60 protein-coding genes and 1 riboswitch (2 of these 61 only partly in view) are annotated in these 57671 nt (G+C 39.6%); of the genes, 34 read left to right on the forward strand and 26 right to left on the reverse strand.

What is annotated here, in order from left to right; genetic code table 11:
- From GJS41_RS07280 to mnmG, 4 genes are all read right to left on the reverse strand, one after another.
- On the reverse strand, nt 1-576 hold the 5' portion of the coding sequence (locus tag GJS41_RS07280) for a ParB/RepB/Spo0J family partition protein (RefSeq protein ID WP_154246621.1). 315 nt of this gene lie to the left of the window's left edge; the window shows 576 of its 891 coding nt (coding positions 1-576); it begins with the start codon at nt 574-576; the stop codon falls past the left edge of the window.
- 4 nt (nt 577-580) lie between these two features.
- Nucleotides 581-1354, reverse strand: a complete 774-nt coding sequence (locus GJS41_RS07285; RefSeq protein ID WP_370515651.1) for a ParA family protein — start codon at nt 1352-1354, stop codon at nt 581-583.
- 12 nt (nt 1355-1366) lie between these two features.
- A complete protein-coding gene (rsmG, locus tag GJS41_RS07290; protein WP_154246622.1) occupies nt 1367-2011 on the reverse strand; it encodes a 16S rRNA (guanine(527)-N(7))-methyltransferase RsmG in 645 nt (214 codons plus the stop codon).
- Between the two features lie 118 nt (nt 2012-2129).
- Nucleotides 2130-4028, reverse strand: coding sequence for a tRNA uridine-5-carboxymethylaminomethyl(34) synthesis enzyme MnmG (mnmG, locus tag GJS41_RS07295; protein WP_154246623.1), 1899 nt, complete (start codon nt 4026-4028; stop codon nt 2130-2132).
- Between the two features lie 264 nt (nt 4029-4292).
- On the opposite strand from mnmG, the gene GJS41_RS07300 reads away from it, so the two are divergent.
- The 3 genes from GJS41_RS07300 (at nt 4293) to GJS41_RS07310 (ending at nt 7179) form a co-directional block, all read left to right on the forward strand.
- Nucleotides 4293-4934 carry a CPBP family intramembrane glutamic endopeptidase gene (locus GJS41_RS07300; RefSeq protein WP_195758354.1) on the forward strand — a complete coding sequence of 214 codons (642 nt, stop codon included), beginning with the start codon at nt 4293-4295 and terminating at the stop codon, nt 4932-4934.
- Nucleotides 4935-4945: 11 nt separating this feature from the next.
- Nucleotides 4946-6205 carry a hypothetical protein gene (locus tag GJS41_RS07305; protein ID WP_154246625.1) on the forward strand — a complete coding sequence of 420 codons (1260 nt, stop codon included), beginning with the start codon at nt 4946-4948 and terminating at the stop codon, nt 6203-6205.
- A gap of 125 nt (nt 6206-6330) precedes the next feature.
- Complete coding sequence (locus GJS41_RS07310) at nt 6331-7179, forward strand: neutral zinc metallopeptidase (RefSeq protein ID WP_154246626.1); 849 nt, start codon at nt 6331-6333, stop codon at nt 7177-7179.
- 43 nt (nt 7180-7222) lie between these two features.
- Here the strand turns inward: GJS41_RS07310 and GJS41_RS07315 are convergent, their stop codons facing one another.
- The 7 genes from GJS41_RS07315 to rpmH are packed head-to-tail and all read right to left on the reverse strand — an operon-like array spanning nt 7223 to nt 11929.
- On the reverse strand, nt 7223-7708 hold the full coding sequence (locus GJS41_RS07315) for a YHS domain-containing (seleno)protein (RefSeq protein WP_154246627.1): 486 nt from the start codon (nt 7706-7708) through the stop codon (nt 7223-7225).
- Entirely contained in the window at nt 7695-8126 is a 432-nt protein-coding gene (locus GJS41_RS07320) for a hypothetical protein (RefSeq protein WP_154246628.1), read from the reverse strand. The genes GJS41_RS07315 and GJS41_RS07320 overlap by 14 nt, the downstream gene beginning before the upstream one ends.
- 1 nt (nt 8127) lies before the next feature.
- Nucleotides 8128-9486, reverse strand: a complete 1359-nt coding sequence (gene mnmE, locus GJS41_RS07325) for a tRNA uridine-5-carboxymethylaminomethyl(34) synthesis GTPase MnmE (RefSeq protein WP_370515652.1) — start codon at nt 9484-9486, stop codon at nt 8128-8130.
- 13 nt (nt 9487-9499) lie between these two features.
- Entirely contained in the window at nt 9500-11119 is a 1620-nt protein-coding gene (gene yidC, locus GJS41_RS07330; RefSeq protein ID WP_227551267.1) for a membrane protein insertase YidC, read from the reverse strand.
- Nucleotides 11120-11150: 31 nt separating this feature from the next.
- Nucleotides 11151-11396, reverse strand: coding sequence for a membrane protein insertion efficiency factor YidD (gene yidD / locus GJS41_RS07335; protein ID WP_154247020.1), 246 nt, complete (start codon nt 11394-11396; stop codon nt 11151-11153).
- The gene (gene rnpA, locus GJS41_RS07340; protein WP_370515653.1) at nt 11381-11758 is read right to left on the reverse strand and encodes a ribonuclease P protein component; all 378 of its coding nucleotides are present in this window, start codon (nt 11756-11758) and stop codon (nt 11381-11383) included. The genes yidD and rnpA overlap by 16 nt, the downstream gene beginning before the upstream one ends.
- A 36-nt stretch (nt 11759-11794) precedes the next feature.
- Complete coding sequence (gene rpmH, locus GJS41_RS07345) at nt 11795-11929, reverse strand: 50S ribosomal protein L34 (protein ID WP_154246629.1); 135 nt, start codon at nt 11927-11929, stop codon at nt 11795-11797.
- 845 nt (nt 11930-12774) lie between these two features.
- Between rpmH and dnaA the strand changes: the two genes are divergently transcribed.
- The 4 genes from dnaA (at nt 12775) to gyrB (ending at nt 18962) form a co-directional block, all read left to right on the forward strand.
- Nucleotides 12775-14136: a chromosomal replication initiator protein DnaA gene (dnaA, locus tag GJS41_RS07350; RefSeq protein ID WP_154246630.1), complete on the forward strand. Its 1362-nt coding sequence runs from the start codon at nt 12775-12777 to the stop codon at nt 14134-14136.
- Nucleotides 14137-14190: 54 nt separating this feature from the next.
- Nucleotides 14191-15294: a DNA polymerase III subunit beta gene (gene dnaN, locus GJS41_RS07355; RefSeq protein WP_154246631.1), complete on the forward strand. Its 1104-nt coding sequence runs from the start codon at nt 14191-14193 to the stop codon at nt 15292-15294.
- 34 nt (nt 15295-15328) lie between these two features.
- Nucleotides 15329-16453 carry a DNA replication/repair protein RecF gene (gene recF / locus GJS41_RS07360; RefSeq protein WP_154246632.1) on the forward strand — a complete coding sequence of 375 codons (1125 nt, stop codon included), beginning with the start codon at nt 15329-15331 and terminating at the stop codon, nt 16451-16453.
- Nucleotides 16454-16538: 85 nt separating this feature from the next.
- Nucleotides 16539-18962, forward strand: a complete 2424-nt coding sequence (gene gyrB / locus GJS41_RS07365) for a DNA topoisomerase (ATP-hydrolyzing) subunit B (RefSeq protein ID WP_154246633.1) — start codon at nt 16539-16541, stop codon at nt 18960-18962.
- Nucleotides 18963-18964: 2 nt separating this feature from the next.
- Here gyrB and GJS41_RS07370 read toward each other — a convergent pair whose 3' ends face one another.
- Complete coding sequence (locus GJS41_RS07370) at nt 18965-19855, reverse strand: PPK2 family polyphosphate kinase (protein ID WP_154246634.1); 891 nt, start codon at nt 19853-19855, stop codon at nt 18965-18967.
- 152 nt (nt 19856-20007) lie between these two features.
- On the opposite strand from GJS41_RS07370, the gene GJS41_RS07375 reads away from it, so the two are divergent.
- Nucleotides 20008-20208: a dodecin family protein gene (locus tag GJS41_RS07375; RefSeq protein WP_154246635.1), complete on the forward strand. Its 201-nt coding sequence runs from the start codon at nt 20008-20010 to the stop codon at nt 20206-20208.
- Between the two features lie 66 nt (nt 20209-20274).
- Here GJS41_RS07375 and GJS41_RS07380 read toward each other — a convergent pair whose 3' ends face one another.
- The gene (locus tag GJS41_RS07380; protein WP_154246636.1) at nt 20275-21762 is read right to left on the reverse strand and encodes a helicase HerA-like domain-containing protein; all 1488 of its coding nucleotides are present in this window, start codon (nt 21760-21762) and stop codon (nt 20275-20277) included.
- 165 nt (nt 21763-21927) lie between these two features.
- Between GJS41_RS07380 and GJS41_RS07385 the strand changes: the two genes are divergently transcribed.
- Complete coding sequence (locus tag GJS41_RS07385; RefSeq protein WP_154246637.1) at nt 21928-22566, forward strand: DUF2959 domain-containing protein; 639 nt, start codon at nt 21928-21930, stop codon at nt 22564-22566.
- A 24-nt stretch (nt 22567-22590) separates the two neighbouring features.
- Here GJS41_RS07385 and GJS41_RS07390 read toward each other — a convergent pair whose 3' ends face one another.
- The 4 genes from GJS41_RS07390 to pepQ are packed head-to-tail and all read right to left on the reverse strand — an operon-like array spanning nt 22591 to nt 25163.
- Nucleotides 22591-22827 carry an accessory factor UbiK family protein gene (locus GJS41_RS07390; RefSeq protein WP_154246638.1) on the reverse strand — a complete coding sequence of 79 codons (237 nt, stop codon included), beginning with the start codon at nt 22825-22827 and terminating at the stop codon, nt 22591-22593.
- Between the two features lie 26 nt (nt 22828-22853).
- Nucleotides 22854-23192 (reverse strand): SirB2 family protein, encoded by a 339-nt coding sequence (locus GJS41_RS07395; protein WP_255473420.1) that lies wholly within the window; start codon nt 23190-23192, stop codon nt 22854-22856.
- Nucleotides 23193-23202: 10 nt separating this feature from the next.
- Entirely contained in the window at nt 23203-23850 is a 648-nt protein-coding gene (locus GJS41_RS07400; protein ID WP_154246640.1) for a YigZ family protein, read from the reverse strand.
- A 5-nt stretch (nt 23851-23855) separates the two neighbouring features.
- Entirely contained in the window at nt 23856-25163 is a 1308-nt protein-coding gene (gene pepQ, locus GJS41_RS07405) for a Xaa-Pro dipeptidase (protein WP_154246641.1), read from the reverse strand.
- 274 nt (nt 25164-25437) lie between these two features.
- Between pepQ and fadB the strand changes: the two genes are divergently transcribed.
- On the forward strand, nt 25438-27591 hold the full coding sequence (gene fadB / locus GJS41_RS07410) for a fatty acid oxidation complex subunit alpha FadB (protein WP_154246642.1): 2154 nt from the start codon (nt 25438-25440) through the stop codon (nt 27589-27591).
- Between the two features lie 18 nt (nt 27592-27609).
- The gene (fadA, locus tag GJS41_RS07415; protein ID WP_154246643.1) at nt 27610-28776 is read left to right on the forward strand and encodes an acetyl-CoA C-acyltransferase FadA; all 1167 of its coding nucleotides are present in this window, start codon (nt 27610-27612) and stop codon (nt 28774-28776) included.
- A gap of 58 nt (nt 28777-28834) precedes the next feature.
- Here fadA and GJS41_RS11655 read toward each other — a convergent pair whose 3' ends face one another.
- Complete coding sequence (locus GJS41_RS11655) at nt 28835-29128, reverse strand: DUF3817 domain-containing protein (protein WP_154246644.1); 294 nt, start codon at nt 29126-29128, stop codon at nt 28835-28837.
- A gap of 75 nt (nt 29129-29203) precedes the next feature.
- Nucleotides 29204-31219, reverse strand: coding sequence for a DNA helicase Rep (gene rep, locus GJS41_RS07425; protein ID WP_195758355.1), 2016 nt, complete (start codon nt 31217-31219; stop codon nt 29204-29206).
- 255 nt (nt 31220-31474) lie between these two features.
- Here rep and GJS41_RS07430 point away from each other — a divergent pair, with 255 nt between their 5' ends.
- From GJS41_RS07430 to GJS41_RS07440, 3 genes are read left to right on the forward strand one after another with little or no spacing between them, the layout of a single operon-like run.
- A complete protein-coding gene (locus GJS41_RS07430) occupies nt 31475-33946 on the forward strand; it encodes an RND family transporter (RefSeq protein ID WP_154246646.1) in 2472 nt (823 codons plus the stop codon).
- Nucleotides 33943-34737 (forward strand): outer membrane lipoprotein-sorting protein, encoded by a 795-nt coding sequence (locus tag GJS41_RS07435; protein WP_154246647.1) that lies wholly within the window; start codon nt 33943-33945, stop codon nt 34735-34737. The genes GJS41_RS07430 and GJS41_RS07435 overlap by 4 nt, the downstream gene beginning before the upstream one ends.
- A 55-nt stretch (nt 34738-34792) precedes the next feature.
- The gene (locus tag GJS41_RS07440; protein WP_154246648.1) at nt 34793-36022 is read left to right on the forward strand and encodes a hypothetical protein; all 1230 of its coding nucleotides are present in this window, start codon (nt 34793-34795) and stop codon (nt 36020-36022) included.
- Nucleotides 36023-36028: 6 nt separating this feature from the next.
- Here GJS41_RS07440 and GJS41_RS07445 read toward each other — a convergent pair whose 3' ends face one another.
- Genes GJS41_RS07445 through GJS41_RS07455 form a run of 3 tightly spaced genes read right to left on the reverse strand, consistent with a single transcriptional unit; the run spans nt 36029 to nt 38256 of the window.
- Complete coding sequence (locus GJS41_RS07445; protein ID WP_154246649.1) at nt 36029-36412, reverse strand: rhodanese-like domain-containing protein; 384 nt, start codon at nt 36410-36412, stop codon at nt 36029-36031.
- The gene (locus GJS41_RS07450) at nt 36409-36702 is read right to left on the reverse strand and encodes a helix-turn-helix transcriptional regulator (RefSeq protein ID WP_154247021.1); all 294 of its coding nucleotides are present in this window, start codon (nt 36700-36702) and stop codon (nt 36409-36411) included. The genes GJS41_RS07445 and GJS41_RS07450 overlap by 4 nt, the downstream gene beginning before the upstream one ends.
- 54 nt (nt 36703-36756) lie before the next feature.
- Complete coding sequence (locus tag GJS41_RS07455; RefSeq protein ID WP_154246650.1) at nt 36757-38256, reverse strand: aminotransferase class V-fold PLP-dependent enzyme; 1500 nt, start codon at nt 38254-38256, stop codon at nt 36757-36759.
- Between the two features lie 66 nt (nt 38257-38322).
- On the opposite strand from GJS41_RS07455, the gene GJS41_RS07460 reads away from it, so the two are divergent.
- On the forward strand, nt 38323-38919 hold the full coding sequence (locus GJS41_RS07460) for a histidine phosphatase family protein (protein WP_154246651.1): 597 nt from the start codon (nt 38323-38325) through the stop codon (nt 38917-38919).
- Here the strand turns inward: GJS41_RS07460 and GJS41_RS07465 are convergent, their stop codons facing one another.
- Complete coding sequence (locus tag GJS41_RS07465) at nt 38920-40440, reverse strand: YifB family Mg chelatase-like AAA ATPase (protein WP_370515655.1); 1521 nt, start codon at nt 40438-40440, stop codon at nt 38920-38922.
- A 189-nt stretch (nt 40441-40629) separates the two neighbouring features.
- On the opposite strand from GJS41_RS07465, the gene GJS41_RS07470 reads away from it, so the two are divergent.
- Nucleotides 40630-40974, forward strand: a complete 345-nt coding sequence (locus GJS41_RS07470) for a hypothetical protein (protein WP_154246652.1) — start codon at nt 40630-40632, stop codon at nt 40972-40974.
- 64 nt (nt 40975-41038) lie between these two features.
- Here GJS41_RS07470 and GJS41_RS07475 read toward each other — a convergent pair whose 3' ends face one another.
- Together GJS41_RS07475 and GJS41_RS07480 are read right to left on the reverse strand one after the other, a co-directional pair.
- The gene (locus GJS41_RS07475) at nt 41039-41689 is read right to left on the reverse strand and encodes a methyltransferase (protein WP_154246653.1); all 651 of its coding nucleotides are present in this window, start codon (nt 41687-41689) and stop codon (nt 41039-41041) included.
- A gap of 235 nt (nt 41690-41924) precedes the next feature.
- Nucleotides 41925-42656: a hypothetical protein gene (locus GJS41_RS07480; RefSeq protein WP_154246654.1), complete on the reverse strand. Its 732-nt coding sequence runs from the start codon at nt 42654-42656 to the stop codon at nt 41925-41927.
- Nucleotides 42657-42691: 35 nt separating this feature from the next.
- On the opposite strand from GJS41_RS07480, the gene GJS41_RS07485 reads away from it, so the two are divergent.
- On the forward strand, nt 42692-43240 hold the full coding sequence (locus GJS41_RS07485) for an adenine phosphoribosyltransferase (protein ID WP_154246655.1): 549 nt from the start codon (nt 42692-42694) through the stop codon (nt 43238-43240).
- Between the two features lie 134 nt (nt 43241-43374).
- Nucleotides 43375-43671, forward strand: a complete 297-nt coding sequence (locus tag GJS41_RS07490) for a hypothetical protein (protein ID WP_154246656.1) — start codon at nt 43375-43377, stop codon at nt 43669-43671.
- 60 nt (nt 43672-43731) lie between these two features.
- On the opposite strand, the gene GJS41_RS07495 is transcribed toward GJS41_RS07490, so the two are convergent.
- Nucleotides 43732-44115 carry a hypothetical protein gene (locus GJS41_RS07495; RefSeq protein ID WP_154246657.1) on the reverse strand — a complete coding sequence of 128 codons (384 nt, stop codon included), beginning with the start codon at nt 44113-44115 and terminating at the stop codon, nt 43732-43734.
- 364 nt (nt 44116-44479) lie between these two features.
- On the opposite strand from GJS41_RS07495, the gene GJS41_RS07500 reads away from it, so the two are divergent.
- The 16 genes from GJS41_RS07500 to GJS41_RS07575 form a co-directional block, all read left to right on the forward strand.
- Nucleotides 44480-45010 (forward strand): DUF4870 domain-containing protein, encoded by a 531-nt coding sequence (locus tag GJS41_RS07500; protein WP_154246658.1) that lies wholly within the window; start codon nt 44480-44482, stop codon nt 45008-45010.
- 123 nt (nt 45011-45133) lie between these two features.
- Entirely contained in the window at nt 45134-45736 is a 603-nt protein-coding gene (locus GJS41_RS07505; RefSeq protein WP_154246659.1) for a hypothetical protein, read from the forward strand.
- A 32-nt stretch (nt 45737-45768) separates the two neighbouring features.
- A riboswitch (TPP riboswitch) is annotated at nt 45769-45890 on the forward strand.
- Between the two features lie 76 nt (nt 45891-45966).
- Nucleotides 45967-47835, forward strand: coding sequence for a phosphomethylpyrimidine synthase ThiC (thiC, locus tag GJS41_RS07510; RefSeq protein ID WP_154246660.1), 1869 nt, complete (start codon nt 45967-45969; stop codon nt 47833-47835).
- Between the two features lie 3 nt (nt 47836-47838).
- Nucleotides 47839-48906, forward strand: coding sequence for a glycine oxidase ThiO (gene thiO, locus GJS41_RS07515; protein ID WP_154246661.1), 1068 nt, complete (start codon nt 47839-47841; stop codon nt 48904-48906).
- A complete protein-coding gene (gene thiS, locus GJS41_RS07520) occupies nt 48890-49102 on the forward strand; it encodes a sulfur carrier protein ThiS (protein ID WP_154246662.1) in 213 nt (70 codons plus the stop codon). The genes thiO and thiS overlap by 17 nt, the downstream gene beginning before the upstream one ends.
- 15 nt (nt 49103-49117) lie before the next feature.
- On the forward strand, nt 49118-49423 hold the full coding sequence (locus tag GJS41_RS07525) for a hypothetical protein (RefSeq protein WP_154246663.1): 306 nt from the start codon (nt 49118-49120) through the stop codon (nt 49421-49423).
- 10 nt (nt 49424-49433) lie between these two features.
- Nucleotides 49434-50207, forward strand: coding sequence for a thiazole synthase (locus tag GJS41_RS07530; RefSeq protein WP_154246664.1), 774 nt, complete (start codon nt 49434-49436; stop codon nt 50205-50207).
- Nucleotides 50208-50219: 12 nt separating this feature from the next.
- Complete coding sequence (gene thiE / locus GJS41_RS07535) at nt 50220-51707, forward strand: thiamine phosphate synthase (RefSeq protein WP_154246665.1); 1488 nt, start codon at nt 50220-50222, stop codon at nt 51705-51707.
- Nucleotides 51708-51711: 4 nt separating this feature from the next.
- Nucleotides 51712-52038, forward strand: coding sequence for a rhodanese-like domain-containing protein (locus GJS41_RS07540; protein ID WP_154246666.1), 327 nt, complete (start codon nt 51712-51714; stop codon nt 52036-52038).
- Nucleotides 52039-52132: 94 nt separating this feature from the next.
- Nucleotides 52133-52609 carry a PH domain-containing protein gene (locus GJS41_RS07545; RefSeq protein ID WP_195758356.1) on the forward strand — a complete coding sequence of 159 codons (477 nt, stop codon included), beginning with the start codon at nt 52133-52135 and terminating at the stop codon, nt 52607-52609.
- A gap of 9 nt (nt 52610-52618) precedes the next feature.
- A complete protein-coding gene (locus GJS41_RS07550) occupies nt 52619-54142 on the forward strand; it encodes a PH domain-containing protein (protein ID WP_154246668.1) in 1524 nt (507 codons plus the stop codon).
- A gap of 55 nt (nt 54143-54197) precedes the next feature.
- Entirely contained in the window at nt 54198-54848 is a 651-nt protein-coding gene (locus GJS41_RS07555) for an MIP/aquaporin family protein (protein WP_154246669.1), read from the forward strand.
- A gap of 76 nt (nt 54849-54924) precedes the next feature.
- Nucleotides 54925-56121: a glycine C-acetyltransferase gene (locus tag GJS41_RS07560; RefSeq protein WP_154246670.1), complete on the forward strand. Its 1197-nt coding sequence runs from the start codon at nt 54925-54927 to the stop codon at nt 56119-56121.
- Nucleotides 56122-56150: 29 nt separating this feature from the next.
- The gene (gene tdh / locus GJS41_RS07565; RefSeq protein ID WP_154246671.1) at nt 56151-57176 is read left to right on the forward strand and encodes an L-threonine 3-dehydrogenase; all 1026 of its coding nucleotides are present in this window, start codon (nt 56151-56153) and stop codon (nt 57174-57176) included.
- A gap of 46 nt (nt 57177-57222) precedes the next feature.
- Nucleotides 57223-57669, forward strand: coding sequence for a GNAT family N-acetyltransferase (locus tag GJS41_RS07570; RefSeq protein WP_154246672.1), 447 nt, complete (start codon nt 57223-57225; stop codon nt 57667-57669).
- Nucleotides 57662-57671, forward strand: partial view of a rhomboid family intramembrane serine protease gene (locus GJS41_RS07575; RefSeq protein ID WP_154246673.1) — the 5' portion only. It continues 593 nt past the right edge of the window; the window shows 10 of its 603 coding nt (coding positions 1-10); it begins with the start codon at nt 57662-57664; its stop codon lies beyond the right edge, outside the window. The genes GJS41_RS07570 and GJS41_RS07575 overlap by 8 nt, the downstream gene beginning before the upstream one ends.

Consider the following 57671-nt stretch of genomic DNA (forward strand, 5'->3'; position numbering starts at 1 on the left):
ATCAATATCACCTCGTTCAAGAAGGGTCTTACAGTGTTCAGAGAGCTGCAACAATCTCAGTAAGTTTGTTACTGTAGTTCGGTTTTTACCTACGGCATCTGCTGTTTGCTGTTGGGTCAGTTTGAATTCTTTCATCAAACGATCTAGCGCAAAAGCCTCTTCCATGGCGTTCAGATCTTCGCGCTGAATATTTTCGATAAGTGCCATAGCGATGGCTGCTTCATCAGGAATGTCTTTCAATAAAACTGGAACTTGATGTAAACCAGCTCTTTGTGCAGCTCGCCAGCGACGTTCACCAGCAATAATTTCAAATTTATCTTTTCCAACTTTACGAACAACGATTGGTTGAATCATGCCTTGAGCTTTGATTGATTCAGCCAGCTCGTCTAAACCTTCCTCAGTCATAACGCGGCGCGGCTGATAAACACCGGGCTGTAAAAACTCTATCGGCATTTCACGCAACTCATTTTGCTCAACGGCAGCTTCTTTTTGTGCGCCGCCTTTTTTATTTTTTTTCTGGTTAAGTGCTCCGCCTAATAATGCGTCTAAGCCTTTTCCTAATCCTGGTTTACTCATGATTTTAACTCTGTTGCTTTCTTATTATTTCGCCCGCTAATGCCATATAGGCTTTAGAACCGGTCGACTGCCTGTCATGTAACAATACAGGAACTCCATGACTGGGTGCTTCGGCCAAGCGCACATTTCTTGGAATCACAGTACGATAAACCTTCTCTGGGAAATGATTAAATAATTGGCGCGATACTTCTAAGGACAAACGATTGCGCGGGTCATACATTGTTCGCAAAATACCTTCAATTTCCAAATCTTCATTAACATGTGCTTGCACTTGATTAATAGTATTCAATAAAGCTGACAAACCTTCCAAAGCGTAATACTCACACTGCATTGGAATAATAACAGAGTCAGATGCGACTAACGCATTTAAGGTCAGCATGTTTAAAGAGGGAGGGCAATCAATCAACACATAGTCGTAGTAACCACTTACTTCCTCTATGGCATCCGACAACCTTTGCTCTTTATCCTCGAGTTCCAGTAGGTGAACTTCTGCTGCTGTCAAATCAGCGTTTGAAGGGAGCAGATCAAAGCCCGCTTTTTCTGAAATGGTAATGTGGCTTTTCGCTTCCGATGGATCCATCAAAGAATCATAAACAGAAACTTCCAGTCCCATTTTATCAATACCTGAACCCATGGTGGCATTGCCTTGCGGATCCAAGTCAACCAATAAGACCCGCTTACCCTCTTGGGCAAGCGAAGCTGCCAAATTGACGCTAGTGGTTGTTTTACCGACGCCGCCTTTTTGATTGGTTACAGAAATGACTTTAACTTGTGACACACCGACCTCGAGCTAGTTATTCTTTTGTATATAAATTAAATGGCGTTCTTCAGTCCGATTGGGCAACTTTATCGTCTCAGTACGACAAACTTCCATACCTTTTGGCAAAGCGACTATCTCTTCCGTCGGATATACACCTTTCATTGCTAGCCATTGGCCGCCCACCGCTAATAGGTGTTGAGTCCAAGTGACCATATCCTCTATCGAGGCAAAAGCACGCGAAAGAATGCAAGCATACCCCGAATGATAATCAAAGTCTTGCACTCTTGAATGGATCACATCGACATTTTTTAAACCCAAGTCATAAACCACTTGTTTCAAAAAACGTGTTTTCTTAGAGTTCGTATCCAACAAACTAAACACTTTATGAGGGTTTAAAATAGCCAAAGGAATCCCAGGTAAACCACCGCCGGTTCCTACATCGATTAAACTATCGAAGGGCTCTATAAAAGGCGAAATTGAAACCGAATCCAACAAATGTAAATCCAAAGCTTCTTGTTCGTTGGTGATTGCAGTTAGATTAAAAGCTTTGTTCCACTTTAGAAGAGAAGTTAAATAAGAAAGCAGTTTTTCTGACTTCTCAAGATCTACTTTTATTCCAAGCTTATTACACTTACTAATGAATTCTTGTTGTAAAACCGAGTTTTTTGGATCCATTTTATTTATCGTTATCGTCGTCTTTTTTCTTTTTAGATCCAGCAATGGCTACAAACGCACCAATAAAAACCACCATTAACGCAATCATTACACCTGTATTCATAATTTGCCTCTTATTTTAAGCGCTTTTTAAATGCTTTCTTTTCTTCAAATAAACCAACAACAATGAAATTGCAGCAGGCGTAACGCCAGAAATTCGGCTAGCTTGACCAATAGTTTCAGGTTTAATATTGGCGAGCTTTTGCGCCACTTCATTAGATAAACCTTTTACTTGAGTGTAGTCCATATCTAAAGGCAAGCTGGTGTTTTCGTTTCTTTGATTACGTTCCACTTCATCTTTTTGACGATCAATATAACCTGCGTATTTAACTCGAATTTCAACTTGCTCTGCAACTTTAGAGTCGCTTACCGCTTCACCCATTTCAGGCAATTCCATTAAGGTTTGATAGCTTAAATCTGGTCGACGTAATAACTCTTGAACCTTGTAAGCGCGACTGATGGGATCTTTTATCTGTTGATTTAAGGCTTTCGCTGCAGCACTGTCTGGGCGTATCACCAAGGATGCCAAGCGGTTCGATTCTTTTTCAATAGATTCCATTTTTTCGCTAAAGGCTGACCAGCGAGGATCGTCCACCAACCCTAATTCACGACCTTTTTCAGTTAACCGTGAATCGGCATTATCTTCTCGCAATATTAATCGGTATTCCGCGCGAGAAGTAAACATGCGATAAGGCTCTTGAGTCCCGCGAGTAATTAAGTCGTCAATTAAAACTCCAATATAAGCTTCATCACGACGCGGTGACCATGAATCTTTACCTTGCGACTGCAATGCAGCATTCATTCCCGCAATTAAACCTTGGGCACCTGCTTCTTCATAACCTGTAGTACCGTTGATTTGCCCTGCAAAATATAAACCTTGGACAAACTTAGTTTCTAGAGAAGCTTTTAAATCTCTTGGATCGAAATAGTCATATTCAATGGCATAACCTGGACGGGTAATGTGAGCACTTTCAAATCCTTTAATAGAGCGCACCAAATCCATTTGTACATCAAACGGTAAACTAGTCGAAATGCCATTCGGGTATAATTCATCAGAATTTAAACCTTCTGGCTCTACAAAAATTTGGTGGCTGTTTTTATCCGCAAAACGAACAATTTTATCTTCAATGGAGGGGCAATAACGCGGACCCACACCTTCGATCACGCCAGAATACATAGGCGAACGATCTAATCCTCCACGGATCACATCGTGAGTTCGCTCATTAGTGTGAGTAATCCAGCAGCTAATTTGTTCTGGATGATCAGAAGCTTTACCCATAAAAGAAAAGGTGGGTACTGGTGTATCGCCAGGTTGCTCTTGCATCACCGAAAAATCAACAGACTTTGCATCAATTCTTGGTGGGGTGCCTGTTTTTAAACGGTCTACTCTAAAAGGTAATGCACGCAAGCGCTCGGCCAAAGCAATCGAAGGTGGATCGCCTGCGCGGCCTCCAGAGTGATTTTCTAAGCCAATGTGAATTTTTCCACCAAGGAAAGTACCTACTGTAAGCACTACCGACTCGGCATAAAACTCCAAACCCATTTGAGTTTTAACGCCGGTTACTTTTTGCTGGTCACCTTTACCATCGACAATAAGATCCACCACGGCGTTTTGAAAAATTTGTAGATTTTCTTGGCTTTCCAACATGTTGCGAATAGCCGCTTTGTATAAAGCTCTATCAGCTTGGCCACGAGTTGCGCGAACCGCTGGGCCTTTTGAGGCGTTTAATGTTCTAAACTGAATACCGCCAAGATCTATCGCTTTCGCCATGGCACCGCCAAGCGCATCGATTTCCTTAACCAGATGACCTTTTCCGATACCGCCAATCGCCGGGTTGCAAGACATTTGACCAAGTGTATCGACGTTATGAGTTAACAATAAAGTCTTCACACCCATGCGTGCCGACGCCAACGCAGCTTCTGTGCCAGCATGACCGCCGCCTACAATAATGACAGAATACTTTTCTGGGTATTTCATGACTTTAATAACCGTTTAACTCAAACAAACTAACTCGCTTTACTTTAATTGCTGAACCTAATCATAATGCGAATTTTTCAAGGGTCAGCGATCATACCGGCATTTGACTATCTTTTGAACAACTTTTTACCTAAATTTTTAGTCTTTTCTAGCTATCAAACAGGCACTTTTCTCTATAAAATCAAATCTTTATATCCGCAACTCTATTTAATGGACAATTCTAGGCCTCAAGCTACTCCAAACCTTATTCAAGCATTAAGCTTATTGCTCATTGTTTTTTTACTGATGTTGCTTTTTTCAGCCTTAATATTAATGGCCTTAGGAGTTGATAAAGCTACTTTAGACAATCCCAATGGCAACCATTTAGCTATCACTATTGTTGGTTCCATGCTATTGAGTTATTCAACCTTGTTTTACATTAGCAATCGTTATTTACGTCAGTGCTTCCTTAAACAGCTTAACACAGGTCTTTCTTCGTTTTCGCTAGCAATACTCCTTGGCTTGTTGACTGCGCTTTTGGTGCTTCAATTACAAGCATGGTTTCCCGCCCCTGATTCCATTCAAACGAGTATAAGCCAAGCCCTCAACAGCGAACTCTGGGCAATTAGTTTAGTTTTTATTGGCGTCATCATTATTGCTCCGATAGGTGAGGAGTATCTCTTTCGAGGGGTTTTATTTGATAGTCTTAATAAAAAGTGGGGGCTGCCAACCGCTACAGCTTTGTCTTCTGTTATTTTTACTTTATTTCATTTATTTGAATACCATCAATATTGGGTCGCTTGGTTTGCGGTATTTTGTTTGGCTGTAATGCTTGCAATCCTTCGCCATACGAGCCAATCTATGCTCAACCCGATTGCTATGCATGCGACTTACAACGCAACTTTATTAATAATTGGGTCGAACTAAAGGAGTTTAGCGTGAAATTTTTTATTCGTTTTTTTATTTTCATTTTAGTCATCGGCGTTGCTGCATATGGTTATGCCTGGTACAAAAATAAGCAAACTATCGACGGAATTATAGTTGCTAATGGCGGTAGCTACAGCTCAACTTATATCGATATTAATGGCGACAGTGTTACCAAAGGAATTAGTTTTCCAATTCCAGGTTTATCTAAACCTATAACGGTTGGTGAAGTCCGTACTGGTACTGGTAGCATTTTGACCAACATTAAAGTTGGCAAAGCTTTAGGTAGCCAAGATTTAGAGTCATTACCTAAACATTTTGATATTTATTTCAATTTCGACAGAGCTAAACTGCCATTTGATCCAGTAATGGATAACGTGGCCAACCAAGAAAGCAATTTTTACAGTAACCTAACTTTCGCAGGCTGTGGTACTCGAAATGATTTATCCTACAGCGATCTGCAAGCAGCTGGAATCAACGCTCTAGAAAGTGACGCACGGATTAAACTGACTGTTGATAGTAGTGCCAATAAAGCGTTTGCTGATATCTATATACTTATTGATAAATTTAATACCACTAAATTTAATTTAACCTTTAATAGCTTTAACTTTAATAACCCGCTAGGAATCACTGTTGGCGGCGGCTCTTTAGAGCTAGCTGACAATGGTATTCAAAGAGAAATTAATACGCTATGTGCGAACGAAATGGTATTAACTGAAAAACAGTATACCGAACGTCATATTTCTCATGTAAAGCATATGCTATTTAAGGAAAATATTTTCTTAAGCCCAGAGTTTTATACACTGTATGAAAAATACCACGGCAACCCTCGTTCTATTAAATTAAACTTCCAACCTACCGATAGCTTACAACCATTAAGTTTAATGAGTGCTACTCCTAGCCGTTTAGCCCGCTTATTAAATGCCAGCGTATCTCTCAACGATCAGACAGTAACACCGCTATTTGGTAACCGCCCAGATCCATCGGAGCTACCTCAACTTGATGTTGTAACCCCAGAAGAAGTTACTGTAAAAACTATTCTAGGTTTGAAGGTTCAAGATACTTCTGTCTCTAGTATTGGAAATTATGTGGGTTACGATTGTTATTTTGATTATCGCGGTAAAGCATATAAAGGTGAAATTCGTTCTGTTCGCGGCTCTACTGCTAATATCCGCTATGCAATTTCTACAGGAAACTATGTAGAGAAACCCTTTCGTATCAATGATATTTCAAACCTACGAGTTCGTAGAGAGCAGCTACAGCCAACAGAGTAATTTATTCTTCCTTTTTAAAAACCCGCTATATGCGGGTTTTTTACACTCTTTATCTTTTGTCTTACAAAAATTCTTATTAATTATGGTAAAGTTTTAATACTAATAGAGTTTTTGGGGGAATATATATGCGCTGGAAAGGTAGAGAAGGTAGTCGCAACATCACTGATAGACGCGGTAAAACTATGAAACGTGGTGCTGGTATTGGTGTTGGCGGTATTGTCATGGCGCTGGTTGCCATTTTTGTTTTTAATGAAGATCCTATGCGTGCTTTGAGTGGTGTTCTTGGTAACCAGGGGCAAGCACAGACTCAAACAAATACCGAATACAAGCCTAGCGCTCAAGAACAAGAAGTTGCTCAGTTCGTTTCCGTGGTTCTAAGAGATACTGAAGTTACTTGGAATAACTTATTCCGACAAGCTAATAGCCAATACAAAGAACCTGGTTTAACTTTATACTCTAACTCAACCCCAACCGCGTGCGGTACTGGGCGCTCGGCATCAGGTCCTTTTTATTGTCCAGCTGATCAAGAAATCTATTTGGATTTAAGTTTTTTAAATGAACTAAAAAATATGGGAGCTTCTGGCGATTTTGCTTTAGCTTATGTTATTGCGCATGAAGTGGGGCATCATATCCAAACAATTACCGGAACTTCTAAAAACGTACGCCAAATGCAAGCGCGTTCCAGCAGTAAAGCACAATCTAATGATCTTCAAGTAAGAATGGAGTTACAAGCCGATTGCTTAGCTGGCGTTTGGGCGCACCACAACGAAAAGCGCACCGGGACGCTAGAGCGTGGCGATATTCAAGAAGCAATGCAAGCTGCAGCCTCGGTCGGTGATGATACGATTATGAAAAGAGCGGGAATCCCGCCCCGCAAAGAAAACTTTACTCATGGCTCATCAGAACAACGAATGCAGTGGTTTAATCAAGGCTTAAGAAGCGGTGATTACAACAAATGCGATACCGGAATTTAAGTTAGCTTTATAACAAAAAAAGGAGCTTTTAGCTCCTTTTTTATTAATTCAAACGTTGTGCTGGTGTTGATTCTGGCCAGTAATCATCAGCTTTTTTAATAAAGCCTGGAATATCTTTACTCCACTTTTCTTGAACACCTTTATTGTAATTTAGGTATAAGCGATCATCTACAATTTTCCAAGCTTCTGGGTCGGTATTCGCAACATGTTTATGTGCTAAAGCATAAGCACAATAACCACCATATTGCGGCGCATACTTCTCTGGGTTTTGTTTAAACAGAACTAAATTTTCTTTACTTGAAAAATACCAATCGGCATTATTCCAATTAGTTGTATATTCTTTAGCACCCTTAACAGGTTTACTCTCCGTAAAGTATGCAACTGTATCATAACCCCGAATAGCACCTTCATCAGTTGAGAAGTAAGCTGACGAAGAAAAGAATCCGACATAGTAGAGCACTCCAGCAAAAGCAACAGCCCCGCCTAAAATCAAAAACAAAACCCACTTTAAAATCTTACTGTTTATCATTACTCTGTGCCTTCAATATATTATTAAGATGAAATATAGCTTCAACATTAAGATTATTCTCAAGAGCTTTTGTTACACAAGAGTTATCAGAGCCAGCTAAAGCCGTGTGAAGTATATGCTGCCCATATAAATAGTAATTCAAATATTCAGTTATATAATGCTGCTCCAAATTCTCATTGCTATCACCATGCGATGCTATGTTTTTATTCTTCTTTAATACAGACATTCCTAAAGCGCCATTACAAGAAGTTTTATCACCTCCTTTAAAGCATGCGATATACTCTTTGACTTCGCAAATCTTCATAGCCTCTTTAAAAGCTATGTTAGAGCTTTTTTTCTTAATCTGTTCAACGTTCACCGATGGGACTGTTTTACAGCCTGACAGAAAAAATATTAGCAATAAAATTTTCTTAAGCATTTTATTTTCCTATACAAAAACTACTAAAAATTCTTCCCAATAAATCATCGGCAGTAAACTCCCCGGTAATTTCTGCTAATGAATTCTGCGCTTGCCTCAATTCATCTGCTAACAGCTCACCTGCATTAAAAGAGACTAGCTGCTGCTTACCTTTTTTACAAAAATCTAACGCTTTTTCTATCGCATCAAGGTGGCGCCTTCTAGCTAAAAAGGTACCTTCTGAAGATTGGTTATAACCCACAATTTCTTTTAATTGTGTTTTGAGCTCATCAATTCCTGTTCCGTGTTTTGCACTGATTGGAACAACTTTATAACTTTCATTTGAAACCAATGACTGCTTCTTGCTCAGGTCAATTTTATTAGCAACGACTAACAACTTATCTTTAAACTGCTCAAACTTTGAAAAGCTAGGATCAATTTCACTTGGGTTAAAATTGGTGACTTCATTCGAATCTGCAACCAAAATTAATTGATCGGCTTTTTCTATTTCACTCCAGGCTCGTTCAATACCAATCTGCTCAACCTTATCATTACTTTCCCGAAGTCCTGCCGTATCAATAATATGCAATGGCATTCCATCAATGTGAATATATTCGCGCAAAACATCTCGTGTAGTTCCCGCTATTTCTGTGACAATTGCAGCTTCTTTTCCTGCTAAAGCGTTAAGCAAACTTGATTTACCTGCATTCGGTTTTCCAGCGATTACTACCGTCATCCCTTCTCTTAATATGGCACCCTGCTGAGCTTCTTGTTGTAACTTTTCTATCGAGCTTAATATAGCGTTTAGATCGGTTAAAACTTTGCCATCGGATAAAAAATCTATTTCTTCTTCAGGAAAGTCTATTGCAGCTTCTACATAAATTCTTAAAGCTATTAACTCTTCTACTAGGCCATTAACTTTTGCGGAGAATTCACCCTGTAACGATCTTACCGCGGAACGCGCTGCTTGCTCTGAAGTGGATTCAATTAAATCAGCAATCGCTTCAGCTTGAGCTAAATCAAGTTTATCATTTAAAAAAGCACGTTCAGAGAACTCTCCAGGTTTTGCCAAGCGCACACCCAGTTTTAGTAACTCTTTTAATAGAATATCCAAAACTACAGGGCCACCATGACCTTGCAACTCTAAAACATCTTCTCCAGTAAATGAGTTTGGCGCTTTAAAGAAAATAGCGATCCCTTGATCGACCACTTGATCCTTGTCGTCATAGAAAGGCAGATAGCTGGCATCTCGAACTTTTAACTCTGTTTTTAAAAGTGTTTTGGCAATGCTGGAAGAGAGCTTTCCTGAGATACGAATAATGCCAACGCCACCTCGGCCAGGTGGCGTTGCAATAGCCGCTATAGTGTCTTTAAGTGACACAAATAATTCCTAATTATTTCTTCTTCTTTTTATTCTTACCTAAGGCTTCGTCTTTTTCAATTTTCTTATTCACATATTGCTGTTGCGCAATTGAAATTAAGTTATTGCATAACCAGTAAAGCACTAGACCTGCAGGGAAGAACAACATAAAGACTGTAAAAAATACCGGTAGATACTGGAACATTTTTTGTTGCATTGGATCCATTGTTGGTGATGTCGGTTGCATTTTTTGCATTAAATACATACTCGCACCCATTAATAATGGCAATACAAAGTAGGGATCCTGTACCGATAAATCTTGGATCCAACCAAAGAATGGCGCATGACGCAGTTCAACCGCCTCAAACAGTACATAATACAAGGCGATAAAAATCGGAAACTGCAATAACATCGGTAAACAACCACCGAAAGGATTACTGCCTTCTTCCTTATACATTTTCATCATTTCTTGTTGCATACGCTGCTTATCATCGCCATAACGTTCTTTCAGGCGTTGCATTTTTGGTTGCATTTTGCGCATTGCATGAGCTGATTTGTACTGCTTTTTAGATAACGGATATAAAATGGTCTTTACAGTAATGGTTACCATAATGATCGCCAAACCCCAATTGGCTAAAAAACCGTAAAAGAAATTCAACAATTTATATAAAGGAATACCTATCCACCAAACCCATGACAAATCCATGGTTTTGTTCAAACCAGGTGCAGCAGCTTCTAATTGCTCTAGTAGTTTAGGGCCAACGTATAGAGAAGCCTTAATTGTTTGAGTTGTTTTAGATGGAACACTTACTGTTGGCTCAACGAATTGAATTTTTGCATTTTTATTATCCAATATTTTGGCGTTAATACTTACGTTTGAGCTTTGTTGTGGGATCCAAGCAGCTACAAAGTAATGCTGAATAAAGCCTACCCAGCCACCTTGACGTGAAACGCTTACTTCTTCTTCTGCTAAATCTTCGAAACTTACTTTCTCGTAAACTTCATCTTCTGGAGAATAAGCCATACCTAAAAATGGACTCATTCCTAAAGCACCTTTATCTTCCAGGCCAGTTTCTTGTTGATCGCGTACAATCTCAGCTATAAAGTTATAGGTTCGATCGTTATCCGATTGATTATTGATCAGATATTCAAGCTCAACTAAATAGCTGCCACGCTCAAATGTGAACGTCTTTAAAAAGCTTGTGCCGGCTTGATTTTGCCAACGCAAAGGAACCATCAACTTTTCTTGACTATCTCCAAGTTGGAATGACATTTGATCGACATTATAACTTGCTCTTGGTAATTGATTATCAGGTGCGCCATTACCTAACAAAGCACTTTTTGCTTGATATACGCGATCCCTATAATCAAATAAAACTACCTTTTGTTCTGATTCATTTTGTCTCAGGTTATAGTTCAGGGTTTCAGCGTAAACTAAATCACCACCAACCGGATCAATTTGATACTTCATTAAATCCGTAGTAACTGTAATCAACTGATCTTTAGCTACTGATTGGTTAGAGGTTAAAGCAGCACTTTCCACTGGCGCTGTCTTCACTGGTTTTGGCGCATAATCCTTTTGCCATGCTTGATAAAGTAAAAAGCTAAGAATGGCGAAAGCCAAGAACAAAAAACCGCGTTTTGATTCCAACATGGTAAATCTCTTTTAAGTCATTAATTATCTGTTATTTACTGCTCGATGCTTGTTTTCTATCTTGTGGTTCAGGAACTGGATCGCAACCTCCTTCACAGCCAGGGTGACACCTGGCCAATCGTTTCACCGTTAACCAAGACCCTTTGCAGGCGCCATGCTTTTCCAAAGCCTCAATGGAGTAATTGGAGCAAGTAGGGGCAAATCGGCATTGATTGCCAATTAAAGGGCTTAAAGTTAGTTGATACAATCGAACTAATTTTATCAGTAACCAGCGCATCGCTTTGAAATTTTTTTCCACAAGCCAGCAAGCTGCTCGAATAATACCTGATTCGTCTGTTCGCTACTAGCACGACGAGCCAAGATCACACAATCTATTGCCGGAAGCGCTTGGTTCGAAGTTCTAAAGCTTTCTCGAGTTAATCGTTTGATGCGATTACGCTCAACAGCCAAGCGGACATTCTTCTTAGCGACAATAATACCTAACCTTGGAAAATCTAATGAATTAGTGCAAGCCAGAAGAGTAAAGTGTTTACTAGAGGCTTTTACTGGATCGGAGAAAACTTGCTTGTATTGTTTTGCAGTGAGTAATCGATAGTCAGCAGTAAACCTCTCGTCGGGTTCAAGCTTAAGATCACTCACTGTAAAACAATGAAATACTGTAGATAGTAAATCGAATTAAGCGCTTAAACGCTTACGACCCTTAGCACGTCGACGATTTAAAATTGCACGGCCATTTTTTGTAGCCATACGAGCACGGAAACCATGAGTGCGTTTACGTTTGATATTACTTGGTTGAAATGTTCTTTTCATCGGGATAACCCATTCTGTTAATAACTTAAAACCTAAATAACTTAGGTCATTTCACAAGGACGCGGAATTTTATAGTAAATAGACCTACTGATCAAGCGTTAAAACCGATAAATATAGGCTTTTTTCTCATCTATTTTGAGCTTTATCTAACCCTATAATTCAAGCTTTATGAACATCTAGTATCTTAAAAAAAAATTAATACTAGATGTAGTATTCAAACCTTACACACCCTTGCCTGTGGATAAGGTCATGTTAGTTGTAATTCTAAATTAATCAAGTTTTTCTTTCTATTTACCGATTTTATTCTGAATTTACTCCATTCAACCTAAAATAGTTGTGTTTTTATACGAAACAAACAATATTTTAAATAGATAGCTCTATAATATATATAAGTTCTTTTAAAGATCTTATGTTTATTATTAATAAGCATCTTTCCTGTGTATAAGTGATTTAATTCATTTTAAATCAAACTCTTGAGGGAATGAAAAGTAGGTTAAAAACCCTGGTTTAATCTTGTGTTGAAAACTTTGATAAGTCGGTTTTTTGTATCTTTCGTTCGATTATTAACAGTTTAACGATGAATTTATAATTAACTTACCCACAATGTTATCATTTTAGAGGTTTACCCTGGTTTTGATTTGTTTTTAAACATATTGGTTATATATTTTTTTTGAGCGATATTTCATAGAAAGTAAAAATAAATGCGATTGCTTGTGGATTATTTTAGTAAACCGATCTAGACTAGCTTTCAGTTTGATCAGTTAGTGATCAAAGAATACTCGGTTATTGGCTTTATAACTAAAAAACCAAAAATAACATTACCATCAGCCCCTTAAGTGACAACTATGAGTGCAGCGAACACACACTGGAGTGATTGTCTTCAAAAGCTTCAGTCGGAATTATCCGCTACTGAATTTAATACTTGGATCAAACCTTTACGGGTGGAAGAATCCGATAGTGAAATTAGTTTATTTGCGCCTAATCCTTTTTTTGTAGATTGGATCCGTCAACAGTATTTCGGCCAAATCAATGAATACTTAGCCGACACTGGTAACAGCAATAAGCAGGTTTCTTTAAAAGTAGGCTCTAGCCCTGCCATTACTCAAACAGTAACGCCAGCCAGTGTGGCAAAAGTTTCTCGTTCTAGCTCAAATTCCAATAAATTTCAGGATTCAGGCCTTTTTCAGCACAACAACTTGAACCCGAAATTTATTTTCTCCAAATTTGTTGAAGGTAAATCTAACCAACTAGCTCGTGCTGCAGCTCAGCAAGTCGTTGAGAATCCTGGTGTGGTTTATAATCCTTTGTTTATTTATGGAGGTGTAGGCTTAGGTAAGACCCACTTGATGCACTCAATTGGTAACTCCATACTTGAGCAAAAGCCTGATGCTAAGATTATTTATCTTCACTCTGAGCGCTTTATGGCGAATATGGTTAAAGCGTTACAAACGAACAGTATGGAAAAGTTTAAGAACTTTTATCGCTCGCTGGATGCTTTGTTAATCGATGATATTCAATTTTTTGCGAACAAAGGCAGAACTCAGGAAGAGTTTTTTCATACTTTCAATACGCTGATTGAAAATAACAAACAAGTGATCATGACTTGTGATCGCTACCCCAAAGAAGTCGAAGGATTAGAGGATCGTTTGAAGTCTCGTTTTGGTTGGGGCTTAACCGTAGCTGTGGAACCACCAGAGCTTGAAACTCGTGTAGCTATTCTTATGAGCAAAGCGTCGGTTTCAAATATTGAGTTACCACATGAGGTGGCCTTTTTTATTGCCAAACGTATACGTTCTAACGTCCGGGAACTGGAAGGCGCCTTAAAGCGTGTCATTGCTAATGCACAGTTTACCGGCCGTGCTATCACCATTGATTTTGTAAAAGATGCATTGAAAGATCTCATTGCGGCACAAGACAAGATGATTTCGATTGAAAATATTCAAAAAACTGTCGCTAGCTATTACAAGATCAAAGTTTCTGAGCTATTATCACAAAGACGAAGTCGCTCTATCGCTCGCCCTAGGCAAATGGCGATGGCTTTAGCTAAACATCTTACTAGTCATAGTTTACCTGAAATTGGGGAAGCTTTCGGCGGTAGAGATCATACGACGGTCCTACATGCTTGTCGTAAGATTAATGAGCTTAAAGGAGAGAGCATTGACATCGAAGAAGATTTTTCAAATCTACTAAGAACATTATCCAGTTAACAATAAAGGCCATAACTGTTATTGATAAAAGCTATGGCTAAATAAGGTATTTATATGCGCTTTAGTATCCAACGTGAGCAACTGTTAAACCCGCTTCAATTGATCAGTGGTGCAGTTGAAAAACGTCAAACGCTCCCTATTCTATCCAATGTTTTAATGGTTGTTGAAGATAGTAAGCTCTCACTAACTGCAACCGATTTAGAGTTGGAATTAAAAACTGAAGTGATGCTTGAAGGTGAGTTTGAATCAGGAGAAATTACCGTACCAGCGCGTAAATTATTGGATATTGTTAAGAGCTTTGCCAACGAAGAGTTGATTGGCATTCAAATGGGTGAATCGAGAATTACACTAAAAACACCTTCTAGTCGTTTCAGTTTATCCACTATGCCGGCAGCAGAATTTCCCAACGTTGACGAAACTGCTAGCTTGGTTAATTTGGATTTGCAGCAAACTTTACTTAAAGGCTTAATAGAAAAAACTCAATTTGCTATGGCGCAACAAGACGTTCGTTATTATCTTAATGGAATGTTGTTTGAGTTTAATAATAATCAATTAACTACGGTAGCAACCGATGGTCATCGCTTAGCGTTATCTCGCGAAACGGTTGAGGTTGATCTCGATGATAAAGTCAGTGCCATTATTCCACGTAAAGGTGTTATGGAATTAGCTCGACTGTTAGACCATTCTGATGAAACTGTTTCGATAGCTTTAGGTTCAAACCACATTAAAGTGACTTGCCCAAGCTATAGCTTTACATCTAAGTTAGTCGATGGCCGCTTCCCTGAATACAACAAGGTATTACCTCGTAACGGCGACAAAGTTGTGCTGGTCGATAGGGAGCTAATCAAAGACTGTTTGTCCCGTGCGTCTATTCTATGCAATGAAAAATTCCGTGGCGTGCGTTTTATGCTATCTAACGAGCAGGTAAAGTTGCATGCTAATAACCCTGAACAAGAAGAAGCAGAAGTGGAATTCAGCGTAGACTACACAGGTCAAGATTTAGAAATTGGTTTTAATGTCAGTTATATGATCGATGTTATGAACACCATTAAAACACCGCAAGTCAAAATGACCTTCATTGATGCGAATTCATCAAGCTTAATTGAAGAAGTCGATGGCGGCGAAAGCTTGTATGTTGTTATGCCAATGCGTCTTTAATTTTCCTAAAGCCTAACATTCCTAAGTTCGGATCATGCAGATCCAATCACTAAACATTAAGCAGCTTCGTAATATCCGAAGCTGCCAGCTTAACTTCTCAGACGGCCTCAATATTTTCTACGGACAAAATGGCGCTGGTAAAAGCAGCTTGCTAGAGGCTATTTACACTTTAGGTAATGGTCGTTCCTTTCGAACTGCCAGACATGCCAAAGTCATAACCGATAACACTGATGCTTTTACCTTGTTTGCCAGCTTCACTGAGAATGCCAACAATCGAAAAATTGGCTTAATGCGCGAGCGCAGTGGCGATATCCAGATTAAGATCGATGGCGAAAAAGTCACTAAGCTCAGCGAACTGAGCAAGTCATTACCTATGCAAATATTGGCTCCTGAACAATACGAGCTGCTAACTCGCGGGCCGAGCGGGCGAAGAAAGCTTTTGGATTGGGGGGTGTTCCACGTGGAACATAGTTTCTTATATGATTGGCACAGAGCCTTGAAAGTACTCAAACAAAGAAACCAAGCTCTAAAGCAAAGTCATGGTAAGTCTTATGAGGTTATTAAATCCTGGGACTCGCAGCTAGTTCCATTATCCTATGCGATTCAAGAAAAGCGTAAAGATTACCTATTTGCCTTAGAGCCTATTTACCAAAAGATACTGAAGCAGTTCTTACCTCAGCTCGAGTCTTCTTTTTACTTGTATCCTGGTTGGAAGTCAGACGAATCGCTGGAGGTTATATTAGAACGACAGTTCGGTGTTGATGTTAAAACTGGGTTCACCCATTCTAGTATACAAAAGGCAGATTTAAGGATTTTAATTAATGGTAAGGCTGCGGCTGAACAATTATCCCGCGGTCAACAGAAATTAGTAACAATAGCTTTGAAGCTTTCTCAATTGAAGTTGATGCAACAATTGAAGCAGGTTAATCCTGTTTTCTTGCTGGATGATATAGGTGCGGAGCTTGATATCAATCATCAAAAAATACTGTTAGACTTTCTTGCCAATCAACCAGAAAATCAGCAAATATTTATCACTTCGGTGCATTTAGATCCCCTCAAAAGGTTGATAAAAGGGTATAATAAGGCAAAGGTGTTCCACGTGGAACATGGCGCTATTGCGGAAGTAGATAGCTCTGAAAATAACAATAGTGAAAATTGATAACAACCATAATAAAACTAGCTGTTTTTTTTGATTGGCTAGTGCAATAGATTAAAACAACAGATTATATTAATAGGAATAGACAATGTCAGAAGAGACCAATTACGACTCCTCGAGTATTAAAGTTCTTAAAGGTTTAGATGCAGTACGCAAACGCCCCGGTATGTATATCGGTGACACCGATGACGGTACTGGCTTACACCATATGGTGTTTGAGGTAGTTGATAACTCTATCGATGAGGCGTTAGCTGGCTATTGTTCTGACATCATTGTGACCATTCATCCTGATGAGTCAGTTTCGGTCAAAGATAATGGCCGCGGTATTCCTACAGAAATTCATGAAGAAGAGGGTCGTTCTGCTGCTGAGGTTATTCTTACAGTGTTACACGCTGGCGGTAAATTTGATGACAATTCCTACAAAGTTTCCGGCGGTTTACACGGTGTGGGTGTTTCAGTGGTTAATGCTTTATCAGTAGAATTAAAACTAATCATTCGCCGTGAAGGCAAGCGCCATGAACAGCTGTATGTGCATGGTGAACCACAAGAGCCGTTAAAAGTCGTTGGCGATGCTAAAACAACAGGTACCGAAGTTCGCTTTAAGCCGAGTGAAGAGACATTTACTAATATTAAATTCCACTACGATATTTTAGCAAAACGCTTAAGAGAGCTGTCTTTCCTGAATTCAGGGGTAAGTATTCAGTTAATTGATGAGCGCTCTGGTCAGCAAGAGCATTTCAAATATGATGGCGGTATTAGTGCTTTCGTTGCCTTTATCAATGAAAAGAAAACACCGATCCATGAGAAAGTATTCCACTTTACCCAAGAACGTGAAGATGGCATTACGGTAGAAGTTTCAATGCAATGGAATGATTCATTCCAAGAGAATATTTATTGCTTTACTAATAATATCCCGCAGCGAGATGGTGGTACTCACCTAGCAGGGTTTAAAGGCGCTTTGACCAGAAGTTTGAATAACTTTATGGAAACAGAGGGTTATAACAAGAAAGGTAAAGTTCAAACTACTGGCGATGATGCGCGAGAAGGTTTGGCAGCAGTCGTTTCGGTTAAAGTACCGGATCCAAAGTTTAGCTCTCAAACCAAAGACAAGTTGGTTTCTAGTGAAGTTAAAACGGCAGTAGAGCAGGCTATGGGGGAGCACTTAAAGGATTTCTTATTGGAAAACCCACAGGATGCTAAGACTGTTATTAACAAGATGATTGACGCATCTAGAGCGCGAGAAGCAGCACGAAAAGCTCGTGAGATGACCCGTCGTAAGGGTGCGCTGGATATCGCGGGCTTACCGGGCAAACTGGCAGACTGCCAGGAAAAAGATCCTGCATTATCAGAACTTTATATTGTGGAGGGTGACTCTGCGGGTGGTTCCGCCAAGCAAGGGCGTGATCGTAAGAACCAAGCGATTTTGCCGCTTAAAGGTAAGATCTTAAATGTTGAGAAAGCGCGTTTCGACAAGATGTTATCTTCACAAGAGGTGGGCACCTTAATTACTGCTTTAGGTTGTGGTATTGGCCGTGAAGAGTTTGATCCTGATAAAACCCGTTATCATCGCATCATCATTATGACTGATGCGGATGTGGATGGTGCTCACATTAGAACGTTATTGTTGACCTTCTTCTACAGGCAGGTTCCTGAATTAATAGAGCGAGGTTACGTTTATATTGCTCAGCCACCTTTGTATAAGATTAAGAAAGGTAAGCAAGAACAATACCTTAAAGATGATGAAGCGTTAGAGCAATATTTGACGCAGTTGGCGCTTACTAACACGGAGCTTTATATTAATAAGGAGTCTCCAGCCATTTCAGGTCCTGGTCTTGAAAAATTGGTTACTGATTACCGTTTAGTAAAAGGCACTATTCGACGCCTATCTCGACTGTATCCAGCTCAGATTTTAGATCAACTGATATACCATGAAAAACTAGTTGCAGACGATTTAACCAATGAATCTAAAGTTACCGTTTGGACGGAAAAGCTAGGAGAATTATTAAATACAGATAACCGTTCAGGGGCTGTTCGTTATGAGTTAAACGTGCGTAAAGATAATGAGTTAGATCATTATTTGCCGCATATCAAGATGATTAATCACGGGGTTGAAAGTGATTACTTACTCTCTACAGACTTCTTTAATTCTCATGATTATAGAAAAATCACTAGTTTGGGTGAAGAGCTTTCGGATCTGTTGCAAGAAGGCGCTTATGTGCAACGTGGAGAAAAAATCCAGGAAATATCGAGTTTCAACCAAGCGCTGGATTGGCTTATGAATGAAGCTCGTCGTGGACAGCATATCCAGCGTTATAAAGGTTTGGGTGAGATGAACCCTGATCAATTGTGGGAGACCACTATGGACCCTGAAACACGCCGTATGCTGCAAGTAACTATTGAAGATGCGGTTGGCGCTGATCAGTTATTCACCACGCTGATGGGTGATCAAGTAGAGCCAAGGCGTGAGTTTATTGAGTCTAACGCCTTGTCTGTAGCGAATTTGGACGTATAAACTTATTCAGTAATTATCAGCTGTTCTTTGTAGCTTTGTAATTTTGCAGTATCCTCATCATTGAGTTGAGGGTACTGTAAATTCAATTGCAATAGATTGTCACGAATTACTTCGCACACCATATGCCTCATTAAAGGTTTGTTATCTGCCGGTATAGCATACCAGGGTGCCCATGGCTTTGAGGTTGTATTTAAGACTTTTTGGTATGCTTCTTGATATTTATCCCACAAAGCACTTTCAGCTAAATCAGAATCAGAAAATTTCCAGTTCTTCTTCGGGTTTTCAATCCGTGATAAAAAGCGGCGATGCTGCTCTTCACGTGAAACATTCAGGAAGAACTTTAAAACAATAGTGCCATTTCTTGCTAAATGCTTTTCATGATCGATGATAGACTCGTAGCGATCATTCCAGAATTTGTTCATAGCAGCGTTATCGGAAATATTAGGCTGATAAGGTAGTCTTTGACCAGCTAGATACTCAGGATGTACTTTGACCACAAGAACTTCTTCATAATAACTACGATTAAAAACACCAATTCGACCACGCTCAGGAAGGGATTTAGCTGTACGCCACAAAAAATCGTGATCTAGTTCTTCTTTAGAGGGTTGTTTGAAGCTAAACGCCTGACATCCTGCTGGATCGATACCTTTAAGTACGGCTCGAATGGTTGAGTCTTTCCCAGCCGCATCCATTGCTTGAAACACCAATAAAACGGAAAACTGATTGTGGGCGTATAGCAATCGTTGTAAGTCGTCGAGATCTTTCTGATCTTGACGCAAATCTTGCTTAATATCTTTTTCAGTTTTACTGCTTGAAATCGATGTTGTAGATTGCTTTAAAGAAAATGAGCCATCAGTAGGAACTAAAAAAGGATGATCAATAGTATTGAACATAGCGATTAACATTATTCGAATAATAAGCTATGAAATCATAAAAACTTGAACAAAATCAAACATTTTACAAAATTTAAACTAACTGGCTTGCAGCGCTAATGAAAAAGAGTAGTATTAAATTAGTTTCATTCATTACTAAAGAGGATAAAAGAATGTCAGTAGCACGCGTAACGGAAATTATTTCAGATTCTAAAAAAAGCTTTGAAGATGCTGTTGTTAAAGGTGTTAAACGCGCCAACAAAACTTTAGACAACGTAAAGTCGGCGTGGGTAAAAGATCAGCAGGCTGTCATCGAAGATGGTGAAGTGGTTGGTTTCCGTGTAGTTATGAAGATTACATTTATACTAAAATAGTTAGTTTTTGGTATTATTGAAAAAGGAGCTGTTTAGCTCCTTTTTTGGGTGAAGTGTTTGTCAGTTCTATTTTCCACCAAGTAAGCCGCCCAAAATTCCACGAACTAATTTACGACCAATACCCGATGAAACTGTTCGAATTAGGGTTTTTACAAAAGTCTCCGAATTGGTTTGTCGTTTTGAGCCAGTGCGTTTTTTCTTGGCAGCTGCTTTAGCTTTTTCTTCAGCTTCGCGACGCTTTTTGGCTTCTTTCATTTCGCGATCTTGTCGCTCTTGTAATTTCTTTTCTTTATCTAATAAAACTTCATAGGCAGACTCTCTATCGACTGATTTATCATAAAGACCAGCGACGGGAGATGACTGACGAACTTTTTTGCGCTCCTTTGCGTTCAGCGGCCCTATGCGAGACTCTGGTGGGCAAATAAGAGTTTGCTCTACTATAGAGGGGCGTCCTTTTTCATCTAAAACGGAGACCAATGCTTCTCCAACGCCTAAAGTTGTGATCAACTCTTCAGAGTCAAGTTTTGGATTCGGCCTGAAAGTTTCTGCAGCAGTTTTAACGGCTTTAAAATCTTTGGGAGTGAATGCACGCAGAGCGTGCTGAATGCGATTACCTAATTGACCTAAAACGCCTTCAGGGATATCAGTGGGATGTTGCGTGATAAAGAAAACGCCAACACCTTTTGAGCGTATGAGTCGAACCACTTGTTCAATACGTTCTAATAAAGCTTTAGGAGCTTTTTTAAATAACAAATGAGCTTCATCAAAGAAAAAGACTAAACGGGGTTTGTCTGGATCACCAACTTCTTCCAGCTCTTCAAATAGTTCAGAAAGCATCCAAAGTAAGAAAGTCGAATAGATACGCGGATTCAGCATTAACTCTTTAGAGTGCAAAATATTGATCAAGCCTTTTCCAGTATGATCAATACGCATCATATCGCGGATATCTAAAGCGGGCTCGCCAAAGAATTGATCTCCCCCAGCATTTTCTAAAACCAGTAGTTTACGGACTATTGCGGCAACTGATTGAGGAGAAACATTGCCGTACTCACGCATGATCTCTTTACGATTGTCTGCAACCCAGTTCAACATAGCGCGAACATCTTTTATATCGAGGAGCAATAAACCTTGTTCATCAGCGATATCAAATGCAATATGCAGTACACCTTCTTGGGTGTCATTAAGCTCCAAAAGATTGGCTAGAAGGATAGGACCCATCTCAGAAATGGTAGTTCTTACTGGGTGGCCATGTTTTCCGAAAACATCCCAAAAAATAACGGGATTAGTATCTGCTTCATAGTCCTTAATACCAATCTTTTCAATTCGTTCATCAATTTTTGGATGAGGGTTCGCTTTAGCTGCAACACCTGAGAGATCACCTTTAACATCGGCTGTAAAGACAGGCACGCCCATTTTGGAGAAGCCTTCTGCTAACACTTGCAGCGTTACGGTTTTACCGGTACCGGTAGCACCAGCAATTAAGCCGTGACGATTCGCCATCTTTGGGTTGAGCTGAATGTGCTTTTGTTCTGGGTTGCCGCCAATCAGTAGCATGGGTATTCCATCGATATTTATTTGTATCAAGATTAACTTAAGATGCCAAAAACGCAAGCGTAGAACATAAGAAAAGCGTAAAAGACTATAAAATAGCTACCGCTGGATTGGAGTAAAGTGATATTAGCCATATAATAAATCCATCTGATTGAAGTGAGTATTGAAATGAAAAGAGTTATCGCGGTATTAATCATACTAATGTTTGCCACTGCTTGTGAAACGGTCAAGTTAGGTGCGTTAGAGCAATTAGGCTTTGAAAAAAGAGATGTTTTAGTAAGTCGTATCGAAAAAGCTAGAGATGCACAACTTGACGCCAAAGAACAATTTGAGTCAGCGCTGCAAGAATTTCAAAGTGTGGTCAAGTTTAATGGCGGCGAGTTAGAAAAAACTTATAATCGGTTAAATGAACAATACGAAGTTAGCAAAGAAAGCGCTGAAGATGTGACCAAAAGAATCGACAGCGTTGAATATGTTGCTGAAAAGTTATTTCAAGAGTGGGGAGAAGAATTAAACCAGTATTCTAATCCCGAATTGAAAAGAAAAAGTCAGGTTCAGCTCTATGAAACTCGCCGTCAGTATGCAGGCTTGATAAGCGCAATGCGCAAAGCTGAAAATTCAATAAAACCAGTATTAACAGTATTTAATGATCAGGTTTTATTTTTAAAGCATAACCTCAATGCCCGAGCCATTGCCTCTTTAAAGGATGAGCTTTCAGGGATTGAATCGAATGTTGCAAGTTTGATTCAAGAAATGAACCTATCGATTGATGAAGCTAATCGTTTCATTAAAAATATGGAAAGTTAAAAATTGAAGTATAGAGGACTTTAATTAGTCCTCTAAAGACGATACTTTTTTCTCTAATGCTTCTAGCTTTTCACGAGTGCGCTCAAGCACTTTGGTTTGAGCGTCGAACTCTTCACGGGTGACTAAATCCATTTTGGCTAAGCCAGACTGTAAAGCCTGCTTAAATTGCTTGCCAAGATCATCACCAGCATTTTTTAGGCTTTCAGGGACTAAGCTGGAAAGTTTAGTAGCAAGTTCATCAATTGTTTTTGAATCAATCATCATAAAATCCTATGAAGAATAAATAGCTAAAATAAGGGTTTTGAAAACGCTAAATGCAAAACCGCCATAACTGAACCTAAGGCCAGTAAAAAGAAGAGCACTTGTTTATTTTTGGCTTGAGCTTTGAAAGTGAATATCCCAAAGGCAATGTAAGCAACAATAAACACAAGTTTTAAGGTGACCCAATTAAAAATAGCGGGGTATTGTGAGCTCATAACCATTAATGTAATACCGCTAGCCAATAAAATGGTATCAATAATATGTGGAAGAATTTTCACCGGCTTCTTAGCTAACAATTGACTGTTGCTGAAAAGCCAAATGCCACGCAGCACAAATCCTAAGATGCTGATAATTGCCAATGTCATATGTAAGTGTTTAAGGCCTAGGTACATGGTTTACCTCGAGTTGGTTTTTATTTTGATAAGCTTCAAAACTGTTAAGTAATGATTCAAGCTGATCTTGAGGCACTTCAACCTTAAAATCAACTTGTGCAGAAAAATCGAGTTGTTTTATATCCGCTTGATGTTCTTTTAACAGGTATTCAATTTGTGGCTGAAGATCATAAGCGCATTGCAAACATAAAGCTTCCGTAAAGACTCTTTCCTGAGTAGGTAACGACTCAAGCGCGAGTTTGACGCCACCCCCATAGGCGCGTGCCAAACCGCCGGTACCTAATTTGGTACCGCCATAATAACGGGTGACTATAGTACAAATATCACCAATATCCCCGTATTTCAGCACGTTCAGCATTGGCATGCCGGCCGTACCGCTAGGTTCACCATCGTCAGAGCACGCCATCAGGGTAGTACTTTTAGGGTTGGCTACTATATAAGACCAGCAATGATGAGTAGCATCTGGCTCGACTTGATTAAGGTGCTTGATAAAAGATTTAGCAGTTGAGACTTCAGGTGCAAAAATTACCCTAGTAATAAAACGACTACCTTTGATGATCTCTTCAACTTGAAAAGGGGATTCGATACCAAAGTGTTGCTTCGGTACCGAATAATTGGAGGTTTTTGCCATGGGTATTATTCTGGCAGGAATTCACGAGTAAGGTTGCGATGTCCTGAAGCGGTTACCAAAATATCATCTTCAATGCGGATACCACCAAAAGGCATAAAGCTTTCGATCTTAGACCAGTTCATGCTAGCGGCATGCTCGCTATTTTTGAGATCGCCTAATAAAGAGTCAATAAAATATAAACCAGGCTCTATCGTCAGTATTTGACCTGCTTCCATGGTTCGAGTATTTCTTAAAAATGGATATTCGGCAGGTGGCGGTGCTGTGTCGCCCTCAATATTGGCTTGGTGTCCGCCAACATCATGTACTTGTAGACCAATTTGATGACCTAAGCCATGAGGAAAGAAAGTACTGGTAACACCGGCCTCAACCATAGACTCTGGAGACATGCTAGATAAACCATATTTTGCTAAAAGCTTTGCTACGTCAAAGTGATAGCGGGCATGTAAATCAATGTAAGAGTCACCCGGCTTCACTTTCTCGTTTAAAGCCATTTGTGCGGTGTTCACATCTTGGATCAGTTCTGCAAACTCATTATCTTCCTTAGCATAAGTTCGAGTGATGTCTGCGGCATAACCATTATAGCGAGCGCCGGCGTCAATCAAGAAAGAGCGATGTTCAGAAGGGCTTTTAGCTTCATAGTTTACATAATGCAAAATCGAAGCATGTTCATTTAAACCGACAATTGAGCTGTAAGGTAACTCACTTTCATTTTGTCCAACTGCTAACTGATAAGCTAAATGGATCTCAAGCTCAGAGCCATTGTTATAAAACATTTCTTTAGCGGCTAAATGACCGGCAGCGGCCATTTGATTAGCACGGGAAGAGCATTCAATTTCGTAACTGGTTTTGCGAGCTCTATGCCAATTGATCTCGTGGATTAACCCCATTGGGTTGATGGCGTCAAAATCGTCATCTTGATAAGGAGCAACCATTTCGCCAATAAAGGCGATATTGCCATTGGAAGGCATATAACCTCGTACCTCATCTTTTTGACGCATCATTTTGATGTCAAAGTGCTCAACCCAGTAACCTTCAGGATCACCAGCAACAAGGTGCCAAAAATCAATCGGCTGGTAAAAACATAAAACTGGCTTCTTGCCAGGAGTTAAGATTAGGCAGCTGTCATGGATGTTCGGTAGAGGGACAAAACTTAAGAAGTGGAAGTTAGCCTTAAAAGGATATTTATTATCATCCAGAAAAACCTCAAGCAATGAGCCTGCAGGTATAAGCAGGTGATCAAAGCCGTGTTTTTGCATCGCCTGAAAATAGCGATCGGTAATAACTTCTATATGGTTACTGAATAATGTTTGCATCCGCAAAACCTAAAGGTGACTAATAATGCCCCATTATTTCAGAAAAGCACGGCTGACCCAATAGCCATTAATTGCTTTATTCCTTTTGTTTGTAAGAAAAGTTGGCTATTATTGGTCAGACCAGATTTGACCCTTGTACCGACTATTCACCAGCAGTACACTGATGGGTCTATCTTAGAAGTATTATAAACGATGAAATCAGTAGAGATTATCTACTGCGGCAGCCTTTTGGCTGTTTTCTGTTAGTGATTAACGGACAATGCGGAGAATAAGAATGTTATTTGAAGGCCAATCGATACAGTGTGTTTTGCATGACTCAGGTGTTGCTGAAATGCGCTTCGATAATCAAAGTGAATCGGTTAATAAGTTTGATCGCACTACCTTAGAAGAGTGGAAACAAGTTACCCAAATTTTAAAAGATCATGATGGCGTAAAAGCGGTCATGGCAACCAGCGCAAAGCCAGTCTTTATTGTTGGCGCTGATATCACAGAATTTAATGAGTTATTTTCTTCTGGACGCGAACAGCTAGTGGAATGGTTAGTAAAAGCCAATGATATTTTCACAGGTTTCGAAGACTTACCATACCCTACAGCGGCAGCGATCGATGGCATTGCTTTTGGTGGCGGTCTTGAGATGTGTCTGACTTGTGATTTGCGCGTAGGCTCGCCAAAAGCGCAAGTAGGTTTACCAGAATCAAAACTCGGTTTAGTTCCAGGTTTTGGTGGTAGTGTTAGATTAGCAAGAGTCATTGGTCCGGATAATGCTTTCGAATGGTTAGCCACAGGTAAAGGTCATAAAGCTGACTTAGCTTTAAAGATGGGCGCTTTAGATGCAGTGGTTCCTTCAGACAAATTATTTGCAGCTACTGAAGCAATGTTATTAGACGCAGCGGCTGGAAAATTAGATTGGCATTCGCGTCGAGCAGAAAAGAAATCACCTTTACAGTTAAATCGTATGGAAGCTGCGATGTCATTTATGACCTCAAAAGGTTTTATTGCCGGACAAGCAGGCCCTCATTATCCAGCACCAGTAAAGGGCGTTGAGATTATTGAAAAGTCAGCCTACTTACCGCTTGAAGAAGCGATTAAAGTTGAGCACGAAGCTTTCGCAGATATGGCCTTAACAGAACAAGCTTCTTCTTTAATTCAGTTGTTCTTAAATGATCAAGTATTAAAGAAGAAAGCGAAAATCGCTGCAAAAACAGCCGATAAGAAAATTGGCTCAGCAACTGTGTTAGGCGCTGGCATTATGGGCGGCGGTATTGCTTATCAGTCTGCTTCGCGTGGTGTTCCTGCCATTATGAAAGATATCAATCAAGCTGCTTTAGACTTAGGCATGAAAGAAGCGATAGGTTTATTTGGTAAAGGCGTTAAGTACAAAAAAATTACTAACGAGCAAATGGCGCAAGGCGTTGCTAGCATTAAACCAACTTTAAGTTATGATGAAATAAAACATACGGACATAGTGGTTGAAGCGGTTGTCGAAAATCCAAAAGTGAAAGCGGCGGTATTGTCCGAAGTAGAATCAATGATGCCTGAAGATGCGATCATTTGTTCTAACACTTCGACTATTTCAATTGATAGTTTAGCAGCGTCATTAAAGCGTCCAGAAAAATTCTGTGGCATGCACTTTTTTAATCCAGTACATAAGATGCCATTGGTTGAAGTTATTCGCGGCAAAGATACTTCGGAAGAAACCGTTGCTAGTGTCGTTGCTTACGCTTCGGCTATGGGTAAATCACCTGTTGTTGTAAACGATTGCCCAGGCTTTTTTGTTAACCGTGTTTTATTCCCATATTTTGGCGGCTTTACTAAGTTATTACGCGACGGTTGTGATTTCCAACAAGCTGACAAAATCATGCATAAGAAATTTGGCTGGCCAATGGGTCCCGCTTATTTGTTAGATGTGGTGGGCATGGATACAGGTAAGCATGCTGCGGCCGTTATGGCAGATGGTTTCCCAGATCGCATGAGTAAAGAAGAAAAAGATGCGATCGATGTAATGTTTGAAGAAGGACGTTATGGCCAAAAATCTGGCTCAGGTTTCTATGTTTATGGCAAAGATAAACGTGGCCGCCCGACTAAAGAAGCCGATCCTAAAACTTATGAGTTATTAAAGTCTGTGTGTGCGGATGCTAAAGAGTTTTCTGATGAAGAGATTATTGCTCGCACCATGTTGCCGATGATTATTGAAACCATTCGCTGTTTGGAGGAAGGCATTATTGCAACTCCAGCCGAAGGCGATATGGCGCTAATCTATGGATTAGGCTTCCCACCGTTTAGAGGTGGTGTATTCAAGTATGTGGACGATCAAGGTATGCAAGCAATTGTCGATTTGGCTAATAGCTATAGTCACCTTGGTAATGCTTATAAGCCAACAGAGCGTATGTTGGAAATGGCAAAGAATAACGAAACCTTTTACGGATAAGATCTAGGAGCATTTGAAATGAATGAAGTAGTAATAGTAGACGCAATTCGTTCTCCTATGGGACGTTCGAAAGGTGGTATGTTTAGAAATACTCGCGCGGAAGAGCTATCTGCACGTTTAATGCAGGGTTTATTGGATCGTAACGACGCCTTAGACCCGGCAGATGTGGAAGACGTTATCTGGGGTTGTGTTCAGCAGACACTAGAACAAGGTTTTAATATTGCAAGAAATGCTATGTTAAAAACGGATTTACCGCATACTGTAGCGGGTCAAACGGTTAACCGTTTATGCGGTTCATCGATGCAAGCATTGCATACCGCAGCCCACTCAATAATGGTTGGCGATGGCGACGTATTTATCATTGGTGGTGTCGAGCACATGGGTCACGTACCAATGAATCATGGTATTGATTTTGATCCAGAGCTTGCGAAGTACACAGCTAAAGCAGCGGGTATGATGGGTTTAACCGCAGAAATGCTGGCGCAAATTCATAAGGTTTCGCGTCAAGAGCAAGACGAGTTTGGTTACCGCTCGCATCAGCTAGCGCATCAAGCAACCTTAAATGGCGGCTTTAAAGCTGAAATTTTACCGATGGAAGCACATGACGAAAATGGTGCTTTAAAACTTTTCGATTTTGATGAAGTCATTCGTCCAGAATCGACAGTTGAAGATTTAGCAAAATTACGTCCAGTGTTTGATCCAAAAAATGGTTCTGTAACAGCGGCTACTTCTTCAGCGATTTCTGATGGCGCTTCAGCCATGTTAGTCATGTCACGTGCTAAAGCTGATGCGTTAGGATTAAAACCAATTGCTAAAATTCTTTCTATGGGTGTGGCAGGTTGTGATCCATCAATTATGGGTTTTGGTCCAGTGCCAGCGGTTAAGAAAGCACTAAAGCGTGCTAAGATGGAGTTAAGCGATATTGATTTATTCGAATTGAATGAAGCTTTTGCTGCTCAATCGATTGCGGTGTTAGATGGTTTAGGTATGCGCACCGGTTGGGAAGATAAAGTGAATCTTAACGGCGGTGCAATTGCTCTAGGTCACCCACTAGGTTGTTCCGGCTCAAGAATCTCGACGACGCTGTTACGATTAATGGAAGCTAAGGATAAAGAGATTGGTGTTGCCACTATGTGTATTGGTTTAGGCCAAGGCATTGCAACCATATTCCAGCGTTTGAATTAGATTATTGTTTAATAAAAAAGCCCGCTTAATGCGGGCTTTTTATTGGAATAGCAGCTCGTTATGTGTTGGTTTGAGCTGCTTCATCTTTGAGTATTTCTCTTTTCAGAAATGTATCAACTACAATAAACGCAAATGGAACTATTGATGCTAAAAATATAAGAAGCCAAGTTATTATTGACCACTTCTGTTTATGCGAAGCCTGAAGAGATAAGATTAGGTAAAGAATAAATAGAGCTCCATGACCTGCGCCAAGAGGAAATACATAGTCTCTACTGATAAGCCCAAAGGTGACGCACAGTATTATCAAATAAGATAAACCCTCAACGAAACTTATTATTCTAAAATATTTCAAACCTTATAACCTTTTCTGATTGTGATTATTTACACACACCATAAGAATACCCATATTCGATCGTATGCTCTTAAATTATGAAAAAAGTGATTTCAGCATTGCTAGATTATCGCCTGCTAGCTCTTCTTGTTCTTCTTCGGTGAGTGGTTTTCTTTTCAGATCCCAATCTAGATCGTCTTCGGGAATCTCATCGAGGAAACGGCTGGGCTCGCAGTTAATTAATTCGCCAAAGCGATTACGTTTCTTGCACAAAGTAAAAGTTAAGGTTTTTTGCGCGCGGGTAATGCCTACATAAGTAAGGCGACGCTCTTCTTCAATATCGTCCATCTCGATACTGCTTTTATGCGGCAGTAATTCTTCTTCCATACCAACGAGATAAACATGATTAAACTCTAGACCTTTTGAGGCGTGTAAAGTCATCAGTTGTACTTGGTTATTATCCGATTCTTCCTCTTCTTCGCGATCGAGCATATCCCTTAACATTAAATTAGTCACTGCGGCAGAAAAAGGATTCTCGTCATGTTCGTTTTCATCAACATACTTTTCAACCCAACCGAGTAATTCCTGAATATTGTTCCAACGGAATTCAGCAGCTTTGGGTGTGCTCGATGATTCATGCAAATAAGAGTGGTAGCCAATTTTAGAAATAAGCTCGTGGATAACGCCAATGGCATCACCACGCTGGGCATTGTCAGCAGCCATACCGACAGTTTTCACAAAGCGCTTAACGGCATCTAAACCAGCGCCTTGTAAATATTGCTCTAATCCAATTTCGGTAGCCGCTTGAAACATGCTTACTTGACGTTTCGAGGCGTAGGTACCAAGCTTTTCTAAAGTTGTAGGGCCGATGCTTCTTTTGGGAGTGTTAGCAATTCTTAAAAAAGCGTTATCGTCATCATGATTAACCATTAAGCGCAAATAAGCCATGATGTCTTTAATTTCAGTGCGGGCAAAAAACGAAGTGCTGCCTGAAATTTTATAAGGCACTTTATTGGCAATTAAAGTTTTTTCAAAAATGCGTGCTTGATGATTGCCTCGGTAAAGAATCGCAAAGTCAGAATATTGTAAGTCGCGATATTTGACTTTGCGGCTTAAGATTTCAGTGACCACTCTTTGAGCTTCTTCTTCCTCGTCGGCGCAGGTCACTACTTTTAAAATATCGCCGTATGGTTTTTCTGACCAAAGTTTCTTCTCAAAAACGTGTGGATTGTTATCAATCAAAACATTGGCAGCTTTTAGGATACGACCGTAAGAGCGATAGTTTTGCTCAAGTTTGACGACCTTTAAATTTGGAAAATCTTTTGCTAGCAACTCTAAGTTTTCGGGTCGTGCACCACGCCAGGAGTAGATAGACTGATCATCATCGCCAACCACCGTGAAGTTGCCAAAAGAACCGCACAATAATTTAACCAATTCGTATTGAGAAGTATTGGTATCTTGGTACTCATCGACTAACAAGTACTTAATTTTGTTTTGCCACTTTTCACGAATCTTAGAATTTTCTCGCAGTAATAATGTCGGGATCATGATCAGATCATCAAAGTCCACAGCATTGTATGCCTTCATACTACGAGCATACTTTTCATAAACCTTGGCAAAAATTAACTGTTCTTGATCTTTGGCAATGTTAATAGCTTGGTCAGCGCTAATGAGGTCATTTTTCCAACTGGATATTTGATCTTGTAATTTGCGTAATAATTCTTTGTCAGACTCAGCTTCTCGAAACCCGAGATCTTTAAGTAAGGCCAGACAGTCTTGATCATCAAAAATCGTAAAGTTAGGTTTAATGCCCAATGCTTTGTATTCACGGCGTATAAAATTTAAGCCAAAGTTATGAAAGGTGGAAACGGTTAGGCCTTGAGTAGCATTGGAGCCAGCCAACTTACTGACACGCTGTTTCATTTCGCGAGCGGCTTTATTGGTAAAAGTCATTGCAACAATATTGCGAGCGGCAATACCTTTTTCTTTAATAAGGTAAACCATTTTGCGGGTGATAACGCTGGTTTTGCCACTGCCAGCACCAGCAAGTACCAATAATGGTCCACTGATATTGATTAAAGCTTCGTGTTGGCGGGGGTTAAGTTTGTGCAATGTTTTATATTTACTTAACAAGATAGGCGGCAAGTTTAGCAAGCCTCAGCAGCTATTGAAAAAGATATTTGAAATAGTTTGAGAGCAATTCAAATCATGGATCAAGTATCAACTAGTTAGCCCGAAAAGAGTGACTCTTTGACTATAAAGTAATCAAAATGAATCTCTTGGAATCCTCATTGTAGCTTGATAGAGAATTGTATATTAGTGATTTCTAATATATACTCCAGTCATCGTGACTCATTAATTAAAATAATGAAAGAGCAACTTTTCAACTTTGCTATTAATAAACCAAAGTGGGTGTTTGGCTTATTACTAACTTTGTCCCTTATTTGCGGCGGCTTAATATTTAATATACAGATCGATACCGATCCAGAAAATATGCTGCCCAGTGATCAGCCAGAAAGAGTTTTCCATAATCAGGTTAAAGAGCAGTTTCAGTTGCATGACATGATTGTTGTGGGATTAGTCACCAATAATAAGTCATCGGTATACCAGCCAGAGACACTCAAATCGATAGCAACTTTAAGCCAAGAAATAGAGAAAATCGACGGTGTGATTGCGCTTGATCTTATGTCTTTGCAAAGCGTCGATAATATCACGCAAGATAATGGAGCTTTACGTTTTGAATGGTTGATGAGAAGCGCGCCTGACTCAATAGCTGAAAGCGAGCAAATAAAAGCTGCGGTTGATAGATTACCTTTATTTAGAAATACCTTGGTGTCGGCTGATGACCAAGCGGCAGCTATTTACGTACCGATTAAAGATAAAGATGAAAGTTATCGAATATCGAAAGAAATAGAATATTTAATTAGTCAGTTAGAATCAGAAGAGAATTTTCATATCACCGGTTTACCAGTAGCGGAAGATACTTTTGGTTTTGAAATGTTTGTACAAATGGGGATCTCAGCGCCTTTAGCAGCAGCGATGATATTTGTATTATTGTTCGTATTTTTTAGAAATTTAAAGTTTATTGCAGCGCCGATGATCATTGCGATGGCAACAGTTATCATCATTATGGGCTTAATGATTGGCATGGGTTTTACCGTGCATATTATGAGTTCTATGATCCCGATATTCTTAATGCCAATAGCGGTGGTAGACTCTGTGCATATCATGTCGGAATTTGCCGATAAGTTTAAAAATAACAGTAATAAGGAACTGGTGATAAAGCAGGTTGTGAATGCGCTCTATAAGCCTATGTTATATACCAGCCTCACCTCGGCTATCGGATTCGCATCATTGATGTTAACGCCAATACCTCCAGTACAGGTATTCGGCGCTTTTGTGGCCATAGGAATTTTATTGGCGTTTATATTAACCATCATATTTTTGCCGGCCTATCTCATGAGTTTGAAAGATGATGCATTAAAATCCTTAAGCAAAGTTCAAACGACAGCTTCAAAATTAGAAACTGTGCTGCCTAAAATTGGCAGTGCAAGTTTTAATTATGCAAAGTGGCTGGTCACCGGGTTTGTGTTGCTTGTTGCTTTATCGGCATGGGGCATTAGCAAAATTGAAATAAATGATAATCCAACTCGTTGGTTCAAATCAGATCATAAAATTAGAGTAGCGGATCAAGTTTTAAATCAGCATTTTGCGGGAACCTATGATGCTTATTTAGTCTTGCAAAAGGATCTCGAAGCAGAAAGAACTAGGGTTGATGAAATCATTAAGGCCAATGGAGTTGATATAAACCAAGAGTTACCACTTGGAACTATGATTAATGAAGCCTTGCAGAAATTAGAAGAAGAGTTATTTGAAAAAGGCGATGATCAAAAGATAGAAAGCGCGATTGAGTCCTTGGAACAACTTAAAACCAATGTAGCGTTATTTCAAAGTCCTGAAAACTTAAAAGCGGTAGAGTTGGTGCAACAAGCTTTAATTAACACAGGATTAGTAGGGAAAACCATGAGTTTAGCCGATGCGGTAAAAACGGTAACGCGTGAGTTGAAATCTGGAGATGATAAAGACTATAGATTGCCCAGTTCGCAATCAGGTGTGGCTGAAGCATTATTGCAATATCAGTCTTCGCACAGGCCGCATGACTTGTGGCATTTAAGCAGTAAAGATTATTCTAGCACGGTAATTTGGTTGCAAATGAGAAGCGGTGACAACCAAGATATGACGACTATTGTTGAAGCAATGCAAGAATACTTTGATAAGAATCCATTGCCTGGAAATATAAGCGCTAAATGGGCCGGCAAAACCTATCTGAACAAAGTCTGGCAGGATGAAATGGTGCAAGGCATGTTAACCAGTTTGTTAAGTGCCTTTGCCGTTGTTTTCATCATGATGGTGTTATTGTTTAGAAGTGTTTGGTTAGGATTGATCGCAATGCTACCACTGACTATTACCATCACCGCAATATACGGACTAATCGGCTGGATTGGAAAAGATTACGATATGCCTATAGCGGTACTGTCAGCCTTAACTTTAGGTCTATCGGTAGATTTTGCAATTCACTTTGTACAGCGAAGTCGTGATTTATATAAATCTACAGGCAGCGTTTCTAAGACTTTTAGCTTAATGTTTAAAGAACCGGCAACCGCAATTAGTCGCAATGCCATTGTGATCGCAATAGGCTTTACCCCTTTATTAGTGGCACCCTTAATGCCGTACGTGACTGTTGGATTTTTCTTAGCAACCATTATGGCGGTGTCGGCAGTAGTGACTTTGTTCTTATTACCAATTTGTCTTAAGACAAAGGGAGGAAAGCTTTTATGAAATTATTTATTAAATTAGTAACTATTTTCAGTTTAATGGGAATGGCAACTGCAAAAACTAAGGATGCTAACAACAAAGTGATGCAAATTGTTGAAGATGCTTATCAAGCTTGTTATTACGCGGGAGATGATGCCCAAAGAAAAGCAAGAATGCAGATTATTGATAGAAAGGGTGAAAAACAGCTCCGTCAATTTAATATTTTCAAAAAAGATGTAGTTAATGGTGGTAACCAGGATTTTCTAGTGGTCTTTGAAAAACCCAGTGATGTTAAAAATATGGTGTTCTTGGTAAATAAAAAAGTCGAAGCAGAAGATGAGCGCTGGCTGTATTTTCCGGGTTTAGATCTAGATAAGCGGGTCGCCGCTAGTGACAAGCGAACCAGTTTTGTCGGTTCGGATTATTATTATGAAGATATATCTGGTCGAAATATTAATTTAGATAAATTTGAGCTGATCAACGAAACGGATAAGGAATATCAAATAAAAGCAACCCCGAAAGATCCATCGCAAGTAGAGTTTTCATATTATCAAATGGTGATTGATAAAAGCACTATGTTACCCATGAGTATGGATTATTATAAAGGTGAAGCTTTATACCGAAAGGCAGAAATTTTAGAAGTTAAAAATGTGGACGGTTATCCAACGGTTTTTAAATCTAAAATTAGTAATTATGAATCCGGTAGCCATACTTTAGTTCAATTTAGGGCGCCTAACTATAATATAGGTCTTGCAGCAGATTTATTTACCGAGCGTTCATTGCGTAACCCTCCAGCAAGCTTATTTAAGAAGTGAGCATTTAAAATTCATGTGCAAAAAAGTACTAATATTAATTTCAGCACTGTGTTTAATGTTTTGCTTAAACGGAAAATTAAAATCAGCAGAAGACTTATGGGAGGATGATTGGGGAGAAGAATCATCCAGTTGGATTGGCTTTTTAGAGTATGGATTTGGTAATCGGTTTGAAAAAGATCTGCTATTTAATGATCAGGCTTCACTTAATGAGGCTAGATTTTATTTAGAGAATGAATGGCAAACGAAAAGCCTCACTTGGAAAGTAAAAACAGATATTAGCTATGACGGTGTGCTCAATAAGTGGAGATTTGTTGCTAGAGAATTAACGGCAAACTTTAGCGCTTTTGGCAATTCGGATTTTAAAATAGGGCGACAGGTTTCAACTTGGGGAACAGGTGATCTGCTATTTCTGAATGATCAGTTTCCAAAAGCTTGGAATACTTTTTTTAATGGCCGCGATGATGTTTATATTAAATCAGCAGCTAACGCTATTAGGATAACAAGTTACTTTGACTTGCTAAATGTTGATCTTGTTTGGACACCGGAATTTGCAGCGGATGATTATATCAACGGCGATAGATTTTCATTCTTTTCGCCGCAGCTTGGACAAAATATTGGTGGCTTAGATGTGATTGATGAGCAAGAGCCATCCGCAGACGAAATAGCCGTTAGATTATTTAAACAGCATAAAGGTATAGAATATGCAGTTTATGGTTACAAAGGATTTGATAAGCGACCTTTGGGATTAACAACAAATTTTGAACAAACTTTTCATAAGCGCAATGTCATAGGTGTTAGTGTAAGAAGTGCTTTAGGGGGAGGTATTTTTAATTTTGAAATTGCCTATGAAAATGCTTTGCAAGATCCAAAGGGCGATAATCCATTAGTTAATAATTCTTTAACCAAATATCTTGTGGGTTACGAGTCTGAATGGTTGCCAAAATTAAACATAGGTTTTCAGCTTTATCGAGAGTCGATTCAAGATTATGCTAAATTGATTGCCAACTCTACAACGCCAAACTTAGAAACGGAAAAGAACAGAGATTGGTTAACTAATAGAATTCGTTATACGGCATTACAAGATAAGCTAACCTTTAATCTCTTCAGTTTTTATTCGTTAACCGATAAAGATTACTTTTTAAGGTGGAATCTAAACTATCGTCAAAATGATCAATGGAATTATACTTTGGGTATTAATCAAATTGGAGGGCCTGAGACTAATACTTTCTTTGCTCAATTTGAAAAAGCGTCCAATGCTTATTTCAGAGTCCGTTATATTTTTTAAAATGGCTTAAGGCTTGATTAACTGTTTACCAGAATCCGTCCAAGCCTTGATACCACCGGCAACAGAGAAGACCCTATTAAAACCGATTTGCTGCAAACTGTTGGCAGCGCAAGCAGAGCGTCCACCAGAAGCGCAGTAGATATAAACTGGTTTATCAAATGCAGCTTCTTCGCTCAGATCTTTAAGCATCGGCAGATTGAACAAGTTAAACTCAAGCACACCTCTTGGAATGGCCAGAGCTCCGGGTACCACTCCTTGTGAGTGTTCTTGCGGCTCGCGCACATCAAAAACTAAAGCGCCTTCCGCTAGAGCAGCTTGTAAATCGTCAATAGTAACTTCGGTAATCTGACTTTTGACGGTCTGCATATAGTTAACGATACAAGGTTTCATTGGCAAGCCTCCGAACAGAACAATTCATGCATTAAATGGATAATACGGGCAGCATCAGATGATGCCAGTTTATAATAAATGGTTTGAGAATCTCTGCGCGTAGCGACTAGATCTTCTCTGCGCAACAAGGATAAATGTTGCGATAGTGCGGACTGACTCAAGTTTGGGATCATCTCATTGAGTTGACCGACGGACAGTTCATTTTCGTGCAGCATGCATAAAATTAATAAGCGCTGCTCATTGGATAATATTTTCAGCAAAGCGGCAGCTTGTGCTGAGTTTTCCATCATTTCTTTAGTGATACCAAAATTTTGAACGGCTTGGGTCACGATAAATTCCTTGTATTAGCTAAAATTTAAAAGTCTGGCCAATTTGCTTGGCTTTTGAGGTAATGCTTGAAAGTCATTAACCGTTTTATAGCGGGTGGTAGCAACTGTCTTGAACTCACCACAGCAGCTATCAAATTGATAATCTTTAGACCACTCTTCGGCATTTTCGACCACTGCTTTTACGGCATCAACAACTGCTTGTGCATCGGCATCAGTGCTAGTCGGATGCATAGAAATACGAACCCAACCAGGTTTATCGGTTAAGTCGCCTTGATCAATACGCTTGGTAATTTCAAGGCTAGTGATTTGATCAACATCCAATAGGATGTGTCCGTAAGTGCCGGCGCAAGAACAGCCGCCACGAGTTTGCACTCCGAAGCGATCATTTAACAAGCGAACGATTAAATTATGATGTAACCCTAAAACATAAAATGAAATGACACATAAACGATCAGTTTTATCTGCTTCAAGAATATTTAAACCGGGAACTGTGGAAAGCTCGGTCATTAAAAAATCGCACAGTTCTTTTTCTCGAGCAACAATGTTTTTAACGCCCATTTGTTCTTTTACTTTAATAGCTAAAGCCGCACGAATGGTTTGCAAAAATGCAGGGGTTCCGCCATCTTCTCGCGCTTCAATATCATCAAAGAATTTATGCTCACCCCAAGGGTTAGTCCAAGAGACAGTACCGCCACCAGGTTGATCCGGTACCTCGCAATCGTAAAGGTGTTTATCAAACACTAAAATACCGCTTGAACCAGGACCGCCTAAAAATTTATGTGGTGAGATAAAGATAGCATCTAGTTTTTGTGCTGGATTTTGAGGATGCATATCAATGTCGACATAAGGGGCAGAGGCGGCAAAGTCGATAAAACACAAGCCGCCATGTTGGTGCATGATTTCAGCCATTTTATGATAAGGCGTTTTGATGCCCGTAACGTTACTGCAAGCAGTAAAAGAGCCGATTTTGATAGGGCGATCTTTATATTGTTCTAATAGTTCTTGCATATGTTCAAGATCAGGACAGCCCTTTTCACAAGATTTAATTATCTCAACGGTAACCTCACATTCATGCCATGTGGTTTGGTTAGAGTGGTGCTCCATATGAGTAATCAACACTAATGGTTTCTCATGATCATTAATCGTCACTCGGTCACGCCACTTTTCTGGTATGCGTAAGCCTAGCATTCTTTGAAATTTATTGATGACTAAAGTCATACCAGAACCAGCCGCAATCAAAACATCATCTGAATTTGCATTGACGTGATCTTTAATGACTTTTTGCGCTTCATGATAAGCATGAGTCATGGTAGTGCCGGTCAAGGTTGTTTCTGTATGAGTATTGGCAACATAAGGACCAAGCTGGCCAGTAATATAGTCTTCGACCGGTTGGTATAAGCGACCGCTAGCTATCCAATCAGCATAAATAATCTTTTGGTTATTATTTTCTGGATATTGGTGATTATGGCCAATGATATTGTCGCGAAAAGGCGCGAAGTATTGCTCTAAACTCATGGGGGTTACAATAGTATATTAAGTTTAGCTAATGTATCAAAACGGGGGCTAAACACAAGTAAATTCGTGATTTATCTTAGTGGTTCTGACATTATCACTAGGAATGTTTATACTGAGAAAATGATTAATATGCAAAATAGCGTTGGCATTATGAAAAGCATCTACTCCGTCGTAAAAATTATATTCTTAGTGGTATTGCTAGCTTCAACAGCGGCTTGTCAGATCAATAAGAGCCAGAGCGAATTTTACTTAATAAGGCATGCAGAAAAACAAAAAGATGGCACCCGTGATCCAAAATTAACTCAAGAAGGTGAGGCAAGAGCTGAGCGTTTAGTAGAAATTTTAAAAGGTAAAAAAATAGATAAGATTTATTCTACTAATTACCAAAGAACTCTATCCACTGCCGAGCCATTATCTAAAGCAAAAAAAATACCGATAGAAATATATGATCCTTCAAAGCTCAGCGAGTTCTCAGATAAACTAAAATCAGAAACGGGTATCTTTATTATCTTAGGTCACAGCAATACCACGCCGCAATTAACGAGTTTATTATCAGATAAAAAAGTAGAGCCTATGGATGAAAGCCAATACAGTCACTTTTATCAGGTAATCCTCAAAGGTGAATCGAGTTTGGTAAAAAAACTTTCTTCGGATAAAAAATAATTAAGGTAGCTGCGCTAGATAGCGTTCGAGTTTGCGATAACTTAAGGTCTCACTGATGTGTTGCGGCTCTATAGATTTTGAAAGTGTTAAGTCAGCAATGGTGCGAGCAACTTTGATAATACGATGGTAAGAACGCGCCGATAAATTGAGTTGCTTTAAAGACTGCCTCATCAAATCTTGTGCGTCGCTAGAGAGTTGCGCAAACTCATCAAGTTCTTTCGACTCTAGCTCAGCATTGAGTTTCCCTTGTCGTTGGTATTGGATTTTTTGGCATTGTATTACTTGTTGACGTAAATCAGTAGAAGAGGCAGTATTTTCTGGATTACCCAGTGTTAGTTGTTTTTCCGTTAACAAAGGCACTTCAACTTGCAAGTCGATCCTATCTAACATGGGTCCAGAGATTTTACCTAGATAACGACGGATTTGATCTGGCGTACAGCGGCATTGAGCTTTAGGATTCCCAAAGTGTCCGCATGGACATGGATTCATGGCAGCGATCAATAAAAATCGTGCAGGATATTCCATTTGTGATGCAGCGCGCGAAATAGTCACTCTTCCTGACTCCATGGGCTCGCGAAGGTTATCTAACACATGCCGATCAAACTCGGTAAATTCATCAAGAAATAAAACACCCCTATGACTTAATGAGATTTCTCCGGGCTTGGGTTGGCTGCCACCACCAATTAACGCTGGCGCAGAGCAGGAGTGATGAGGAGAGCGAATTTTACGTTGAAAAAACTGTTGAGCATTAAAACCAAAATGACTCACCGAATAAATAGCTGCGGACTCTTTGGCTTCTTGTTCATTCATTTTAGTCAGGATAGTGGGTAAACGATGAGCCAACATACTTTTGCCCGTGCCAGGAGGACCGACAAAAAGGAGGTGATGATTGCCGCTGGCACAAATTAGTAAAGCGCGCTTGGCCGACTCCTGCGCAATGACATCTGAAATATCGATCAGCGAACTGTCTTTATAGTTATAATCAGGTGTAGGACACTCAGCCAGTGGGGTTTGATGACTGAGCATATCGCAAACCTGTAAAAGGTGATCGGCTTGTAATGCTTTTACCGTTGGAATAATGCCTGCTTCTTGGGCGTTTTGCTTAGGTACTATTAATGTGCGCTTAGCTTCTTGACATGCTAATCCGATTGGTAAGACTCCTTTAACAGCTCGAAGCTCACCGGTTAAGGCAAGCTCACCAACAAACTCAAAATGATCTAATCTTTCATTATCGATTTGACCAGACGCCGCTAAAATACCCAGCGCAATGGGTAAGTCGAAACGGCCACCTTCTTTTGGTAAATCTGCTGGAGCTAGATTAATGGTGATACGTCGTGCAGGGAAATCAAAATTGGAATTAATAATTGCCGAACGCACCCGATCTTTAGATTCTTTAACCGCAGCTTCAGGCAAACCTACGATACTTAAACTGGGAAGTCCGTTAGATAAATGTACTTCCACTGTCACTAACGGTGCTTCAATTCCAATTCCAGCTCGCGAATAAACAATAGCTAACGACACACCTTTGTCCTAGAGTAAGTTGTATTAATGATCAAGAACTAGATTATAGAAGATAAGAAGACTGTAATATTGAGGATAAAGGCTATAATGATTGTAAGAAAAGACTTAAATATAAAAGCAGTGGCCACGATACAAATTTTAGGATAAATAAGAGGGATGAAATAAAATCTTAAATTTAAGGAGTAATATATGAGAAATGTAATCTTTGGAGTTCTAGCTATAGGCCTTGTAGTCTTTTATTATTTTAGCACACCACGATCAAACCCAGATTGGATACATGGGACTTGGATTATAAAAACTAAAGTAAAGGATAGTGTGATTGAAAATTTTACCTTCAATCCTGATGGAACAATGATTTTTGGCAATTCTAATGGAGTAGTATACAACGACTGCACTTATAGCTTTTATTCAAGAACAACAATCGACTTTGAATGCAGCATAAATGGAAAAAAAGCCATTTTTCCTTTGGAGGTAAGCAGGGATAACAGTGTTATTACAACTACCAATGGTAATATTTTTACCAAAGACATTTAACAAGGCAAAGCAGCACTGACGCACTACCGAGCAGCTTTGCTTGCGGTGTTACAAGCAAACATCACTAACGTTCAAATTGCAGAATATAACCCTTAAATTCTTTTTCTAAATAATCAGTTTTTATTGGTTTATGTTGAGAAGAACTAAAACCTGCTTCAATGAGCTTGGTGCTAAGTTTATTTTTTCTTCCGCGACCAGGATCAACTAATATAATTTCACAGCTCGGCATTGCGTGGGCAATCATAAAGTCTGCGAGCAAATCAATATGTTCATCTTCATAGAGGAGGTCACTGCCAATAATCAAATCGAATACGCCAAGCTCATCATTTTTTTCAGCCCAGCCTGTTCTTTCAAAAGCAATGGGGGTATCGCCATTTAATTGAGCATTTCGTTGTAAGAATTTATTCGCTTCTGGATGGTAATCTGTAGCAGTAATATCGGCGGATTGTTTATTTAAAAGTAAACTTGATAAAGCCATGCCACAGCCGACTTCTAAAATACGTTTGGACTCTGTTTTATAATCATTTATAAAATGCGCGAGCACTAGACTGGATGGCCATAGGACTCCAAAAATTGGCCAGGAAGCTGAGCTTATCCCAAGATCTTTTGCAATTCCCTTTGGATCGGAAAATTCTTGATTATTGCGTAAAGTGCAAATATGGATATCAGTTTTACCAAACTCGATCGTTTGGTAGCATAAACGAAGATTTGTCATTAAGCCGCCTCAAAACTTGAGCGCTGAGCCAGCTATTCAACATTGAACAAATGACAAAACGAAGGTGAAATCTCATGGTATAGTAATCGGGCAATTAGGCAATCTATTTTATTCGATAGTTTTAAATGGATTCGAATTATATTGAAATAGAGAGTTATAGGCTTAACGAGAAAGATGAGATCTTATGTTCATGCTTTTCAAAGAGCCGATATTTAGGCTTTAAAATATTTTTTAATCATAAATTATTTAATATTTTTACAAAAGCATCTTTTAAGGCTAGACACGTTTTAGCTAAATTTTCTTGAAATTGTTCAGCGGTTGGATGTTCATGATCAACAAAATCTGTAATCGCTTTAATAGGTAAAAAAGGTTTGGCGTACAGATGGCAAATCCAAGCCAAAGCCGCCGCTTCCATTTCTTTGCAGTCAGCCTTATTTTCCTCCATCAATCGGGAACAATCGGTATTAAAATCTAATGAGTTGCTGGTGCTAATATAACCACGTTTAAGATTGAGTAATTGTGCAAGCTCTGCTGTTTCGATACAAGGATAAGAGCCTTTTCCGTAGGCTTCGAATGTCGGAATAGGTATGCGATGATCGTGATATCGAACAGGACTTTTGCCTAAATACACGTCGGCAATTTGTGCGCCTTTGGATTGCCAGCCGCCAGCAGTGCCAGCATTGATCACTAGATCAGCATCAAAAAATTGTAGTGCTGCCTGTAAGCCAACAGCTGCAGGTTCGGTACCAACGTTATCAACACCATACATAGAGCTTTTGCCACCAGTCACTAAAAAATAGCTGTGCTTGCTTGACACGCCAGTGTAGGTTTTCATAGGTAAAGCTGGATTTAAAATGCTGGTTTCTTCAAAATTCAGTTCATCAATGATTGGCTGGGCTTCAGATTGCATGGCAATGTAGATAAGAATTTTTTTCACGATGGCAACGGCTTGAGTTAATATATTCATATTATAGTCAAAGTTACGAGTTAATAAATCCGTATATGTGTTTAGAAAGAACGACCATTGAGAAATTGATAAAGTCTAATGTGCGAGAAGTAAAAGACTTTCCGAAAGCGGGAATTTCATTTAAAGATATAACACCGTTACTACTTGATCCTGTGGTTTCAAAGAAAATCCTAGAGGCACTGATTGAATTTGCTGAGTCCTTGGAATTAGATGCTATTGCAGGGATTGATTCGCGAGGTTTCTTATTTGGACCTTCTTTGGCTAGAGCTTTGAATATTCCCTTTGTGCTAATTCGTAAGAAAGGTAAATTGCCTGCAGATACGGTATCGGTTGAATATGATTTGGAATATGGTTCGGCTTGTTTGGAAGTGCACCAAGACTCAATTCGAGTAGGTTCAAGAGTTTTAATTCATGATGATTTATTAGCAACGGGGGGTACGGCAATCGCTAGTGCTCAGTTAGTCCAGCAATTAGGTGGTGAAATAGCGGGCTTTGCCTTTATAATTGATTTAAGCTTTCTAGAAGGCAGTCGTAAATTAGCAAAGTTTGGTCAAACATTCAGTTTAGCGGAGTATCAAGATTAATGTTTAAAATTATTATTGTTTCTATAGTATTAGTATTCTCAAGCAGTTTGTTTGCAACTGGCGGGCATCACCACCATCACCATACTTAGCTTGAAGTTAAAGATTTGCAGAACAAGCCTCAAGTTAGGATTAAGATGCATAAGGATGAAAAGTCTGGTTGGAATTTAGAGCTCATAACGGAAAACTTCGCATTTGCCCCCGAGCAAGTTAACCAAGCGCATCGAGTGGGGCATGGGCATGCTCACCTGTATATCAATGGTAAAAAGATCACTCGTCTATATAGCCATTGGTATCATCTAGAAGAGTTGCCTGAGGGTAAGCACCTTATTAAAGTAAATTTGAATACCAATGATCATCAGGATTACGCTTTAAACGGCAAAGTTATCGGTGCAGAAGTAGAGATAAATCAAAAAAGAAAGGGTTTGCAATAGAAGAATGGTGTTCCTATATTAACCCCTAAGCTTTATATAAGCCGAGATAGGTCAATTGAGTCAACAAAATAGTTCAAACCAAGAAAAAAGCACTTTCAAAAAATGGGCAAGTTGGGCTGTCGTTATTTGTACGGCGATATGGACAACCTTTTTCTTTGTTTTTTTAGCAGCCAGTGCACTGATCCCTAACTCGATACCTGATAGTTGGTTTTTAGATATCATTAAAGAACACCCTGCTGGTACTATCGGAGTTGCAATTTGTGCGATTTCTGCATTTTCTATAGTGGTGGTTCTTGATATTTTCTCGAGAGATTCAATCTCCTTTAAGTTTTTTAATTTTGAGTTTAAGGGTGCTTCTGGCCCTGTAATTTTATGGGTTATTTGCTTTTTAGCCTTTACTGCTGGAACTAGTCTTTTATGGTAACGATAAGAAGCAGTTTCCAATTATTATCAATAGGGGAAGCTATCTTATTACGTGAAAAATTAAAACACCAACAAAAATAGTCAATAAATACAAGGGCTTATCTTGATAAGTCCTTGTTCATATCATCAGAAAATAATTTAATAATAAAATAGTCATAAAAAACAATGAGTTAAGCAAACTCTTGCTTACTTTGCTGGACTGTTTAAATTTTACACAAAGCCATTTTCTGGTTTAATGCCAATAAAATCAATCACTTAAGACTTAGGCGGCTCTAAAAATGGCAGTAGGATTTTATCGTCATTTTTAAGCACGCTTGGTTACACTCTGAAATATTTTTTCTTGCTAATCTAAATTTGTGATTTACGAAAGCGGAGATAAAAGCGCATGTCAGAGAAAGATAAAAAAGAAACTTCAGCAGAAGAAACTACTGAAAAAGTAGATAAGGTTGAAGAAGTGGTAGAAGAAGCTAGGCCGGAAAGCACTAAAGCTGAAAGTAGCCAAGCAAAAACAGAAGCCCCCTATGAGAGAGTGATTGAAGGAGAAGCGGAAGTGCTAGGCGCTGAATCAGCCACTAGCGATGAAAAAAGTTGGTCCATGTTCACTCACCTAGCTGCCTTTGTAGCAATGGTGCCCTTAATTCCAGTCATTGGAATGGTTCTAGGACCTTTGGTGGTTTGGTTACTGAAGAAAGAATCGATGCCTTTAGTGGCTGAAAACGGTAAAGAAGCATTGAACTTCAACATTAGCATGTTTATTGCTTACTGTGTGGCCTTGATTTTAAGCATTATCTTAATCGGAATTCCTTTATTGATAGGCTTAATCATTTTCCACTTTATCGTGACGATTATAGCTGCAATTAAAGCAAGCGAAGGTGGCGTATACAAATATCCATTTTCATTAAAACTAATCCAGTAGTAGTTAGTTAGTTAGTCATAGACCTATAACTATAATAATAAAAAAGTACGAGTCTCTTCATACCCCAGGCGACATCTGTCGCCATTTTTTTTATACTTTATAAAAGTCTAAACAGGGGTGAACTTGAGCCCGAAAAAAATATCCATCATTGCCGCAGTAGTAATACTGATACTTATCTACCATAAATCACAGCAACCGGTGGTTTTAGGTGCCGGTGTGAAAGTTGCGAACGCGCCGATACAAATTGATATTGAATCAGCTAAACCATTTATTTTTGATACTTTTGAAGTAACTCCATTGGCAGAATTCGATATAAAGGCAAAAGTTATACTCAGAGAAGATTACTCCAGTGATAGAGGAGCTAAATTATCGCCGATTGACTTAGCATTGGGCTGGGGCCGAATGTCTGATGAATCAGTATTGGAGAAAATCGAGTTTTCTCAATCGGGACGTTGGTATCGATATCGCTATGAAAATCCACCTATCCCGCAGCAAGAAATTCAGTCCCATAGCGCTAATATGCATCTCATTCCTTCAACTGCAGTGGTAGGCAACCAAATCGATCGAGTCAAAGCAGGGCAAGTCATTAAAATCAAAGGAAAATTAGTCTCTGTCATTGAGTCTGAAACAGGCTTTCGATGGAAAAGCTCCTTAACTAGAGAAGATACCGGCGGTGGCGCTTGCGAATTAATTTTTGTTGAGCAGTTCGAAATCTTAGAGGGATAACTGGAAGTTAAGTGTTAAAAAAACTACAATAGACCCAACTCTCGGGGTGCCATAAGACTAAAGTATTCATTAGTTGATAAAGGCTGAGATGCAACGCAAACCCGTATAACCTGATCCGATTAGCATCGGCGTAGGGAAGAGTAATAAATCATCATGGGCTTAGTGCCTTTGTCACCATTACTTTTTTACGCCATGCCAGTAGATCCTTGAAGATAACTGGAGAAATCGCCATGGCGAAAAACGATCCTATCGATCTCAATAAACATAAGATCACGCGTGAACCTTTACCTAAATCAGAAAAGATTTATATAGCAGGTACAGTACATCCTGAAATTCGTGTTCCTATGCGCGAAATTAGTTTGACCAATGGTGAGAAAGTTACCGTTTATGATACTTCAGGGCCTTATACCGACCCTAACATTGAAATTGATGTGCGAAAGGGTATTGAAGATGTCAGGCGGGATTGGGTGATTGGCCGTGGCGATGTAGAAGAATACGAAGGCCGCGAAATCAAAGCGATTGATAATGGTTACGATGAAGGCAATGAAAAGGCCTTTGCTACTCATAATCCAGATCTACAGCGCAAACCTTTACGTGCTAAAGAAGGTCAGAATGTATCTCAGTTGCATTATGCAAGAAAGGGAATTGTTACCCCTGAAATGGAATACATCGCTATTCGTGAAAATCAAAAACGCGAAGCACTGTTTGAGCAATTTTCAAATGAAGAAAGAGAAGCTCGGTTAAAAGGGCATTCTTTTGGCGCTAATACGCCAGAGAAAATCACACCTGAGTTCGTTCGTGATGAAGTAGCGCAGGGCCGTGCAATTATTCCAGCGAATATTAATCACACTGAATTAGAGCCAATGATTATTGGTCGTAATTTCTTGGTAAAGATTAATGCCAATATCGGTAACTCAGCAGTCACCTCAAGCATCGAAGAAGAAGTTGAAAAACTAGTTTGGTCGACTCGCTGGGGTGGTGATACGGTGATGGATTTATCGACCGGTAAAAACATTCACGCAACTCGTGATTATATTTTGCGTAATTCACCAGTACCAATCGGCACTGTGCCCATTTACCAGGCTTTGGAAAAAGTAAATGGTGTGGCAGAAGATTTAACTTGGGAAGTATTCCGCGATACTTTGATTGAACAGGCTGAGCAAGGCGTTGATTATTTCACTATCCATGCAGGTGTTTTATTACGTTATGTTCCAATGACGGCAAAGCGCGTCACGGGTATTGTTTCACGTGGTGGTTCGATAATGGCTAAATGGTGTATCGCTCATCATAAAGAAAACTTCTTATATACTCATTTCGAAGATATTTGTGAAATCATGAAAAAATATGACGTCAGCTTTTCGCTCGGTGATGGCCTGCGTCCGGGTTCGCTTGCTGATGCTAATGATGATGCGCAGTTTGGTGAACTAGAAACCTTAGGTGAGCTCACAAAAATCGCGTGGAAGCATGATGTACAAGTGATGATCGAAGGTCCTGGTCATGTACCGATGCATATGATCAAAGAAAATATGGAGAAGCAATTAGAGGTATGCGATGAAGCGCCATTCTATACGCTGGGACCATTAACAACGGATATTGCGCCGGGTTATGATCACATTACTTCCGGTATCGGTGCAGCGATGATTGGTTGGTATGGTTGCGCTATGTTGTGCTACGTAACGCCTAAAGAGCATTTAGGCTTGCCGAATCGTGATGACGTTAAGACAGGGATCATTACTTATAAGTTAGCAGCCCATGCTGCTGATGTTGCCAAAGGTCATCCAGGTGCAAGATATCGTGATGATCAATTATCGCAAGCCCGTTTTGAATTCCGTTGGGAAGATCAATTTAATCTAGGACTAGATCCAGATACCGCGCGTGAATTCCACGATGAAACTTTGCCGAAGGATTCTGCCAAAGTGGCACATTTCTGTTCTATGTGCGGACCAAAATTCTGCTCAATGAAAATTAGTCAGGATGTAAGAGATTATGCTGATGAGCAGGAGAAGCTGTCTGCACAAGAAATTGAAAAAGGAATGGCAGAAAAATCAGCTGAGTTTAAAAAGCAGGGCGGTCAGATCTACGTCGAGCTAAAAGACTAATTAATGAAGGTTGCAGTGATAGGAGCCGGCATTGCCGGCCGAATGTTAGCTTGGCGCTTATTAAAGTTAAAAGCAAAACTAGGTTTAGAAATTACTATTTTTGATAAAGAAGATCGTAATAGCCAAGCCGCTTGCTCCTACGCTGCAGCTGGAATTTTATCGCCATTAGCTGAACTTGAAATGGCGGAAAAAGATATTTATCAATTAGGAACTCGATCTCTAGAATTGTATACCGATTGGTTACAAGAATTACCGCAAAAAATTTATTTTAAACAGACGGGTTCATTAGTCGCCGCTCATGGTCAAGATAAGGTGGATTTAGAACGCTTTTACAAATTGGTCAAAAGTAAACTGAACGATGAAACAAACTTAATTCAAAAAATTGATTTAGGAATTAAAGAATTGGATTTGCAGCAACTCGGAGAAGGTTTGTATTTGCCCACGGAAGGCCAAATAGATCCTATAGAGCTATTAACTGCTTTAGATAAAGCTCTATCGAGTTGTAGTTGGTATGACAATACAGAAGTAGAATCAATAAGTGCAAGAAAAGTAAAGACCAAAGATAAGATTTATAAATTCGATTGGGTCTTTGATTGTCGTGGGCTTGGCGCGAAAAAAGATTCAGGTTTACCATTAAGAGCAGTGCGTGGAGAGCTACTTTGGCTAAAGGCGCCAGAAGTAAATATCCAGCATGTAACGCGTTTAATGCACCCACGCTATAAGCTTTATATAGTGCCAAGGCCAGACCATGTTTACTTAATTGGCGCAACGGAAATTGAGTCAGAAGATTATTCGGCAGTATCAGTCCGCTCGAGTTTGGAATTATTATCTGCGGCTTATAGTTTGCATAAAGGTTTTGGTGAGGCGAGGATTATAAAGTCGGTGGTGAATTGCCGTCCAGCCTTACCGGACAACTTGCCTTTGATAAAAACTGATACAGGTTTAAGCCAGATAAATGGCTTGTATCGACACGGAATTTTATTGGCACCTGCAATCATTGAAAAAACGATTTCGCAATTTAAACGATTGATATGTCCAGGAAGTGAGAAAAATTATGCAGTTAATGCTTAATGATAAAGCAATAGAAGTTGAATCAAATATTACCATTAGTCAATTAATTGATTGGCTGAGAATAGATAACGGTTTTAGCGATACGAATTTCGCGATTGCGGTCAATATGGAGTTTGTGCCTAGATCGATTTATAGCGAATCAGTTTTGCAAGAGAATGATAAGGTAGAAATTGTTTTGCCAATGCAGGGCGGCTAGCGGAATATTAAATTAATGAATACCTATCCATTTTATGATGAAAGTAATAAATTATTCTCATTTGAAATTGATAACTTTATTTGCTCTAGAAAAAAAACCGTACAAATTGTTAGTGCAATAGATGGTGTCCAAGTTGTATGTCATCCAAAAAAGTTTTTTTCATGGTTTAGAGAAGAGGTATTTTGCGAGTTTGAAATTGATGAACAAGTATTCGTTATAGAAGAGCCTTTTGAAGATAACTCTAGATTTTTAATACGGCCAAAAAATAATAAATTCTGCAATAAGATATATGAGGTGTTATCAGCTTTTTTGAAAGCTTAAAGAAGGTGTTATGTTAAACATTGGTGGTAAAGAAATTTCAAGTAGACTATTTGTCGGTACGGCTTTATACCCGTCGCCGCAAATAATGCTGGATTCGTTAAAAGCATCGGAATCACAAGTGATAACCGTTTCTGTACGTCGGCAAGGAAAAGGCGGTGAAAATTTTTGGAATCAAATTAATCAAGTTGATTGTCATTGGTTGCCCAATACCGCTGGCTGTCATTCCACAAAGGAAGCGATTACTACCGCTGAAATGGCGCGTGAAATATTTCAAACCAACTGGATAAAGTTAGAAGTTATTGGCGATGATTATAATTTACAACCGGATCCTTTCCAGTTGGTAGAGGCCGCTAAAGAATTAACTAAGCGTGGCTTTGAGGTGTTCCCTTATTGCACTGATGATTTGGTTTTGTGTCAGAAGCTTCTAGATGTAGGTTGTAATATTTTAATGCCTTGGGGAGCACCGATTGGAACGGGTCGAGGCTTGACCGATCCTTACGCCTTACAAACTTTGCGGGAAAGATTGCCGGATGTCCCCATGGTGATAGATGCGGGTTTGGGCTTGCCGTCTCATGCGGCGCAGGCAATGGAAATGGGTTATGACGCTGTGCTTTTAAATACGGCAATAGCCCAAGCGCAAAATCCGGTATTAATGGCTAGCGCTTTTAAAGATGCAGTAATTGCAGGAAGGCATGCTTATGAAGCCGGCGCTATTCCAGAAAGAGATTTAGCAAAACCAAGTACGCCAGTAGTTGGCACGCCGTTTTGGCACAGTGAGCAATAAGAATAATTATAAATGATAAGCGCAAAAAAAAATAAATCCGAAGCTAGAAAAAGAATTGTTTGGTCAGTAGCAGGTTCTGATTGCTCAGGACTAGCAGGACAAGTTGCGGATATTAGAGCTATTGAAGCTTTGGGTGCACATCCTTGCATGATCACGACGGCAGTAACGGCGCAAAACTCAAAAAAAGTCGTGGCGATTAATCCGCTGAGTGAAGAACAAATTACCGCGCAATTTAATGCGCTAAAAGATGATCTTCCAGCCGATGCGATAAAAGTAGGGTTATTACCGAGTAAAGATTCGATTGAAGCATTAAAAGAATTTTTAAAAGAATACGAAGGAAAAATTATTGTTGATCCGGTGATGGTTAGTTCGTCGGGAAAACAACTCATGGATGATGAAGCCCAGAGTTTATTTAAAACTTTGTTCGATCGAATTGATCTTTTGACGCCAAACATTCCAGAGCTTGAATTACTTACGGGACGTAAAGTCAATAAACTCGAAGATATTGAGTTTGCGGTGGATGATATTTTATCGGCCGGTATTAAGGCCGTGTTGGTAAAAGGCGGTCATACGGATGAAGACTTTTGTGCAGATTACTTTTGTGATGATAATGGCTCCTTTTGGTTAAGAAGCGAAAGACAGCATCGGGACAACACTCGTGGAACGGGCTGTGTTTTAGCAGCATCCATTGCCACTGCTTGGGCGCTAAACCATTCGTTAATTGACGCAATCGTTATTGGCAAGATGCAAATCAATCAAGCGATTGAAAATGGTTATCGAGTTGGTTTGGGCAAAGGTCCTCTTAAGCCTTTGTCATGGCCGTCTAAGCAGCGTTATATGCCAAAGCTTTCTGATCATTACCAAGACAAAGATTATTCTTTTCCAGATTGCGGCGTTGAAGAAATAGGCTTATATCCTGTGGTTGACTCTGTTGGTTGGATTGAGCGACTGTTAAAGTTAGGCGTGACCACGATTCAATTGCGAGTGAAGGATTTGGCAGCAGATGTGGTAGAAGAAGAAATTGTTAAGTCCATTCAAATTGCGGAAAAATATAAAGCGCGACTATTTATTAATGACTATTGGCAATTGGCGATTAAGCATAAAGCTTATGGCGTTCATTTAGGCCAAGAAGATTTAGATAATGCGGACTTAGAGGCTATTTCTAAAGCGGGCTTACGTCTAGGAATTAGTACCCACTGTTACTATGAAGTCGCTAGAGCGCATGCAATTAAACCAAGTTATATGGCTTGCGGACCAGTTTATCATACTGAATCTAAACAGATGCCATGGATCCCGCATGGTATCGAAAATTTATCTTACTGGGTTAATACTATGGATGAATACCCATGGGTGGCCATTGGTGGTATTGATTTAGGGCGCTTGACAGAAGTGGCTAGGACTAAAGTTTCTGGTGTGGCAATGATATCAGCGATTACTCAAGCAGAAGAGCCAGAGCAAATCACCCTACAAATGATGCAACAACTATCGAATAGAATCTAGCGGTATGTTTGAGCCTAAAGAATCTGAGCAAGTGCAATATATTGAGCCATTAGAATTGAAACAGTGGCTAAGCCAGAGTGATAAACCTTTGCTTATCGATGTGCGCGATGCAAACCATCACCTAGAGTTTAATTTAGGTGGTGATAATATCTCTATTTATGAATTTGCCAGTCAGATTAATCAGTTAGATCCCGATCAAATGGTTGTCATTTACTGCCAAGTGGGACAAAAAAGCTTTAACGCAGCTAGCCTTTTGATTCAAAGTGATTTTAGTTCGGTTTATAGTTTAAAAGGCGGGATAGAAGCTTGGCGAAAGACGGTAACTACTTGAAACCTCTACAATTTGTAACAAATCAAATTGGAGCTTTAACAATATCTTTTGTATAGTGGTTAGATAAATAATAACTTATTCTAAAGCTATGGGATTGTTAGAAAAGACTCCAGAGTACGCTAATAAATTAAGTCCAAAATCAGTTACCGTCACCAGAATAATTTTTTCGATCGTTAGTGTTATTCCAATAATTATTGGAGTAGTGGCAAGAGTAACTAGTGGTAATTGGTATCCATTGTTTATTATGCTTGGCGTGGCAATTGGGTTTTTCTTATTAGGGTTTATTTGGTCCAAAAAACGTTACCAATACTCACGTTGGTGGTATCAAGATGAAGGTCTCTATATCCAAAAAGGTGTCATTTGGCGTAGAAGAATTTTAGTTCCCAAAAATCGAGTTCAACATACAGACGTTTCTCAAGGTCCGCTAGAGCGGAAGTTTGAATTAGGGCAATTAAAAGTCAATACGGCTGGCACTAAGGATGCATCGGTAGAGCTTTCGGGTATCGAGCTAGAAGTAGCAAATGAGTTGCGTAATCGTCTTATCGATGAAACCAACTCGGATGCGGTCTAGAGGTTAGTCATGGAAGAGGTTATTGATAACTCAGCATTAGAGCGAAAACTGCATAATATTTCTCCGCTATTTATACTATGGGAAAATATTAAAAAATTAATTTTTCCTGCTTTGATAGCCGTATTTGGTGTTGGCTCACGCTCCAGTTCCTGGGAGATTTATGCTCTAGGTGGCGCTGCACTTATCAGTGTGATCTCAATTATTCAATTTAAGTTTTATCGCTATTGGTTAGAAGATGATCAAATTCGAGTTAAAGAAGGGATCATTTTTAGAAATTTACGCCAAGTTAAATATAATAAAATCCAAAATTTAAACTTAATTCAAGGACCGCTCCATCGGATTTTTGGGGTGGTTAAAGTGCAGCTGGAGTCGGCGTCAGGTGGAGCACCAGAAGCAATTATCAATGTGGTCAGTTTAGATGCGGTTAAAGAATTACAACAAATTTTGCAGAAACAAGATGGGGTTGATGAGGCGAATGAAGTTGAGCCTACGGAAGCAAAAAAAGAACAGGATTCAATATTAAAATTAAGTTTTGGCGAAATCGTTCGTTACGGATTAATTTCTAATAAAGGCTTGATTGCAGTTGCTGTATTTTTTGGTTTCATTAGTCAATTTATTGGTGATGACAATCCAAAGAATATCCGGTCTGCAATTAAAACCGGAGTGAATTATGTTAGTGATGGTGTGCAAAGTATGGTTCCAGAAACCAGTATGCTCGGCACCATAGTGTTTGCATTTATTATGCTGATAATTGCTCTATCAGTATTATGGATATTATCCATCGGTATGGCTTGGTTAAAATTCCATAACTTCAATCTAACCAAAAAGAATAGCAAGCTCGCAGCCAGTCTTGGTTTACTGACAAAGTTGCAAGCAACAATTCCAACGCAAAGGATCCAAACCATTACAGTCCATAACTCTTGGTTGCATCAGATTTTTGATAGGGTTGGGGTGACCGTTGAAACCGCGGGAGGCGTGAATACTGAGCAGCAAGGTGTGACCATGAAGCAAGTGGCACCAGTATTACCAAAAGCTCAACGACTAGAGTTCTTAGAGCAAATCCAGTCGGATCAAGAGTGGCAAAATCTGCACTGGCAACCGGTAGAAGCCAGAGCTTGGAAGCGGGTTTTTAAAGCTTCGGTGTTTACTTGGGGGCTGCTGCTATTGCCATTGATAGTACACTCGGTGTGGACTTACGCCATAGCTTTCCCAGTTATGATTATCTGGTCATTTTTCTATGCTAAAGCCTATATCAAAAATACAGGTTATTTTATTACCGATAGAATGGCCGCATTTAAAAGTGGCGTGGTCTTTAGAAAAGAAACTTATGTACGTATTCCAAAAGTTCAGACCTTGCGAATTAAAGAAAACTTTTTTGATCGACGTCATAAAATGGCCAAGTTGGAATTAGACACTGCCGGAGCAACCCCTGGCGCACATCATATTGAAATTCCTTACATTAGTTACGAAACGGCCGAAAAATTATATGCTCAAGTAACAGCCAACATTAAAGATATTGAGTTTGAATGGTAGAGCTTTAGCTGAAATTTTGGCAAACTTGCGCCACAGAGATTAATACTTCAAAACTATGCGCAACTATATCGCGGAATACCTAGGCACCTTTATGATGATTTTTGCCGGCACTGGCGCCATGATCATCAATGACGTTTCTGGTGGTGCAATTACTCATGTGGGGGTTGCCCTAACTTGGGGCATGATTGTTGCTGCTGTGATTTATTCCATCGGCGATATTTCAGGAGCCCATCTGAATCCAGCAGTGACTATTGGTTTTGCCGTTGCTAAACGTTTCCCAGTTAAAGAGGTGGCACCTTACATTATTAGCCAACTGGCTGGGGCCTTTAGTGCTTCGCTAGTTTTAGCATGGCTATTTCCTGAACATCAAACCTTAGGCGCGACCATCCCAACTATTGCCGCGGAAAAAGCTTTAGTAGTTGAATTGATCCTAACCTTGATCCTAATGTTTGTAATTATGCATGTGGCTTTCGGAGCAAAAGAAAAAGGCCTTATGGCAGGAGCAGCTATCGGGACCACTGTTGGCTTAGAGGCCATGTTCGCTGGGCCAATTACTAATGCCTCTATGAATCCAGCACGCTCTATTGCGCCAGCAGTAGTCTCAGGAAATCTTGAACATTTATGGCTCTATATTGTCGCAACCATTGCGGGCGCTATTTTGGCAGTTCTTGTCTCTAAATATCTAATGAAAGAAACCGCTTCTTAAGGTCAAAGGTCATACCGCTTAATCCTTAATAAATGCTAGAATAGGTGCAATTTTTATCAGCAAATAAGATTGCACTATGAACTCTGAATTTTCTAAACACATTCAACAGCAGATTGATGAAGTAAAAGCTGCCGGTTTGTATAAAGCCGAACGCGTTATTAACTCTCAGCAAGCGGCTGACATTTCTGTAACTAGTGGCCAAGATGTCCTTAATTTCTGTGCGAATAATTACCTAGGCTTAGCTAACGCGCCTGAACTGATTGATGCCGGACAAAAAGCCTTAGATGAATTTGGCTATGGCATGGCATCTGTTCGTTTTATTTGCGGTACGCAAACGGTTCATAAAGAACTAGAAAGTCGTATCAGTAAGTTTTTAGGGATGGAAGATACGATCTTATACTCTTCTTGCTTTGATGCTAATGCGGGTTTATTTGAGACGCTTTTAAGCAAAGAAGATGCGATTATCTCTGATGCTTTGAATCATGCTTCAATTATTGATGGCGTACGTTTATGTAAAGCCATGCGTTATCGTTACGCCAATAATGATATGGCAGAATTAGAGAAACAATTACAACAGGCAGAAGCGGATGGCGCGCGTCATAAGTTAATTGTGACTGATGGCGTTTTCTCGATGGATGGGATCATTGCTAATTTAAAAGCAGTTTGTGATCTAGCCGATAAATACAATGCGCTAGTCATGGTAGATGACTCTCACGCCGTAGGTTTTATTGGTGAAAAAGGTAAAGGCTCGCATGAATTTTGTGATGTGATGGGACGCGTGGATATTATTACTGGAACTCTAGGTAAAGCATTAGGCGGCGCATCCGGGGGCTATACATCAGCTAGTAAAGAAGTGGTTGAATGGTTGCGCCAGCGCTCGCGTCCTTATTTATTCTCGAATACCTTAGCGCCAGTTATTGCTTCGGCCAGTTTGCGAGTGTTGGACATGTTAGAAGCCAGTGATGATTTACGTATCAAGTTGCGCAAAAATAGTGAATATTTCAGAACTAAAATGAGTGCGTTAGGGTTTGAGTTAGTACCAGGTGAACATCCGATTATTCCTGTGATGTTGGGTGATGCTTCATTAGCATCTAAGTTTGCAGACATGATGCTGGAAGAAGGCATTTATGTGGTGGGTTTCTCTTTCCCTGTAGTACCACAAGGCCAAGCACGAATTCGCACACAAATGTCCGCAGCGCATGATATCAAGCATATAGACAAAGCAATTGCGGCATTTGAAAAAGTGGGCCGTGCATTAAAGGTTATTTCTTAAAAAATAAGTGTACTCATAGGTAAATTAACATGAAAACCTTAAGTAAAGCGAAAGCGGAAAAGGGCATCTGGATGGTGGATCAACCTAGACCAGAACTTGGCCATAATGACGTCTTGATCAAAATTAAAAAAACCGCGATTTGTGGTACCGATATGCACATTTATCATTGGGATGAATGGGCGCAAAACACTATCCCTGTACCAATGACTGTAGGTCATGAGTATGTGGGTACGATTGAAGCTGTGGGTCAAGAAGTAACGAGTTTTAAAGTGGGCGAGCGTGTTTCTGGAGAAGGGCATATTACTTGTGGTTTTTGTCGAAACTGCCGTGCTGGGCGCCGTCATTTATGCCGCAATACCACAGGCGTTGGGGTTGATCGTCCGGGCGCTTTTGGCGAATACTTGGTTATTCCAGCTGAAAATGCTTATAAAATCCCAGATGATATTTCCGATGAATTAGCTTCAATTCTCGATCCTTTTGGTAATGCAGCTCATACCGCTTTATCCTTCGATTTAGTTGGCGAAGATGTGCTAATTACCGGCGCTGGACCTATTGGTATTATGGCTGCGGCGATTGCAAAACATGTTGGCGCACGTCATGTAGTGATCACAGATATTAACGATTACCGGTTAGATTTAGCTAAACAAATGGGTGCTACGCGAACAGTTAATGTCACCCAGGAAAAGCTGGAAGACGTTATGTCCGAAATTGGCATGACAGAAGGTTTTGACGTTGGATTAGAAATGTCTGGTGTACCAGTTGCTTTTCAATCAATGTTAAAAACCATGAATCATGGTGGTAAAATTGCAATGTTAGGAATTCCTTCGAGCGATATGGCGATTGATTGGAATCAAATTATTTTTAAGGGACTAGTCCTAAAAGGTATTTATGGGCGCGAAATGTATGAGACTTGGTATAAGATGATTGCTATGTTGCAATCAGGTTTAGACATTTCACCGGTTATTACTCATCGCTTTAATGTGAATGAGTTTGAAGAAGGCTTTGAAACTATGGCAAGTGGCCAATCGGGTAAGGTGGTGCTAAGTTGGGATTAGAAAACAGCGGCGTTTGTACCGAGATAAGGATTAGGAGATAAAGGATATGTACTGGCGGAGTTGGCAAGACTTAAGTAAGCAAGAGTTATACGACTTGTTGCAACTTCGTTTAGCCGTCTTTTCGGTGGAGCAAGATTGTCCTTATCAAGATTGCGATGATTTAGACCAAGTAGCGCATCACTTATTGGCCTATAATGATAATCAATTGGTAGGTTATTTACGAGTTTTTGAGGCGCTGGATAAATATCAAGGGAATGCTTCGATTGGACGAGTTTGTAGTTGTGAGAGTATGCGTGGAAGTGGCTTTGGGAAACAGCTGATGCAAGCTGCGGTTATTTATTGTGATGAAAACTTTAATAAAACCATCATTATTTCTGCACAGGCTTATTTACGAGATTTTTATCATGAGTTTGGTTTTGACGTGGCTTCCGAGATTTATCTAGAAGATGGTATAGAGCATATAAAAATGGTTCGAGAGATGCAGCATGATTAATT

It is taken from the genome of Kangiella sp. HZ709 (assembly GCF_009674675.1).
In the GTDB taxonomy this organism is placed as follows: domain Bacteria; phylum Pseudomonadota; class Gammaproteobacteria; order Enterobacterales; family Kangiellaceae; genus Kangiella.

Excerpts from the sequence above, each read along its gene's own strand:
- GJS41_RS07400 (WP_154246640.1), bottom strand. The coding sequence starts at position 23,850 with ATGGCAAAAACCTCCAATTATTCGGTACCGAAGCAACACTTTGGTATC.
- yidC (WP_227551267.1), bottom strand. The coding sequence starts at position 11,119 with ATGTTGGAATCAAAACGCGGTTTTTTGTTCTTGGCTTTCGCCATTCTT.
- GJS41_RS07485 (WP_154246655.1), top strand. The coding sequence starts at position 42,692 with ATGTGTTTAGAAAGAACGACCATTGAGAAATTGATAAAGTCTAATGTG.
- GJS41_RS07370 (WP_154246634.1), bottom strand. The coding sequence starts at position 19,855 with ATGTTCAATACTATTGATCATCCTTTTTTAGTTCCTACTGATGGCTCA.
- rpmH (WP_154246629.1), bottom strand. The coding sequence starts at position 11,929 with ATGAAAAGAACATTTCAACCAAGTAATATCAAACGTAAACGCACTCAT.
- GJS41_RS07430 (WP_154246646.1), top strand. The coding sequence starts at position 31,475 with ATGAAAGAGCAACTTTTCAACTTTGCTATTAATAAACCAAAGTGGGTG.
- GJS41_RS07440 (WP_154246648.1), top strand. The coding sequence starts at position 34,793 with ATGTTTTGCTTAAACGGAAAATTAAAATCAGCAGAAGACTTATGGGAG.
- GJS41_RS07530 (WP_154246664.1), top strand. The coding sequence starts at position 49,434 with ATGTTAAACATTGGTGGTAAAGAAATTTCAAGTAGACTATTTGTCGGT.
- GJS41_RS07390 (WP_154246638.1), bottom strand. The coding sequence starts at position 22,827 with ATGATTGATTCAAAAACAATTGATGAACTTGCTACTAAACTTTCCAGC.
- thiC (WP_154246660.1), top strand. The coding sequence starts at position 45,967 with ATGGCGAAAAACGATCCTATCGATCTCAATAAACATAAGATCACGCGT.
- GJS41_RS07475 (WP_154246653.1), bottom strand. The coding sequence starts at position 41,689 with ATGACAAATCTTCGTTTATGCTACCAAACGATCGAGTTTGGTAAAACT.
- GJS41_RS07500 (WP_154246658.1), top strand. The coding sequence starts at position 44,480 with ATGTCAGAGAAAGATAAAAAAGAAACTTCAGCAGAAGAAACTACTGAA.
- GJS41_RS07540 (WP_154246666.1), top strand. The coding sequence starts at position 51,712 with ATGTTTGAGCCTAAAGAATCTGAGCAAGTGCAATATATTGAGCCATTA.
- fadA (WP_154246643.1), top strand. The coding sequence starts at position 27,610 with ATGAATGAAGTAGTAATAGTAGACGCAATTCGTTCTCCTATGGGACGT.
- GJS41_RS07310 (WP_154246626.1), top strand. The coding sequence starts at position 6,331 with ATGCGCTGGAAAGGTAGAGAAGGTAGTCGCAACATCACTGATAGACGC.
- GJS41_RS07450 (WP_154247021.1), bottom strand. The coding sequence starts at position 36,702 with ATGATGGAAAACTCAGCACAAGCTGCCGCTTTGCTGAAAATATTATCC.
- recF (WP_154246632.1), top strand. The coding sequence starts at position 15,329 with ATGCAGATCCAATCACTAAACATTAAGCAGCTTCGTAATATCCGAAGC.
- tdh (WP_154246671.1), top strand. The coding sequence starts at position 56,151 with ATGAAAACCTTAAGTAAAGCGAAAGCGGAAAAGGGCATCTGGATGGTG.
- thiS (WP_154246662.1), top strand. The coding sequence starts at position 48,890 with ATGCAGTTAATGCTTAATGATAAAGCAATAGAAGTTGAATCAAATATT.
- thiE (WP_154246665.1), top strand. The coding sequence starts at position 50,220 with ATGATAAGCGCAAAAAAAAATAAATCCGAAGCTAGAAAAAGAATTGTT.
- GJS41_RS07490 (WP_154246656.1), top strand. The coding sequence starts at position 43,375 with ATGCATAAGGATGAAAAGTCTGGTTGGAATTTAGAGCTCATAACGGAA.
- GJS41_RS07560 (WP_154246670.1), top strand. The coding sequence starts at position 54,925 with ATGAACTCTGAATTTTCTAAACACATTCAACAGCAGATTGATGAAGTA.
- GJS41_RS07375 (WP_154246635.1), top strand. The coding sequence starts at position 20,008 with ATGTCAGTAGCACGCGTAACGGAAATTATTTCAGATTCTAAAAAAAGC.
- dnaN (WP_154246631.1), top strand. The coding sequence starts at position 14,191 with ATGCGCTTTAGTATCCAACGTGAGCAACTGTTAAACCCGCTTCAATTG.
- GJS41_RS07525 (WP_154246663.1), top strand. The coding sequence starts at position 49,118 with ATGAATACCTATCCATTTTATGATGAAAGTAATAAATTATTCTCATTT.
- GJS41_RS07445 (WP_154246649.1), bottom strand. The coding sequence starts at position 36,412 with ATGAAACCTTGTATCGTTAACTATATGCAGACCGTCAAAAGTCAGATT.
- pepQ (WP_154246641.1), bottom strand. The coding sequence starts at position 25,163 with ATGCAAACATTATTCAGTAACCATATAGAAGTTATTACCGATCGCTAT.
- GJS41_RS07480 (WP_154246654.1), bottom strand. The coding sequence starts at position 42,656 with ATGAATATATTAACTCAAGCCGTTGCCATCGTGAAAAAAATTCTTATC.
- GJS41_RS07380 (WP_154246636.1), bottom strand. The coding sequence starts at position 21,762 with ATGCTACTGATTGGCGGCAACCCAGAACAAAAGCACATTCAGCTCAAC.
- GJS41_RS07570 (WP_154246672.1), top strand. The coding sequence starts at position 57,223 with ATGTACTGGCGGAGTTGGCAAGACTTAAGTAAGCAAGAGTTATACGAC.
- GJS41_RS07435 (WP_154246647.1), top strand. The coding sequence starts at position 33,943 with ATGAAATTATTTATTAAATTAGTAACTATTTTCAGTTTAATGGGAATG.
- gyrB (WP_154246633.1), top strand. The coding sequence starts at position 16,539 with ATGTCAGAAGAGACCAATTACGACTCCTCGAGTATTAAAGTTCTTAAA.
- GJS41_RS07315 (WP_154246627.1), bottom strand. The coding sequence starts at position 7,708 with ATGATAAACAGTAAGATTTTAAAGTGGGTTTTGTTTTTGATTTTAGGC.
- GJS41_RS07320 (WP_154246628.1), bottom strand. The coding sequence starts at position 8,126 with ATGCTTAAGAAAATTTTATTGCTAATATTTTTTCTGTCAGGCTGTAAA.
- GJS41_RS07395 (WP_255473420.1), bottom strand. The coding sequence starts at position 23,192 with ATGACATTGGCAATTATCAGCATCTTAGGATTTGTGCTGCGTGGCATT.
- fadB (WP_154246642.1), top strand. The coding sequence starts at position 25,438 with ATGTTATTTGAAGGCCAATCGATACAGTGTGTTTTGCATGACTCAGGT.
- dnaA (WP_154246630.1), top strand. The coding sequence starts at position 12,775 with ATGAGTGCAGCGAACACACACTGGAGTGATTGTCTTCAAAAGCTTCAG.
- thiO (WP_154246661.1), top strand. The coding sequence starts at position 47,839 with ATGAAGGTTGCAGTGATAGGAGCCGGCATTGCCGGCCGAATGTTAGCT.
- GJS41_RS07550 (WP_154246668.1), top strand. The coding sequence starts at position 52,619 with ATGGAAGAGGTTATTGATAACTCAGCATTAGAGCGAAAACTGCATAAT.
- GJS41_RS07470 (WP_154246652.1), top strand. The coding sequence starts at position 40,630 with ATGAGAAATGTAATCTTTGGAGTTCTAGCTATAGGCCTTGTAGTCTTT.
- GJS41_RS07555 (WP_154246669.1), top strand. The coding sequence starts at position 54,198 with ATGCGCAACTATATCGCGGAATACCTAGGCACCTTTATGATGATTTTT.
- yidD (WP_154247020.1), bottom strand. The coding sequence starts at position 11,396 with ATGCGCTGGTTACTGATAAAATTAGTTCGATTGTATCAACTAACTTTA.
- rsmG (WP_154246622.1), bottom strand. The coding sequence starts at position 2,011 with ATGGATCCAAAAAACTCGGTTTTACAACAAGAATTCATTAGTAAGTGT.
- mnmG (WP_154246623.1), bottom strand. The coding sequence starts at position 4,028 with ATGAAATACCCAGAAAAGTATTCTGTCATTATTGTAGGCGGCGGTCAT.
- GJS41_RS07385 (WP_154246637.1), top strand. The coding sequence starts at position 21,928 with ATGAAAAGAGTTATCGCGGTATTAATCATACTAATGTTTGCCACTGCT.
- GJS41_RS07455 (WP_154246650.1), bottom strand. The coding sequence starts at position 38,256 with ATGAGTTTAGAGCAATACTTCGCGCCTTTTCGCGACAATATCATTGGC.